39 protein-coding genes and 1 pseudogene are annotated in these 42,935 nt (G+C 68.3%); 25 read left to right on the forward strand and 15 right to left on the reverse strand.

Annotation, left to right across the window (positions count from 1 at the left end):
* The first annotated feature begins 239 nt into the window (after window positions 1–239).
* From A5704_RS06905 to proB, 11 genes are all read left to right on the forward strand, one after another.
* Entirely contained in the window at window positions 240–680 is a 441-nt protein-coding gene (locus tag A5704_RS06905) for a transglycosylase family protein (RefSeq protein WP_231968890.1), read from the forward strand.
* 73 nt (window positions 681–753) lie between these two features.
* Window positions 754–2,010 (forward strand): trans-acting enoyl reductase family protein, encoded by a 1,257-nt coding sequence (locus A5704_RS06910; protein WP_067888104.1) that lies wholly within the window; start codon window positions 754–756, stop codon window positions 2,008–2,010.
* 65 nt (window positions 2,011–2,075) lie between these two features.
* The gene (locus A5704_RS06915) at window positions 2,076–4,733 is read left to right on the forward strand and encodes a valine--tRNA ligase (protein WP_067888108.1); all 2,658 of its coding nucleotides are present in this window, start codon (window positions 2,076–2,078) and stop codon (window positions 4,731–4,733) included.
* Window positions 4,730–6,187 (forward strand): folylpolyglutamate synthase/dihydrofolate synthase family protein, encoded by a 1,458-nt coding sequence (locus tag A5704_RS06920; protein ID WP_067752455.1) that lies wholly within the window; start codon window positions 4,730–4,732, stop codon window positions 6,185–6,187. Before A5704_RS06915 ends, A5704_RS06920 begins: the two co-directional genes overlap by 4 nt.
* A complete protein-coding gene (locus A5704_RS06925; protein WP_067888110.1) occupies window positions 6,184–6,534 on the forward strand; it encodes a DUF4233 domain-containing protein in 351 nt (116 codons plus the stop codon). Before A5704_RS06920 ends, A5704_RS06925 begins: the two co-directional genes overlap by 4 nt.
* Before the next feature lie 57 nt (window positions 6,535–6,591).
* Complete coding sequence (gene ndk / locus A5704_RS06930; RefSeq protein WP_067752461.1) at window positions 6,592–7,014, forward strand: nucleoside-diphosphate kinase; 423 nt, start codon at window positions 6,592–6,594, stop codon at window positions 7,012–7,014.
* Window positions 7,015–7,330: 316 nt separating this feature from the next.
* Window positions 7,331–10,141 (forward strand): Rne/Rng family ribonuclease, encoded by a 2,811-nt coding sequence (locus tag A5704_RS06935; protein WP_067782685.1) that lies wholly within the window; start codon window positions 7,331–7,333, stop codon window positions 10,139–10,141.
* A 201-nt stretch (window positions 10,142–10,342) separates the two neighbouring features.
* Complete coding sequence (gene rplU / locus A5704_RS06940) at window positions 10,343–10,654, forward strand: 50S ribosomal protein L21 (protein ID WP_007169506.1); 312 nt, start codon at window positions 10,343–10,345, stop codon at window positions 10,652–10,654.
* A 15-nt stretch (window positions 10,655–10,669) separates the two neighbouring features.
* Complete coding sequence (gene rpmA / locus A5704_RS06945; protein ID WP_067752467.1) at window positions 10,670–10,924, forward strand: 50S ribosomal protein L27; 255 nt, start codon at window positions 10,670–10,672, stop codon at window positions 10,922–10,924.
* Window positions 10,925–11,023: 99 nt separating this feature from the next.
* Complete coding sequence (gene obgE / locus A5704_RS06950; protein WP_067888113.1) at window positions 11,024–12,466, forward strand: GTPase ObgE; 1,443 nt, start codon at window positions 11,024–11,026, stop codon at window positions 12,464–12,466.
* Between the two features lie 44 nt (window positions 12,467–12,510).
* The gene (proB, locus tag A5704_RS06955) at window positions 12,511–13,614 is read left to right on the forward strand and encodes a glutamate 5-kinase (protein ID WP_067752550.1); all 1,104 of its coding nucleotides are present in this window, start codon (window positions 12,511–12,513) and stop codon (window positions 13,612–13,614) included.
* A gap of 5 nt (window positions 13,615–13,619) precedes the next feature.
* Here the strand turns inward: proB and A5704_RS06960 are convergent, their stop codons facing one another.
* From A5704_RS06960 to A5704_RS06970, 3 genes are all read right to left on the reverse strand, one after another.
* Window positions 13,620–14,039: a DUF5313 domain-containing protein gene (locus A5704_RS06960; protein ID WP_067752474.1), complete on the reverse strand. Its 420-nt coding sequence runs from the start codon at window positions 14,037–14,039 to the stop codon at window positions 13,620–13,622.
* Between the two features lie 22 nt (window positions 14,040–14,061).
* Window positions 14,062–14,553 (reverse strand): MarR family winged helix-turn-helix transcriptional regulator, encoded by a 492-nt coding sequence (locus tag A5704_RS06965; RefSeq protein ID WP_067783124.1) that lies wholly within the window; start codon window positions 14,551–14,553, stop codon window positions 14,062–14,064.
* A gap of 61 nt (window positions 14,554–14,614) precedes the next feature.
* Window positions 14,615–15,265, reverse strand: a complete 651-nt coding sequence (locus A5704_RS06970; protein ID WP_067752479.1) for a TetR/AcrR family transcriptional regulator — start codon at window positions 15,263–15,265, stop codon at window positions 14,615–14,617.
* A gap of 102 nt (window positions 15,266–15,367) precedes the next feature.
* Here A5704_RS06970 and A5704_RS06975 point away from each other — a divergent pair, with 102 nt between their 5' ends.
* Window positions 15,368–16,645 carry a cytochrome P450 gene (locus A5704_RS06975; RefSeq protein ID WP_067752482.1) on the forward strand — a complete coding sequence of 426 codons (1,278 nt, stop codon included), beginning with the start codon at window positions 15,368–15,370 and terminating at the stop codon, window positions 16,643–16,645.
* Here A5704_RS06975 and A5704_RS06980 read toward each other — a convergent pair.
* Entirely contained in the window at window positions 16,642–17,490 is an 849-nt protein-coding gene (locus tag A5704_RS06980; RefSeq protein ID WP_067888116.1) for a Sir2 family NAD-dependent protein deacetylase, read from the reverse strand. The two genes, A5704_RS06975 and A5704_RS06980, sit on opposite strands and share 4 nt — an antisense overlap.
* An 81-nt stretch (window positions 17,491–17,571) precedes the next feature.
* Here A5704_RS06980 and A5704_RS06985 point away from each other — a divergent pair, with 81 nt between their 5' ends.
* Window positions 17,572–18,441 carry a hypothetical protein gene (locus A5704_RS06985; RefSeq protein ID WP_067888119.1) on the forward strand — a complete coding sequence of 290 codons (870 nt, stop codon included), beginning with the start codon at window positions 17,572–17,574 and terminating at the stop codon, window positions 18,439–18,441.
* Between the two features lie 50 nt (window positions 18,442–18,491).
* Here the strand turns inward: A5704_RS06985 and A5704_RS06990 are convergent, their stop codons facing one another.
* Window positions 18,492–19,031, reverse strand: a complete 540-nt coding sequence (locus A5704_RS06990; RefSeq protein WP_067752495.1) for a cysteine hydrolase family protein — start codon at window positions 19,029–19,031, stop codon at window positions 18,492–18,494.
* 59 nt (window positions 19,032–19,090) lie between these two features.
* Between A5704_RS06990 and A5704_RS06995 the strand changes: the two genes are divergently transcribed.
* Window positions 19,091–21,133 (forward strand): NAD(+) synthase, encoded by a 2,043-nt coding sequence (locus tag A5704_RS06995; RefSeq protein ID WP_067783115.1) that lies wholly within the window; start codon window positions 19,091–19,093, stop codon window positions 21,131–21,133.
* Window positions 21,134–21,183: 50 nt separating this feature from the next.
* On the opposite strand, the gene A5704_RS07000 is transcribed toward A5704_RS06995, so the two are convergent.
* The 3 genes from A5704_RS07000 to A5704_RS07010 form a co-directional block, all read right to left on the reverse strand.
* Complete coding sequence (locus tag A5704_RS07000; protein WP_067888134.1) at window positions 21,184–21,591, reverse strand: hypothetical protein; 408 nt, start codon at window positions 21,589–21,591, stop codon at window positions 21,184–21,186.
* 100 nt (window positions 21,592–21,691) lie between these two features.
* Window positions 21,692–22,570: a PfkB family carbohydrate kinase gene (locus A5704_RS07005; protein ID WP_067888122.1), complete on the reverse strand. Its 879-nt coding sequence runs from the start codon at window positions 22,568–22,570 to the stop codon at window positions 21,692–21,694.
* A gap of 64 nt (window positions 22,571–22,634) precedes the next feature.
* Window positions 22,635–23,312, reverse strand: coding sequence for a cation transporter (locus tag A5704_RS07010; RefSeq protein ID WP_082954796.1), 678 nt, complete (start codon window positions 23,310–23,312; stop codon window positions 22,635–22,637).
* A 149-nt stretch (window positions 23,313–23,461) separates the two neighbouring features.
* Here A5704_RS07010 and A5704_RS07015 point away from each other — a divergent pair, with 149 nt between their 5' ends.
* The 10 genes from A5704_RS07015 to A5704_RS07060 all read left to right on the forward strand — a co-directional run bounded on the left by A5704_RS07015 (window position 23,462) and on the right by A5704_RS07060 (window position 34,334).
* Complete coding sequence (locus tag A5704_RS07015; protein ID WP_067781975.1) at window positions 23,462–25,702, forward strand: adenylate/guanylate cyclase domain-containing protein; 2,241 nt, start codon at window positions 23,462–23,464, stop codon at window positions 25,700–25,702.
* Window positions 25,699–27,144 (forward strand): mechanosensitive ion channel domain-containing protein, encoded by a 1,446-nt coding sequence (locus A5704_RS07020; protein WP_067752505.1) that lies wholly within the window; start codon window positions 25,699–25,701, stop codon window positions 27,142–27,144. The genes A5704_RS07015 and A5704_RS07020 overlap by 4 nt, the downstream gene beginning before the upstream one ends.
* Window positions 27,145–27,249: 105 nt before the next feature.
* On the forward strand, window positions 27,250–28,509 hold the full coding sequence (locus A5704_RS07025; RefSeq protein WP_067888125.1) for a glutamate-5-semialdehyde dehydrogenase: 1,260 nt from the start codon (window positions 27,250–27,252) through the stop codon (window positions 28,507–28,509).
* 36 nt (window positions 28,510–28,545) lie between these two features.
* Window positions 28,546–29,421, forward strand: coding sequence for a MoxR family ATPase (locus A5704_RS07030; RefSeq protein WP_067781981.1), 876 nt, complete (start codon window positions 28,546–28,548; stop codon window positions 29,419–29,421).
* The gene (locus A5704_RS07035; RefSeq protein WP_067888128.1) at window positions 29,421–30,869 is read left to right on the forward strand and encodes a VWA domain-containing protein; all 1,449 of its coding nucleotides are present in this window, start codon (window positions 29,421–29,423) and stop codon (window positions 30,867–30,869) included. Before A5704_RS07030 ends, A5704_RS07035 begins: the two co-directional genes overlap by 1 nt.
* Window positions 30,870–31,063: 194 nt before the next feature.
* Window positions 31,064–31,720: a nicotinate-nucleotide adenylyltransferase gene (gene nadD, locus A5704_RS07040; RefSeq protein WP_255369132.1), complete on the forward strand. Its 657-nt coding sequence runs from the start codon at window positions 31,064–31,066 to the stop codon at window positions 31,718–31,720.
* On the forward strand, window positions 31,717–32,106 hold the full coding sequence (gene rsfS / locus A5704_RS07045) for a ribosome silencing factor (RefSeq protein ID WP_067752515.1): 390 nt from the start codon (window positions 31,717–31,719) through the stop codon (window positions 32,104–32,106). Before nadD ends, rsfS begins: the two co-directional genes overlap by 4 nt.
* On the forward strand, window positions 32,103–32,777 hold the full coding sequence (gene gpgP, locus A5704_RS07050) for a glucosyl-3-phosphoglycerate phosphatase (protein ID WP_067888131.1): 675 nt from the start codon (window positions 32,103–32,105) through the stop codon (window positions 32,775–32,777). Before rsfS ends, gpgP begins: the two co-directional genes overlap by 4 nt.
* Complete coding sequence (gene octT, locus A5704_RS07055; protein ID WP_067752519.1) at window positions 32,767–33,504, forward strand: diglucosylglycerate octanoyltransferase; 738 nt, start codon at window positions 32,767–32,769, stop codon at window positions 33,502–33,504. Before gpgP ends, octT begins: the two co-directional genes overlap by 11 nt.
* Before the next feature lie 5 nt (window positions 33,505–33,509).
* Window positions 33,510–34,334 (forward strand): DegV family protein, encoded by an 825-nt coding sequence (locus A5704_RS07060; RefSeq protein ID WP_067752523.1) that lies wholly within the window; start codon window positions 33,510–33,512, stop codon window positions 34,332–34,334.
* Here the strand turns inward: A5704_RS07060 and A5704_RS07065 are convergent.
* The 6 genes from A5704_RS07065 to A5704_RS07090 all read right to left on the reverse strand — a co-directional run bounded on the left by A5704_RS07065 (window position 34,331) and on the right by A5704_RS07090 (window position 41,657).
* On the reverse strand, window positions 34,331–37,237 hold the full coding sequence (locus tag A5704_RS07065) for an RND family transporter (protein ID WP_067752526.1): 2,907 nt from the start codon (window positions 37,235–37,237) through the stop codon (window positions 34,331–34,333). The two genes, A5704_RS07060 and A5704_RS07065, sit on opposite strands and share 4 nt — an antisense overlap.
* Window positions 37,234–37,662, reverse strand: a complete 429-nt coding sequence (locus A5704_RS07070; protein ID WP_067752531.1) for an MmpS family transport accessory protein — start codon at window positions 37,660–37,662, stop codon at window positions 37,234–37,236. Before A5704_RS07070 ends, A5704_RS07065 begins: the two co-directional genes overlap by 4 nt.
* A gap of 210 nt (window positions 37,663–37,872) precedes the next feature.
* A complete protein-coding gene (locus tag A5704_RS07075; protein WP_067752533.1) occupies window positions 37,873–38,931 on the reverse strand; it encodes a dihydrodipicolinate reductase in 1,059 nt (352 codons plus the stop codon).
* Between the two features lie 25 nt (window positions 38,932–38,956).
* Window positions 38,957–39,379 (reverse strand): PPOX class F420-dependent oxidoreductase, encoded by a 423-nt coding sequence (locus A5704_RS07080; RefSeq protein WP_067752535.1) that lies wholly within the window; start codon window positions 39,377–39,379, stop codon window positions 38,957–38,959.
* Window positions 39,380–39,382: 3 nt separating this feature from the next.
* Complete coding sequence (locus A5704_RS07085; RefSeq protein ID WP_067752536.1) at window positions 39,383–40,489, reverse strand: acyl-CoA dehydrogenase family protein; 1,107 nt, start codon at window positions 40,487–40,489, stop codon at window positions 39,383–39,385.
* A gap of 7 nt (window positions 40,490–40,496) precedes the next feature.
* Entirely contained in the window at window positions 40,497–41,657 is a 1,161-nt protein-coding gene (locus A5704_RS07090) for an acyl-CoA dehydrogenase family protein (protein WP_067752544.1), read from the reverse strand.
* Window positions 41,658–41,851: 194 nt separating this feature from the next.
* Here A5704_RS07090 and A5704_RS07095 point away from each other — a divergent pair, with 194 nt between their 5' ends.
* Window positions 41,852–42,685: a ComEA family DNA-binding protein gene (locus A5704_RS07095; RefSeq protein WP_067752546.1), complete on the forward strand. Its 834-nt coding sequence runs from the start codon at window positions 41,852–41,854 to the stop codon at window positions 42,683–42,685.
* Window positions 42,686–42,709: 24 nt separating this feature from the next.
* On the opposite strand, the pseudogene A5704_RS29085 reads toward A5704_RS07095, so the two are convergent.
* Window positions 42,710–42,910 (reverse strand): annotated as a pseudogene (locus tag A5704_RS29085) (hypothetical protein); the annotation flags it as partial.
* Between the last annotated feature and the right edge of the window lie 25 nt (window positions 42,911–42,935).

Here is a 42,935-nt window from a genome sequence, read left to right on the forward strand (position 1 = left end):
AGAGCTGCTTTCCGCTTAAACAATTGCTGGGCGATGTGCCGGGTGATGGTATTTGCCATTTTGTGATCTGTTGGGGTCGAAGCCCGTCGGCTCCGCGGTGGCGGTCGCCGAAGGGATGGTCACGAGGGTGCCCGTGACCGCGGCAAGAACGAGCGTCTTACGGACGTTCTTCAATATCTTTCCTTTCGCGGTGCGCGCGCGCCAAAGCAAGCCCACGGGGGTGGGCTGACGGTTTTTGGTTGGTGCGGAAACCTGCTTCGGAACGTGCCGGCTTGTCCTGGCACGACAGCGGTGGGCTCGATTCGCCCGGCGGAGTGTTACCGCCGGCCACGGACGCGACTTCGCCGTCCGCGGCCCCGGACGCCCCACCGCCGGCACCCGCGGGCTTCGACCCGAACCTGCCGCCGCCTCCCGGCCCGGAAGCCCCGCCGCCTCCGCCGGTGCGGGCGTACAGCGTGAACTGGGACGCCATCGCGCAGTGTGAGTCGGGTGGCAACTGGGGAATCAGCACCGGCAACGGCTTCTCCGGCGGCCTGCAGTTCACGCCGAGCACCTGGCGCGCCAACGGCGGGTCGGGCTCTCCCGCCGGCGCGAGCCGCGAGGAGCAGATCCGGGTGGCCGAGAACGTGCTGCACTCGCAGGGCATCGGCGCCTGGCCGGTCTGCGGACGCCGCGGCTGACCATCGCACTAATAAGTAATGCCGGGCCTTGGGCCCGGCATTACTTATCTGCGGGTCCGGTAGCGTCGGGCGCGTGACCGCAACGCCGCGCGAATTCGACATCGTGTTGTACGGGGCGACCGGCTTCGTCGGGAAGTTGACCGCCGATTACCTGGCACGGTCGGGTCCGGGCACGCGGGTGGCGCTGGCCGGCAGGTCGACCGAGCGGCTGCGGGCCGTCCGCGGCACGCTGGGCGAGTCCGCCCAGTCCTGGCCGCTGATCGCCGCCGACGCATCGTCGCCGTCGACGCTGAACGAGATGGCGGCCCGCACCCAGGTCGTCATCACCACGGTCGGCCCCTACACCCGCTACGGGCTTCCGCTGGTGGCCGCGTGCGCCGCGGCGGGCACCGATTACGCCGACCTGACCGGCGAACCGCCGTTCATCCGCAACAGCATCGACTCCTACCACAAGCAGGCCGCCGACACCGGCGCCCGCATCGTGCACGCGTGCGGATTCGATTCCGTTCCGTCGGATCTCACGGTGTATGCGCTGTATCTCGCGGCGCGCGACGACGGCGCGGGCGAGCTTGCCGAGACCGATTTCGTCGTGCGTTCGCTGTCCGGCGGACTGTCCGGCGGCACCATCGCCTCGCTCCTGGAAGTTCTCGACGCCGCCTCCGGGGATCCCGACATCCGGCGCCAGCTGGCCGACCCCTACACGCTGAGCGGCGATCGCGCCGCCGAACCGGAGTTGGGCCGCCAGCCCGATCTGCCCTGGCGTCGTGGCCGCGAGATCGCGCCCGAACTGGCCGGCGTGTGGACCGGCGGATTCATGATGGCGCCGGCCAACACGCGAATCGTCAGGCGCAGCAACGCGTTACTGGACTGGGCCTACGGCCGGCGGTTCCGTTATACCGAGAGCATGAGCTTGGGATCATCGCCCCTGGCGCCGGTGGGATCCGCCGTCTTGAGCGGCGTGGGCAACGCGAGCATGGAGTTGGGCAGCCGCTATTTCAAGTTGCTGCCGCGCCGGCTGGTGGAGCGCGTCATCCCGAAGCCCGGCACCGGGCCCAGCGCGGCGGTCCGCGAGCGCGGCTACTACCGCGTCGAGACCTACACCACCACAACCACCGGCGCGCGATACGTGGCGCGCATGGAGCAGCGCGGAGACCCCGGCTACAAGGCGACCTCCGTGCTGCTGGGGGAGTGCGGCCTTGCACTCGCGTTCGACCGTGACAAGCTCACCGACCTGCGCGGCGTCCTCACTCCCGCGGCCGCCATGGGCGACGCGCTGCTGGCCAGGTTCCCCGCCGCCGGTGTGACACTGCACGTCGACCGACTGCCATAGTGAGCTGCCTCACCGGCGATTCAGGCACTTACATCGGGGTGAACGGCGCTCCCTAGAATTGACGGGTGACCGCCAGCCGCAGCCCCGCCACCGACCTGCCGAAGTCGTGGGATCCCGCTGCGGCCGAAGGCGCTATCTACCAGAAGTGGCTCGATGCGGGCTACTTCGAGGCCGACCCGACCAGTGCCAAACCCGGGTACTCCATTGTGCTGCCGCCGCCGAACGTCACCGGCAGCCTGCACATGGGTCACGCGCTGGAACACACCATGATGGACGCCCTCACGCGCCGCAAGCGCATGCAGGGATATGAGGTGTTGTGGCAGCCGGGCATGGACCACGCGGGCATCGCTACCCAGAGTGTGGTCGAAAAGCAGCTCGCGGTCGACGGCAAGACCAAGGAGGACTTCGGCCGGGAGCTGTTCGTCGAGAAGGTGTGGGACTGGAAGCGCGAGTCCGGGGGCGCCATCGGCGGCCAGATGCGCCGGCTCGGCGACGGGGTGGCGTGGAGCCGCGACCGGTTCACCATGGACGAGGGCCTGTCACGGGCGGTGCGCACCATCTTCAAGCGGCTCTACGACGCGGGGCTGATCTATCAGGCCGAGCGGCTGGTGAACTGGTCCCCGGTGCTCGAGACGGCGATCTCCGACCTCGAGGTCAACTACCTTGACGTCGAAGGCGAGCTGGTGTCGTTCCGCTACGGCTCGCTCGACGACTCGCAACCTCACATCGTGGTCGCCACCACGCGGGTCGAGACGATGCTCGGCGACACCGCGATCGCGGTCCACCCCGACGACGCGCGCTACCGCGACCTCGTCGGCACCACGTTGCCGCATCCCTTCCTGGACCGGCAGCTGCTGATCGTGGCCGACGAGCACGTCGACCCGGAATTCGGCACGGGCGCAGTCAAAGTCACGCCGGCGCATGATCCGAATGACTTCGAGATCGGGTTGCGGCACCAACTGCCGATGATCTCGATCATGGACACCAAGGGCCGGATCGCCGACACGGGAACGCAATTCGACGGCATGGACCGCTTCGAGGCCAGGGTCGCGGTGCGCGAGGCGCTGGCCGCCCAGGGCCGCGTCGTCGAGGAGAAGCGCCCCTACCTGCACAGCGTCGGGCACTCCGAGCGCAGCGGCGAGCCGATCGAGCCGCGGCTGTCGCTGCAATGGTGGGTGCGGGTGGAATCGCTGGCCAAGGCCGCCGGTGACGCGGTTCGCAACGGCGACACCGTGATTCACCCCGCCAGCCTGGAGCCGCGCTGGTTCGCGTGGGTCGACGACATGCACGACTGGTGCATCTCGCGGCAGCTGTGGTGGGGCCATCGCATCCCGATCTGGTACGGGCCCAACGGGGAACAGGTGTGTGTGGGGCCCGACGAGACGCCGCCGGAGGGTTGGGAGCAGGACCCCGACGTGCTGGACACCTGGTTCTCGTCGGCGCTATGGCCATTTTCCACACTGGGCTGGCCGGAGAAGACCCCGGAACTGGAAAAGTTCTACCCGACAAGCGTTTTGGTCACCGGATACGACATCTTGTTCTTTTGGGTGGCGCGGATGATGATGTTCGGCACGTTCGTGGGGGGCGACGACGCCATCACCCTGGACGGCCGGCGCGGCCCGCAGGTGCCGTTCACCGACGTGTTCCTGCACGGGCTGATCCGCGACGAATTCGGCCGCAAGATGAGCAAATCCAAGGGCAATGTCATCGACCCGCTGGACTGGGTGGACATGTTCGGGGCGGACGCGCTGAGGTTCACGCTCGCCCGCGGCGCCAGCCCCGGCGGCGACCTGGCCGTCGGCGAGGACGCCGTGCGCGCGTCGCGCAATTTCTGCACCAAGCTTTTCAACGCCACTCGTTACGCGCTGCTGAACGGGGCCCAGCTCGCGCCGCTTCCGGCGCAGAACGAGCTGACCGATGCCGACCGCTGGATCCTGGGACGGCTGGAAGAGGTTCGCGCCGAGGTGGATTCGGCGCTCGACGGTTACGAGTTCAGCCGCGCCTGCGAGGCGCTGTACCACTTCGCGTGGGACGAATTCTGCGACTGGTACGTCGAATTGGCCAAGACGCAGCTGGCCGAGGGGGGCGCGCACACCACCGCCGTCCTCGCCGCCGTCCTGGACACCCTGCTGCGCCTGCTGCACCCCGTGATCCCATTCCTCACCGAGGCGCTGTGGCAGGCGCTGACCGACCAGGAGTCGCTGGTGATCGCCGACTGGCCACAGTCGTCGCGTATCGGGCTGGATCCCGTTGCCGCGCAACGGATCATCGACATGCAGCGGCTGGTCACCGAGGTCCGCCGGTTCCGCAGCGACCAAGGCCTGGCCGACCGGCAGAAAGTGCCGGCGCGGCTGGGCGGGGTGGACGGCGCGGATCTGAGCACCCAGGTGGCCGCGGTGACATCGCTGGCCTGGCTCACCGCGCCGGGCGACGATTTCGAGCCGTCGGTGTCTCTGGAGGTGCGGCTCGGGCCCAACATGGACCACACGGTCGTCGTCGAACTCGACACCTCGGGCACCATCGACGTCGCCGCGGAACGCCGCCGCCTGGAGAAAGATCTCGCCGCGGCGCAGAAGGAATTGGCCTCGACCACCGCCAAATTGGCCAACGAGGACTTCCTGGCCAAGGCCCCGCTGAACGTCGTCGGCAAGATCCGGGACCGCCAACGGGTGGCCCAGGACGAAACCGACCGGATCACCGCGCGGCTGGCCGGGTTGCAGTGAGCGAGCCCTCCGACTGGTCCGAGCCCGGCCGCGAAGATCACGGCGCCACCAGCCTGGCCCCGACCCCCGACGAGATCGCCTCCCTGCTCCAGGTCGAACACCTGCTGGACCAACGCTGGCCGGAGACGAAGATCGAGCCGAGCCTGACCCGGATCAGCGCACTGATGGACCTGCTGGGCTCGCCGCAACTGGCCTATCCCTCGATCCACATCGCCGGCACCAACGGCAAGACCTCGGTCGCGCGCATGGTCGACGCGCTGGTGACCGCGTTGCACCGGCGTACCGGGCGAACCACCAGCCCGCACCTGCAATCGGCGGTGGAGCGCATCGCGATCGACGGGCGCCCGATCACCCCCGCGCAGTACGTCGCGACGTACCGGGAGATCGAGCCCTTCGTGCAGATGATCGACGCGAAGTCGCAAGCCGCGGGCGGACCGGCGATGAGCAAGTTCGAGGTGTTGACCGCGATGGCGTTCGCTGCGTTCGCCGACGCACCCGTCGACGTCGCGGTCATCGAGGTCGGCATGGGCGGGCGGTGGGACGCCACCAACGTCGTCAACGCCCCGGTGGCGGTCATCACCCCGGTCGGCATCGACCACGTCGAGTACCTCGGAAACGACCTCGCCGGTATCGCCGGCGAGAAGGCCGGGATCATCACCAAAGCACCTGACGGCGCGCCGGACACCGTCGCCGTCATCGCGCGCCAGGCCCCCGAGGCGATGGAGGTGCTACTGGCCCAGACGGTGCGCGCCGACGCCGCGGTGGCCCGCGAGGATTCGGAGTTCGCGGTCTTGAGCCGTCAGGTCGCGATCGGCGGCCAGGTGCTGGAACTGCAGGGCCTCGGCGGGGTGTACTCCGACCTGTACCTGCCGCTGCACGGCGAACACCAGGCGCACAACGCGGCGGTGGCGCTCGCGGCGGTGGAGGCCTTCTTCGGCGCCGGCGCTCAGCGGCAGCTCGACGTCGAGGCGGTGCGGGCCGGCTTCGCCGCCGTCACCAGCCCCGGCCGGCTGGAGCGCATGCGCAGCGCGCCCACCGTGTTCATCGACGCCGCGCACAACCCGGCCGGCGCGGCCGCGCTGGCGCAGACCCTGAGCGAGGAATTCGACTTCCGCTACCTGGTCGGTGTGCTCAGCGTGCTGGCCGACAAGGACGTCGACGGCATCCTTGGCGCGCTCGAACCGGTGTTGGACGCCGTCGTCGTCACCCACAACGGGTCCCCGCGGGCGCTGGACGTCGAGTCGCTGGCGCTGGCGGCCGGGGAGCGATTCGGCCCCGAACGGGTGGTTTCGGCCGAGAACCTGCGCGACGCCATCGATGCCGCGACCGCGCTGGTCGACGACGCGACGCTGGACGCCGACGCGGAGGCGTTCTCCGGCACCGGGATCGTCATTACCGGCTCGGTCGTCACCGCCGGGGCGGCGCGGACCCTCTTTGGCCGGGATCCGGAATGACCGATCCCGACCGGCCCGACCCCTGGAAGAGCTTCGGCGCGGTGATGGCCGCGACGCTCCTGCTGGAGGCGATCGTCGTATTGCTGGCGATTCCGGTGGTGGGCGCGGTGGGCGGCGGGCTGACCTCGGTGTCCCTGGGCTACCTGGTCAGCGTGGCCGGCCTGCTCATCGTGCTGGGCGGGCTGCAGCGCAAACCGTGGGCGATCTGGGTGAACCTGGCCGCTCAGCTGCTCCTACTCGTCGGCTTCGCGGTGTACCCGGGCGTGGGCTTCATCGGGGTGCTGTTCACCGGCTTGTGGGCGCTGATCGCGTATTTCCGGGCCGAGGTGCTGCGGCGTCAGCGGTAGGGCCGGGCGCGGTCGCCACCCGAGGAGATCGCCGCCCGGTTCTGTACGCTGTGCGCCGTGACCGAACGGACCCTCGTACTCATCAAGCCCGACGGCGTCGAGCGGCAGTTGATCGGGGAAATCCTCAGCCGGATCGAGCGCAAGGGCCTGACCATCGTCGCGCTGGAGCTTCGGCGCGTCGGCGAGGACCTGGCCGCCGCGCATTACGCCGAGCACGAAGGGAAGCCCTTCTTCGGATCCCTGCTGGAGTTCATCACCTCGGGGCCCGTGGTGGCCGCGATCGTCGAGGGACCGCGGGCGATCGCCGCGTTTCGGCAGCTCGCGGGCGGTACCGACCCGGTGGAGAAGGCCACCCCGGGGACGATCCGGGGCGACTTCGGGCTGGAGACACAGTTCAACCTGGTGCACGGGTCCGATTCCACCGAGTCCGCGAAGCGCGAAATCGCACTCTGGTTTCCCGACGCCGGGGACCCCAGCTAACGCCGCCGCGCGGCCCCGCCCGGGACGCGTTTGCTCAGGGGCGGGTGGGCTCGCCGAGTGATGTGGGATACTGACGGAGGGTGAACGTCGCCGGACCGGTGTCGGACACCCGAATGAAGACTTAGACAAGCGCGATCATCGCGATCCCGCGTTGGTGCGCGGCATGTCAGGCCGTCATTCAGCACGGCGCCGAGTGCGTTCCCCGCGAACCGCTCGGGGCGAGACCATCACAAGTCCGGGAGAAGTCACCCGGGCCCATAGCGAAGCCCTCGCGTGGCCGCGTCGCAGGACGCGCCCGGGGGCTTGAGGAGAATACGTGGTAGACGGTGCACCATCCACAGAGTCATCCGAAGAGCCGACACGGCACGACGAACTGCCGGACCGCCTGAGAGTCCATTCGCTGGCACGGACGCTGGGAACCACCAGTAAGCGGGTGCTGGACGCGCTGAGCGCGCTCGACGGGCGGATCCGCAGCGCGCACTCCACGGTGGACCGCGAGGACGCGGTCCGCGTCCGCGACCTGCTGGCGGCCCAGCCCGATGCCGAGGCGGAAGCCGCCGACGCGGACGCGACCAGCGAAAACGCCGAGGAACCCGAATCCCGGCTGATGCTGGCGGCCCCTGAGAACGCCGCCGAGCGGCCGCATTACATGCCGTTGTTCGTCGCGCCACAGCCGATGCAGGCCGACGAAGAGGACGGGAACGCCGACGACGACTCGGACTCCGACGATTCCGACGTCGACGACGAAGACGACGAGCAGACCGATCGACCGGCCAACCGGCGGCGGCGGCGTGGCCGTCGCGGTCGTGGCCGAGGCCGCGGTGAGCAGGGCGGTCCCGACGGCCAGGGCGAAGCCGGTGACGACGACGAACCGCAGCAGCGGGGCCAGAAGGCCGGCCGGGGCGACTCCTCCGACGCCGAGGACGACGAGGGCGACGACTCCGACGACTCCGACGACTCCGACACCGGCGACGACGGTTCGCCGGAGGGCGCCAGCCGCCGCCGCCGCAGGCGCCGGCGCCGCAAATCGGGCTCGAGCGACGACGGTGACGAAAACTCGTCGCCGGACGACCCGCCGAACACGGTGGTGCACGAGCGGGCGCCGCGCAACGGCAAGAACGACGGCGGCAACGGCTCGTCCAACGCCGAGATCAAGGGCATCGACGGCTCCACCCGGCTGGAGGCCAAGCGGCAACGGCGCCGGGACGGCCGCGACGCCGGACGGCGCCGCCCACCGGTCCTGACCGAGGCGGAGTTCCTGGCGCGCCGTGAGGCCGTCGAGCGGATCATGGTGGTGCGCGACCGGGTCCGCACCGAGCCGCCGCACCAGGGGGCGCGATACACCCAGATCGCGGTCCTCGAAGACGGCATCGTCGTCGAGCACTTCGTCACGTCGGCCGCGTCCGCCTCGTTGGTGGGCAACATCTACCTGGGGATCGTGCAGAACGTCCTGCCCTCGATGGAGGCCGCGTTCGTCGACATAGGCCGCGGCCGCAACGGCGTGCTCTACGCCGGCGAGGTCAACTGGGAAGCCGCGGGACTGGGCGGGTCGGACCGCAAGATCGAACAGGCGCTCAAACCGGGTGACTACGTCGTGGTCCAGGTCAGCAAGGACCCCGTCGGCCACAAGGGTGCCCGGCTGACCACACAGGTGTCGCTGGCCGGCCGGTATCTGGTCTACGTGCCGGGCGCGTCGTCGACCGGGATCAGCCGCAAACTGCCCGACACCGAACGCCAACGGCTCAAGGAGATCCTGCGCGAGGTGGTGCCGTCGGATGCCGGGGTGATCATCCGCACCGCGTCCGAGGGCGTCAAAGAGGACGACATCCGCAACGACGTCACCCGCCTGCAGGAGCGGTGGAAGCAGATCGAGGCCAAGGCCACCGAGATCACCGAGAAGGCCGCCGGCGCCGCCGTCGCGCTCTACGAAGAGCCGGACGTGTTGGTCAAGGTCATCCGCGACCTGTTCAACGAGGACTTCGCCGGCCTGATCGTCTCCGGCGACGAGGCGTGGACGACCATCACCGACTATGTGAATTCCGTTGCGCCCGATCTGGTTTCGAAGCTGAGCAAGTACGAGCCGCCCAGCGGCCCCGAAGGCCAGGCCGGTCCGGACGTGTTCGCCGTGCACCGTATCGACGAGCAACTCGCCAAGGCGATGGAGCGCAAGGTGTGGCTGCCCTCGGGGGGCACGCTGGTGATCGACCGGACCGAGGCCATGACGGTGGTCGACGTCAACACCGGCAAGTTCACCGGCTCCGGCGGCAACCTCGAGCAGACCGTGACCAAGAACAACCTGGAGGCGGCCGAGGAGATCGTCCGCCAATTGCGGCTGCGCGACATCGGCGGCATCGTGGTCATCGACTTCATCGACATGGTTCTCGAGTCCAACCGCGACCTGGTGTTGCGGCGGCTGACCGAGGCGCTGGCGCGCGACCGCACCCGCCATCAGGTCTCCGAGGTGACGTCGCTGGGCCTGGTCCAGCTGACCCGCAAGCGGCTGGGAACGGGGCTGATCGAGGCCTTCTCGACGTCCTGCACCCACTGCGGCGGCCGCGGGATCCTGCTGCACACCGACCCGGTGGACTCGGCTCCCTCGAACGGGCGCAAGTCCGAATCCGGTGGCCGCCGCGGCAGGCGCTCCAAGAAGAACCGCGCCGAAGAGCCGGTGGTGGCCAAGGTGCCGGCGCACGCCCCCGGCGAACACCCGATGTTCAAGGCGATGGCAGCCGGCGGCTCCACCCAGAACGGCCCCGACGACGAAGAATCCGACGAGTCCGCCGAGGAAGCGGCCAACGAGCCCGACGAGCAGCAGCAACGGGACGTGGCCGACGTCGAGGACACCGATCAGGAGGATTTCGAGGAGTCCGACGAAGACGGTGACGAAGACGCCGACGACGAGTCCGACGATGACCTCGACGAGGACGACGACGATGACCTCGACGACGAGGAAGACCTCGGTGACGATGACGACGATCTGGAAATGGACGACGACGACCTGGACGTCGAGGACGACTCCGATGACTCCGACGACGACGGGTCCGTCGACGCCGGACCGGGGTTCGGACGTCCGCGGCGGCGACGCGCGGCCGGTAGGCCGGCGGGACCGCCGATCCATGCGGACTGACCGGGCCGGTTTGACCCTTTAGCCGCTGGTCAAGTACCCTAGGACAGTTGTCGCCAGGCCGTTCGGACTTTGGCCGGCGACAGCGGGGCTCCCGGGCAGTCGGCGCGGACCCGCAACCCAGACCCACCACGCGCACGCCGGTGGCTCGCGCGCGAAGCGCCGAAGAACCGGCTGAGCAGAGGAAAGAAGGCAGGAGTAACGATGGCGACCTACGCAATCGTCAAGACGGGCGGCAAGCAGTACAAGGTCGCCGTCGGGGACGTGGTCAAGGTCGAGAAGCTCGACTCCGACCCGGGCGCTAACGTCTCGCTGCCCGTCACCCTGGTCGTGGACGGTGCGAAGGTCACCACCGACGCCGCGGCCCTGGCCAAGGTGGCGGTGACCGGCGAGGTGCTCGAGCACACCAAGGGCCCCAAGATCCGTATTCACAAGTTCAGGAACAAGACCGGCTACCACAAGCGTCAGGGACACCGTCAGCAGCTGACGGTCCTGAAGGTCACCGGGATCAAGTAGCGGGAGGCGACAGACATGGCACACAAGAAGGGCGCTTCCAGCTCGCGCAACGGCCGCGATTCCGCTGCTCAGCGGCTGGGCGTGAAGCGGTTCGGCGGCCAGATCGTCAAGGCGGGCGAGATCATCGTTCGCCAGCGTGGCACCAAGTTCCACCCCGGCGTGAACGTCGGGCGTGGCGGCGACGACACGTTGTTCGCCAAGGCGGCCGGCGCCGTCGAGTTCGGCGTCAAGCGCGGACGCAAAACCGTCAGCATCACGCCCCAGGTCTAGGCGCCGCGAGCCGGGGGCACCGCCCCCGTGCGGGGCAACGCTGCGGCGGCTTCACGAGGTGTTTTCGCCCTGGCGTGACATTCGAAGGGCTGGTATTCGATGCCTCGATTTGTCGATCGGGTCGTCATTCACGCGCGCGCGGGTTCCGGCGGTAACGGCTGCGCGTCCGTCCACCGCGAGAAATTCAAGCCGCTGGGCGGTCCCGACGGCGGCAACGGCGGGCGCGGCGGAAGCATCGTCTTCGTCGTCGACCCGCAGGTCCACACCTTGCTGGACTTCCACTTCCATCCGCACGTCACCGCGCCGTCGGGAAAACAGGGGATGGGCAACAACCGCGACGGGGCGGCCGGTGCGGATCTGGAAGTCAAGGTGCCCGACGGCACCGTCGTGCTGGACGAAAACGGCCGCCTGCTAGCGGATCTGGTGGGGGCGGGCACCCGCTTCGAGGCCGCGGCCGGCGGCCGCGGTGGCCTGGGCAACGCGGCGCTCGCGTCACGCGCGCGCAAGGCCCCCGGCTTCGCGCTGCTCGGCGAGGAGGGTGAGACCCGGGACCTGACGCTGGAACTCAAGACCGTCGCCGACGCTGGTCTCATCGGGTTTCCCTCGGCCGGGAAATCGTCCTTGGTGTCGGCGATCTCGGCGGCCAAGCCCAAGATCGCCGACTACCCGTTCACCACGCTGGTGCCCAACCTCGGTGTGGTGTCGGCGGGCGAGCACACGTTCACCGTCGCCGACGTGCCGGGCCTGATTCCCGGCGCGTCGCAGGGCCGCGGCCTGGGCCTGGATTTCCTTCGGCACATCGAGCGCTGCGCCGTTCTGGTGCACGTCGTCGACTGCGCCACCGCGGAGCCCGGCCGCGACCCGATCTCCGACATCGACGCCCTGGAAGCCGAACTCGCCGCGTACAAGCCGACCCTGCAAGGGGATACGACGCTGGGTGACCTCGCCGAGCGGCCACGGGCGGTGGTGCTCAACAAGATCGACGTGCCCGAGGCGCGCGAGCTCGCCGAGTTCGTCCGCGATGAGATCGCCGAGCGCGGCTGGCCCGTCTTCCTGGTGTCGACGGTCTCCCGGGAAGGCCTGCAGCCGTTGATATTCGGGCTCTGGCGGATCATCTCGGAGTACAACGAGGCCCAGCCGAAGATCGTGCCGCGCCGGCCGGTCATCCGTCCGGTTCCGGTGGACGACAGCGGCTTCTCCGTCGAGCCGGACGGCGAGGGCGGCTTCGTGGTCACCGGTGCCCGGCCCCAGCGCTGGGTCCGGCAGACCAACTTCGACAACGACGAAGCCGTCGGCTATCTGGCCGACCGCCTGGCCCGGCTGGGTGTCGAGGAGGAACTGCTGCGGCTGGGCGCGCAACCCGGGTGCGCCGTGACCATCGGGGACATGACGTTCGACTGGGAGCCGCAAACGCCTGCGGGACAACACGTCGCGATGTCGGGGCGGGGCACCGATGTGCGGCTGGAACGCAGCGAGCGCACGGGCGCCTCGGAGCGCAAGGCGGCCCGGCGGCAGCGTCGCGAACGCGGTGACGAGTCGTGACCGCCGGTGACGACGCAGAGCGAAGCGATGAGGCGGGGCGCACCGTGACAGCTCAGCGTGAGGCCATCCGGACCGCGCGCAGCCTGGTGGTCAAGGTCGGGACCAACGCGCTGACCACCGAGTCCGGCGTGTTCGACGCCGGCCGGCTGGCCGGGCTGGCCGACGCCATCGAGTCGCGCATGAAGGCGGGCACCGACGTCGTCATCGTCTCGTCGGGCGCCATCGCCGCCGGCATCGAACCGCTCGGATTGGCCCGCCGCCCCAAGGATTTGGCGACCAAACAGGCGGCGGCCAGCGTCGGGCAGGTTGCGCTGGTGAACGCGTGGAGCGCGGCGTTCGCGCGCTATGGCCGCACGGTGGGACAGGTGCTGCTGACCGCTCACGACATCTCGATGCGGGCCCAGCACACCAACGCCCAGCGCACCCTGGACCGGTTGCGTGCCCTGCACGCGGTGGCCATCGTCAACGAGAACGACACGGTGGCCACCAACGAGATCCGGTTCGGCGACAACGATCGGCTGTCGGCGCTGGTGGCCCACCTCGTCGGTGCCGAAGCCCTGGTGCTGCTCTCCGACATCGACGGCCTCTACGACTCCGATCCCCGAAAAATCAAGGGTGCCAGGTTCATCGGGGAAGTCTCCGGGGCGGCGGATTTGTCCGGTGTGGTCGCCGGCCCGGGCAGCGACCTCGGAACCGGAGGAATGGTGTCGAAGATGTCCTCGGCATTGCTGGCCGCCGACGCCGGGGTGCCGGTCCTGCTGGCCGCGGCGTCCGACGCCGCCTCCGCGCTCACCGACGCATCGGTCGGCACGGTCTTCGCCGCACGGCCGGCCCGGATGTCGGCTCGCCGGTTCTGGGTGCGGTATGCCGCCGAGGCGGCCGGCGCGCTGATCCTCGACGACGGCGCGGTGCGCGCGGTGGTGGACCAGCGTCGGTCGCTGTTGGCCGCCGGTATCACCGCCGTGTCGGGCCGGTTCTACGCCGGGGACGTCGTCGAATTGCGCGGCCCGGACACGGCCATGGTGGCCCGGGGTGTGGTGGCCTATGACGCCACCGAACTGGCGACCATGATCGGCCGGTCGACCTCAGAGCTGCCGGGCGAACTCCGCCGGCCCGCGGTGCACGCCGATGACCTCGTGGCCGTATAGGGCGGCTAGCTGAACGGGTTGCTGTTGTCCTGCCAGGCGGCCGATTCGGGCCGCGGCCCGAACCGGCGGGCGTAGTCCTCGTGCATCTTGGCCTGCTTCTTGTTCTTGATCACATCGACCAGGTTCGGGTCGAGCCCGTGCTGCGCCAGCCGGTGCCGGCGCCAAACCTTGTTCAGCGCAAGCGAGATCAGCAGGGCCCAGATGTAGAGCGGCGCCGTCATCTCAGAGTGCACATACAGCGACGCGGGCAGCAGCCAGAACGGTGCGAGAACGAACAGCGGCGGTATGGCCCACCGAATCATGTGCCTGCGCACGGCTCCCGGGCCGGCCAGGTCGTTGGCCACCCAGGTGCGCATCGAGCTGGGTAGGCATCGACCGTACGAGTAGGTGATGCGTTGCCAGACGTTCGGTTTGGTGTCGGTCATGGTGGCTCCTAGTGCGGACGGGTCAGGACTGTAATGCGCCCGCTGCCAGGGCGGCTGTGTTGATGCGGGTAAGCACTTCGTGCAGGTGCCGAAGTTCGGTGATGTCGACGCCCAGGCGCTCGACCACGGCGGGCGGGATCTTGAGCGCACGGCGACGCAAGGCGGCGCCGCTCTCGGTGAGCTTCACCTCGGTGGAGCGCTCGTCGACCGCGCTTCGGGTACGGGTGATCAGGCCGATCGCTTCCAGGCGCTTGAGCATCGGCGACAGGGTCGCGGAATCCATCTGCAATGTGGTCGCGATGTCCTTGACCGACAGCGGTTTCCGCCGTGCCCCTGCCGCCTTCTGGTGGTCCCAAAGGGTCAGCATCACCAGGTACTGGGGATGGGTCAGCCCCAACGGCTCCAATAGCGGCCGGTAGACCGCCAAAACGGCCCGGTTGGTCACGCTCAGCGCGAAACAGACCTGCTGTTCGAGGGAAAGCGGGTCGATCTCCGGTGCGGCCAGCGATGCCATAATTGCATGGTAGGCGAATAGTTAGGGTATTAACTATATCGCGTTCGTCACACCCCGCGCATCAGCGATCCGAGGTCGGCTTGAGATACAGCGCACCCCAGACGATTTCGGCCAGCGTGGCGGCCAGTTCGCTGTCGTAATCAGCCGGCGAGGTCGGCAGATTCTGTTGGCACGCCCGCTCGACCATCCAAGTCAGCGCGCTGGCGGTGGTGGCCGCGGGTAACTCGGCCCGGATCGAGCCATCGGCCTGGCCGTCTTCGATGACCCGCGTCATCCGCCCGGTGACGGCGGTCAACAGGTTGCGGTAGGTCGCCGCGACCAGCGGGTCGTAGCCGGCCATCTCGTTGAGGGCGACCAGTACCGGTTGGTGTCGCCGATAGCTGGCGATGATGCCGTCCATCGCGGCGCGGACGTCGCCGGGATCGTGCCGACCCGCCACGCTCCACCAGCGGTCGGCGCTGTCCGCGAGGTCGGCGAACACCTGGTTGGCCAGGCGGCGCAGCAGGTGGCCTTTGTCCTCGAAGTAGATGTAGAAGCTCGCGCGCGAGATACCGGCCGCACTCGACAGTCGGTCCACGCTGAGCTCGGTGAAGCTGGCGCCGTCGCGCATCAGTCGCTCGGTGGCGTCCAGCAACCGGCGCTCGATCTGTTCTCGCCGCTGCTGTCGCTCCTGCTCGCGGTTGGCCTGCGGCTTCCGGGTGACCGATGGCATTCCCCCAGCATAGAGCCATCTTGGACAACTTGACTAGACATGATGTCTAGGAATAGTGTCGCTGGAGTCTGTGACCGAGGTCATACGCAACGGAGGATCGCCATGACCGTGATGACCGGAACGTCGGGCAGCGAAAAGCCCGGCCGCCCCTACGACCCCATCGACCTGTCCTCCCGCGCGTTCTGGTCGACGACGGCGGCCGACCGCGAACGATCGTTCGCGGTGCTGCGGGCCGAGCGGCCGGTGAGCTGGCATCCGCCGGTCGAGGACGCGCTGATGCCCGATCCCGCGGATCCGGGCTACTGGGCGGTCACCCGGCGGGCCGACATCGCCACGGTCAGCCGCAACAACGAGGTGTTCCTTTCGGGCCAGGGCGTCATGTTCGAGAACATCCCGGTGGAACTCCTCGAAGCGTCGCAGTCGTTCCTCGCGATGGACCCGCCGCGGCACACGAAGCTGCGCAAGCTGGTCAGCGCCGCGTTCACCCCACGCCAGATCCGGCGCATCGAGGACTCGATCAGGGCGAACGCCAGGGCGATCGTCGAGGAGCTGCGCGCGGCCGGCAGCGGGGCGGACTTCGTTGAGCACTGCGCCAAGCAACTGCCGATCCGCACCTTGTCGGACATGGTGGGGATTCCGGAATCGGAGCGAGAGCGGGTGGCGCACGCCGCGGACGCGCTGGTGTCCTGGGCCGACCCGATCTACCTCGACGGTCGCCACCCCCTGGAGGTTCTGCTCGAAAATCAGGGGTACCTGCACCAGGTCGCCGGCGCGCTGGCGGCCGAGCGCCGCAATCATCCCGGCGACGATCTGTTCAGCGGCCTGGTGAACGCCGAGGTCGACGGCGACCGGCTGACCGACGCGGAGGTGGCGGCCTTCTTCGTGCTGCTTTCCGTGGCCGCCAACGACACCACCCGTCAGACCACCAGCCACGCGATGAAGGCGCTGACCGACTTCGGAGATCAAAGAGCCTGGTTGCTGGAGGATTTCGACAACCGGATAGGAACGGCCGTCGAGGAATTCGTCCGCTGGGCCAGTCCCGTGATGACCTTTCGGCGCACGGCGGCAACGGATTTCGAGCTGTGCGACCAGACGATCCGGGCGGGGGAGAAGGTGGTGATGTTCTATCCGTCCGGCAATTGGGACACCGAGGTGTTCGACCATCCGGAGCGATTGGATCTGAGCCGCAGTCCCAACCCGCACGTCGGGTTCGGCGGGGGCGGGCTGCACTTCTGCCTCGGTGCCCATGTGGCCCGGGCACAGCTGCGGGCCATCTTCGCGGAGCTGCTGCGCCAGCTGCCGGACATCCAGGCGGGCGATCCCGCCTACGTGGCGGGCAATTTCGTCCACGCCATCCGCAGCATGCCGTGCACGTTCTAAAGCATTGCGATCGGCGACAATTCTTCGACGAGCAACGTCAGCAGCTCGGAGCAGCCGCCGTCGACCTTGACGGTGGCCAGGTCGTCCCCGCGGGTAGGACCGCGGTTGACGATGGCGATCGGCGTGCCGAGCGCTGCCGCATGACGCACGAACCGGTAGCCCGAGAACACTGTTAGCGAGGAGCCGGCGACCAGCAGCGCGTCTGCTCCTTCCACCAGTGAATAGGCTTGGTCGACAACCGCTTTGGCCACGCTCTCACCGAAGTAGACGATGTCCGGTTTGAGCATGCCGCCGCAGCTCGGGCAGTCGAGGTAGCGGAACGACGTGGTGTCGGCGACGACGGCGTCGGCGTCGGGGGCTACGGCCAGACCGCCGCCCGCTCCGGCGCGTTCGACGAATCCCGGGTTGAGCGATTCGAGCTGATCGGCCAGCGCGGCGCGGCTCATGGTGTAGCCGCAGCCCAGGCAGACCACCCGCGCGTAGGTGCCGTGCAGGTTGACGACGTTGGTGCTGCCGGCCTTGGTGTGCAGCAGGTCGACGTTCTGGGTGATCACCCCGGTCACCACCGAAGCGCGCTCGAGGGCGGCCAACGCCCGGTGCCCGGCGTTGGGCAGCGTGTCGTCCATGTGTCGCCAGCCGACGTGGTTGCGCGCCCAGTAACGCTGCCGGAACGCCGGATCCGAGGTGAACTGGCGGATCGTCATGGGATTGCTGGGCGGCGAATCGGCTCCGCGGTAGTCGGGGATGCCGGAGTCGGTGGACAGGCCGGCGCCGGTCAGCACCGCGATCCGGCGACCGGTCAGCAACGCGACCAGCTCCGGCGATTCGGCGCGGCGGGTGGTCACCTGTTCGAGGGTACGGGGCGTCGAGCTCCGGACGTCTGCCTTCACAAGCGGTCACCGGGCGCAATGTGGTTGATTGTTGCCATGGCCACAGCCGCCGAGCATGCCGCGGGACAGCTCGCTTCGGTGCGTGATGACCCGATGGCGCGGCTCGCGCTGCTGCGGACCCTCTACGAGACACCGGCCGGCTGGGACGAGCGGCGTCTGCCCTACCGGCGCGCGGCGCTGGCGTTCATGCGCTGGGAGTTGCGTCGCGGAGTGCTGAACCCCACTGACGCCGCGGCGCCGGGCAGTCCCTGGTGGCGTGCGATCAACGACCGGCTCTTGCGCGATACCGCCGAAGCGCGCGCCCACGTGCTCGGCCTGGGCGGCCCCACCACCTCGTCGAGCGTCGCCGACTCGGTGACGTTCATCCGCCGGCCGTCGGTGCGAACGTGGTACCGGGCCCACAACGCCATCATCGTCAGGGCCTACCTGGATAACCATGAGTTGGCCGAGGGCGAGTCGCGCGTCGAACGCTTCTTCATCAACCTGGTGCTGGTGCGGGTCCTCTTCGCGCACGCGTTGGTGGCGGCGCCGCGGTTGGCGCTGGGCTGGCTGTCACCGCTCGCACCCTTGTTGGGCGACCCGCGCCTGGCAGTCACCGGCATCTTCTTGCAGCTGTCGCGGGTGCTGCCGGACCGTTACCCGCTGCGGGAGGACCTGGACTGGTACGTCGGCCGGGAAAACGGATTCGGTCGTGTTCTCGACCTCGGCGTCATCCGGCCACGACTCGACCAGCTGTACTCCTGGTCCGCGAGGGAATTGTCGATACCCGAGCTCGCGCCGCTGCTCCGCGACGGTGTGCCCGCCTACGCCTGGGACTGCAGCGACATGGGGCCTTGGGGCTCGTCTCCGGGGCTGACGACGCGCGCGACCCGCAGGGTGCTGCCGCCACCGAAATTCGTTGCCTGATCCCGCCGGGTGGCCCTCCCAGGGCGGGCCTTCGGGTCTGGCGCGCCTGACTAACCGAGGCAGTCGGCGGCCGTGGTGATCTCGGCCGACATGTTCTTCTCCATCATCTTGCACGCCGCCTCGGCCAGGTCGGTGTCGATGCCGGCCACGGCGTCCGTCGGGATGACGACGGGAAAGTGGCGCACGTAGGCGTCGAGTGCGGTGTAGAGGATGCACTGCTCGGTGACCTGCCCGGCGATGACCAGCCGCTTGGTCTCCAGCCGGTTCAACAGATACGCCAGCGCGGTCGCGTAGAAGGCGCTGTGCCGCACCTTGGTCATCACGCGGCAGTCTCCGGACGGCGCGATCGGCTTCACCAGATCGGGCCGGGCTCCGTCGAGCGCGGAGCTGACGATGTCGGAGAACTGAGCGGCGAAATCGCCGTAGTTGTCGTTGACGTAGATCAGGTCCACGTCGTCGGATTCCCGTGCGCGCCGGACCAAATCGGCCAGCGGGTCGATGATCTTGCCCACATTGGGTATCAATTCTTCAGCGTCGGGATGCTGATAGGTGTTCATCATGTCGACCACCACGACGGCAGTATCGCTCATGATGGAGGGGATACCCGGCGGCCGCGGGTTGACACCGGTCAGGCGACAATGGAAGGGCGATGGACTTCTACAACGCTTACAGCCAGGGCTTTGTCCGGGTTGCCGCGTGCACCCATCACACCACGATCGGCGATCCGGCGGCCAACGCCGAGTCGGTCCTGGGGCTGGCGCGCGAGTGCCACGACGACGGCGTCGCGGTGGCGGTGTTCCCCGAGCTGACGCTGTCCGGGTATTCGATCGAGGACATCGTGATGCAGGACCTCCTGCTCGACGACGTGACGGCCGCGATCGAGAGCCTCGTCGCGTCCTCGACCGATCTGCTACCGATCCTCGTCGTCGGCGCCCCGCTGCGGTATCGCCATCGCATCTACAACACCGCGGTGGTGATTCACCGTGGCGCCGTGTTGGGGGTGGTGCCCAAGTCGTACCTGCCCACTTATCGGGAGTTCTACGAACGACGCCAGATCGCGCCGGGAGATGACGAGCGCGGCACCATCCGGATTTGCGACGCCGACGTCCCGTTCGGCCCCGACCTGCTGTTCGCCGCCTCCGACATCCCCGGCTTCGTCCTGCATGTCGAAATCTGTGAGGACATGTTCGTGCCGATCCCGCCCAGTGCGGAGGCGGCGTTGGCCGGCGCGACGGTGCTGGCGAACCTGTCCGGCAGTCCCATCACGATTGGCCGCGCCGAAGACCGCTGCCTGCTTGCCCGCTCGGCGTCGGCGCGCTGCCTGGCCGCCTACGTCTACGCCGCCGCGGGCGAGGGCGAGTCGACCACCGACCTGGCCTGGGACGGTCAGACCATGGTGTGGGAGAACGGCGAACTGCTGGCCTCGTCCGAGCGCTTCCCGAAAGGGGAGCGACGCAGCGTCGCGGATGTGGATCTCGACCTGCTGCGCTCAGAACGCCTGCGAATGGGGACGTTCGACGACAACCGGCGCCACCATCGCGGGGCGGCCGAGTCGTTCCGGCGCGTCGACTTCCGGCTGGAGCCGCCGGCCGGCGACCTCGGATTGCGCCGCGACGTGGAGCGTTTCCCGTTCGTCCCGGCCAATCGCGAACGCCTGGAACAGGATTGCTACGAGGCCTACAACATCCAGGTTTCGGGGCTCGAGCAGCGGCTGCGCGCGCTGAACTACCCGAAGATCGTGATCGGGATCTCCGGCGGCCTGGATTCGACGCACGCGCTGATCGTCGCCGCGCGCGCGATGGACCGGGAGGAACGGCCGCGCAGCGACATTCTCGCGTTCACGCTGCCCGGGTTCGCGACGGGCGACCGCACCAAACGCAACGCGATCGAGCTGTGCCGCGCGCTCGGTGTCACCTTCGCCGAGATCGACATCACCGAGACCGCGATGGTGATGTTCAAAGAGATGGACCACCCGTTCGGGCGTGGGGAAAAGGTTTACGACGTCACCTTCGAGAACGTGCAGGCGGGCCTGCGCACCGACTACCTGTTCCGGCTGGCCAACCAGCGCGGCGGCATCGTGCTCGGCACCGGCGACCTCTCCGAGATCGGGCTGGGTTGGTCGACCTACGGGGTGGGCGATCAGATGTCGCACTACAACGTCAATGGCGGTGTCCCGAAGACGCTGATCCAGCACCTGATCCGCTGGGTGATCTCGTCCGGCCAGTTCGAATCCGACGTCACCGACGTGCTGCAGTCGGTGCTTGACACCGAGATCTCCCCGGAGCTCGTCCCGAAGGGCGAAGAGGAAGAGCTGCAGAGCAGCGAGGACAAGGTCGGACCGTATGCGCTGCAGGACTTCTCACTGTTCCACGTGTTGCGTTACGGGTTCCGGCCGTCGAAGATCGCGTTCCTGGCCTGGCACGCGTGGAGCGACCCCGAGCGGGGCAACTGGCCGCCGGGATTCCCCGAGGACAAGCGACCGACCTACTCGCTGAAGGAGGTTCGGCATTGGCTCGGGGTCTTCGTGCAGCGCTTCTATTCGTTCAGCCAATTCAAGCGTTCGGCGCTGCCCAACGGCCCGAAGGTGTCGCACGGCGGCGCGCTGTCGCCCCGCGGTGACTGGCGCGCCCCGTCGGACATGTCCGCGCGCATCTGGCTCGACGAGATCGACCGCCAGATTCCCGAGGAATAGCGCGTCGCGGGCCCGCCCGGGATCGCCGGACGGGCCACAAACGGCCCGGCTCACGCCCTCGCGCGGCGCCAGCCCTGGTATTGCAGCTCCGCGAACACCAGCGTGTAGGCCCCGGCCGCCAGGTTCAACGCGACGCCGGCCGAGGTCAGCGGGAAGACGTCCGTGAGCACCAGCACCACGGCGGCCACCGTGTAGAGCAGGTTGCCGATGATGACGGCCATGCCGGCGCGGCGCACCGACGGCAGGTTGGCGAGCCCGAACACCAGCACGCCGTAGCCGAGCAAGAAGGCGCCCATCCCGTACTCGAACGCTTTCGTGGTACCCGAGAGCTCGGCGAGCCGGCCGGCCAGCGGGATGCTGGCCAGGCCGACCAGCCCGCTGATGGCGGCGTCGGCGCGCATGGCCAGGCGCAGCAGGCCGTCCCGGGTGCCCGTGCGATCAATCGTGGTAGCGGACATGATGTTCCTTTCTCGATGGCTGAAGACGATCGCCACCGACGTTGCCCGCGAACTACTGCCAGATCGACGCCGGACGCTGCCAACTGCCGCCAACCGCAGGTCAGGCCAGCGATTGCAGCGCCGCGTCGATCGCTTCGGCATCCGGTGCGCAGTCGCCGGCACCGGCTACCAGCGTCGCCAGCGCCCCCGCGGCGCAGGCGCGTCGCAGCGCGTGCAGCCGTCCGGCGGGCGAGCCCGGATGGGGTGGCCAGCTTCCCGCGAGCACACCGGCGAACACGTCCCCGGCGCCGGTGGTGTCCACCGCGGCCACCGCCGGAGCGGGCACCACAAAGTCGCCGTCGACACCTGCGTACCGCGCGCCGCGCGCCCCCAGGGTGGTGACCAGGTGATCGGGGCGCCACGGCCATTCGTCGGCCTCGGCCTCGTTGACGATGACCACGTCTGCCGCGGCGGCAAGGTCGGACAACGAGCCGGGGTCCTGCCCGGACGGTGAGGCGTTGACGATGACGACCGCGCCGGCCGAACGGGCCAGGCGTGCCGCGGTCGCCGCCGCCTGCGCGGGGATCTCCAACTGCGTCAACAAGACGTCGCAGCCGCTGATGGCGCCGCGCGCGGCGGCGCGGTCCAGCGTCAGCCGCGCGTTCGCCCCGGGCGCCACCACGATGGTGTTTTCGGCGTCGGCGTCGACAACGACGATCGCCGTGCCGCTCGGCCCGGGCGCTGCGGCGGTGCCGTCCAGAGCCACCCCGTTGTCCAGCAAGTGGGCGCGTAACCGCGCCGCGGCCGAGTCGTCGCCGACCGCTCCGACGAATTGCACCTGCGCACCCGCACGCGCCGCCGCCACCGCCTGATTGCCCCCCTTGCCGCCCGGCGCGGAGGTCAGCGACGACGCCAGCACCGTCTCGCCGGGGCGGGGGAGGGTGTCGACGCGCAGCGACAGGTCCATGTTCACGCTGCCGACCACGCAGACTCGCGCCATTACGCCGACGTCAGTCGATTGCAACCGCCAAACAGTCTGCGGCGCCGCGATTTTGGCTCTTGCATCAGCATTCGCAGTCCTCGCCGTGCCACGCCTCAAATCCCTCGCGGACCGCAACACCGGCGATGACCAGGCCGACCGCCTGGTCCAGCCACCAGCCGCCCGGCCACACGGCGATGACGGCCAGCGTCAGCAGCACCGCCGCGGACTGCGCGGCGCACAAATAGTTTTGGGTGCCCTCCCCGGCGGTGGCCCGCGAGTTCAGGTGCCCGGCGAGCCGCCGCTTGGCCCATCCCAGCAGCGGCATCATGACCAGCGCCACCGCGGTCAAGGCGATCCCGATCACCGTCGTCCCGGGGCGGGCCCCGGTGAGCAGATTCCGGACCGATTCGAGAGCGATGTAGGGCGCGATGAGCCAGAACGACACGGCCACCCCGCGCTGGGCATGGCGCTCCGAGGTCTCCGACAGCGTGCGGTCACCCGTGAACCGCCACACGACGATCACGCTCGCCAAGCCCTCGACGGCACTGCCGAGCGCCCAGCCGATCAGCGAGATGGACCCGACGGCGAACCCCTGCCACAGCCCGAGCGCGCCCTCCGCGCACATCCAGCACAGGCTCGCCCACGCGAGCCATCGCGCCCGGCGCGCGGCGCGTGTCCAAGCGGCGTCGCGCTCGGCGCCCCGGACGGTTGCCACGTCGCTGGGGCCGCAGTCGCAACCGTCCGCGCAGGCGTCGCTCATAGCGCCAAGGATAGGTGCACTCAGTCGGGTTGTTGAAGGCCCGAGCGTTCTTCGCCTTGAACGCTTTGCCGCAATCGCCCATATCTCGAGGCGCGCGCGCTAGTGTGCTGCGTGAGCGATGCTGCCTGTCCGAGGAAGGGCGAAGTCGAGTGACATCGAGCGAGCTACGAGACGCTGAACCGGCTTCCCAGAACGCACCTGCGCCCGCCCCGGCACCCGACCCGGCCGAAACGGTTGTGGCGCAATCGGGCGAGGCCCGTAGAGGCCGTAAGTTCCGCCGTCGTCGGCTCTTCCGGATCGGCCTGCAATCCAAGCTCCTGCTGACGCTGCTGTTGTGCAGCATCCTGTCGATCGGGGTGATCGCCTTCATCGGGGCGTCGTCGGGCCGCAACGCGTTGCGCCAGGTCGAATCCGAGCGACTCACCGAACTGCGCGAGTCCCAGGCGCGGCAGGTGCAGTCACTGTTCAAAGAGGTCACGAATTCGCTGATCGTGTACAGCGGCGGCTTCAGCATCGTCGAGGCGACCACGGCGTTCACCGACGGCTTCGCGCAGTTGTCCAACGCGACGATCACCCCGGCCCAACAGCAGGCCCTCGTCAACTACTACGACAACAACATGATCAAGCCGATCAAGCGCATCACCGGTGAGGAGCTCGATCGCAACGCGATCTTCCCGAGTTCCAACGCGCAGAAGTACCTTCAGGCCAACTACACCGCGCAGTACCCATCGATCGCCGAGGCGAGGAAGGTCGAGGACGCGGGGGACGGCAGCGCCTGGTCGGCGGCCAGCGGCCGCTACGGCTTCTACATGCGCGACATCGTCACCCGTTTCGAGTACCCGGATGCGCTGCTGCTGGACATGCAGGGCAACGTCGTGTACTCGGTGAACAAGGGCCCCGATCTGGGCACCAACATCCTCACCGGCCCGTACCGCGAGTCCAATCTGCGGGACGCATACCAAAAGGCCCTGCGCTCCAACGATCTCGACTTCGTCTGGATCACCGACTTCCAGCCGTACCAGCCGCAACTCGACGCCCCGACGGCGTGGGTGGTGTCGCCGGTGGGAATGAACGGAAAATTCAACGGCGTGATGGCGCTGCCGCTGCCGATCTCGAAGATCAACAAGATCATGACGGCCGACAAACATTGGGAGGCCGCCGGGATGGGCCCGGCCACCGAGACCTACCTCGCCGGTCCGGATAACCTGATGCGTTCCGACTCAAGGCTTTTCCTCGAGGATCCCGCCGAGTACAAACGCGAGGCCGTGGCGTCCGGCACCCCGCCCGACGTCGTCGAGCAAGCGATCCGCCTCGGTGGCACGACGCTGGTGCAGCCGGTGCCCACCGCGGGCCTTCGCGCCGCCCAGCGCGGACAAACCGGAGTCCTCAGCGCCACCGACTATCTGGGCAACAGGGAACTGGAGGCCTACGCCCCGCTGACGGTGCCGAACTCCGATCTGCACTGGTCGATCCTGGCAACGCGCGACAACTCCGACGCGTTCGCACGCCTCGGCCGGTTCAGCAGAACGCTCGTGCTGGCCGTGTCGATCATGATCTTCGCCATCTGCGTGGCGTCGATGGTGCTGGCCCAGCTGATGTTGCGCCCGATCCGTCGGCTGCAGGCCGGCACGCAGAAGATCACCTCGGGCGACTACGAGGTCAACATCCCGGTGAAGACGCGCGACGAAATCGGCGAGCTGACTGCGGCTTTCAATGAGATGAGCCGCAACCTGGCGATCAAGGAGGAGTTGCTCAACGAACAGCGCAGGGAGAACGACCGCCTGTTGCTGGCGCTGATGCCCGAGTCCGTCGTGCAGCGATATCGCGAGGGACAGGAGACCATCGCGCAGGAACACCAGGACGTGGCCGTCATCTTCGCCGAAATCGTCGGGCTCGACGAGGTCTCCGTCGGCATATCCGGCGACGAGCTGGTGGGGATCGTCGACGAACTCTTCCGGCAATTCGACTCGGCCGCCGAATCTCTCGGCGTCGAGCGAATCCGCACCTTCCACAATGGCTACCTCGCCAGCTGCGGCGTGGTCACGCCGCGGCTGGACAGCATTCACCGGAGCGTCGACTTCGCGCTCGAAATGCGCCACATCATCGAGCGGTTCAACAACCAGACGGGTCACGAGTTGCGCCTTCGAGTGGGCATCAGCACCGGCAACGTCATCAGCGGACTGGTCGGCCGCTCGGGGCTCGTGTATGACATGTGGGGCGCCGCGGTGAGCCTGGCCTACCAAATGCAGAGCGGCTCAAACCAATCGGGCATCTACGTCACATCGCAGGTGTACGAGGCGATGCGTGACGTGCGCCAGTTCGCGCCCGCGGGAACCATCTCGGTCGGCGGAACGGACCAGGCGATCTACCGGTTGTCGGAGCGATCATGAACCTGTTCGAATCGTCGTGGTTCTACTGGGCGATCGGGGTCGCGCTGGGATTCCCGGTCTGTTTGATCCTGCTCACCGAATTGCACCGCGCGCTGGTCCGCCGGAGAAGCCACCTGGCCAGGCAGGTCAGCCTGCTGCGCAACTATCTGCTGCCGCTGGGCGCACTGCTGCTGTTGGTCGTCAAGGCGTCGCAGATCCCGGCCGGGGATGGCTCGGTGCGGATCCTCACCACGATCTTCGGCCTGTTGGTGTTGGTGCTGGTGCTGTCGGCCCTGAACGCCACCGTGTTCGAGGGCGCGCCCGACGAAAGCTGGCGCAAGCGGTTGCCCGCCATCTTCATCGACGTCGCCCGCTTCGGAGTGATCGGCGTCGGGCTCGCGGTGATGCTCTCCTACATCTGGGGCGTCCGGATCGGCGGCCTGTTCACGGCGCTGGGCATCACCTCGGTGGTCATCGGGTTGATGCTGCAGAACTCCGTGGGCCAGGTCGTGTCCGGCTTGTTCATGCTCTTCGAGCAGCCGTTCCGGATCAACGACTGGCTGGACACCGGTACCACGCGGGGGCGCGTCGTCGAAGTGAACTGGCGGTCCGTCCACATCGACACCGGCAGCGGCATCCGCATCATGCCCAACTCGATGCTGGCCAGCACCTCGTTCACGAACCTGAGTCGCCCGTCGCGGGCATACGACTGTGCAATCACCACGAAGTTCGCGGCCGGCGATGCCCCGGACAAGGTGTGCGCGATGTTGACGCGGGTCGCCGGTGCGCTGCCGGCCCGCAGACCGGAGGTGTTGCCGACCACCGTCGCGCTGGGCGGCGCCCAGTACCGCACCACCATCAGGCTGACGTCGCCCGCCGACGCGGAAGCCACCGAAGCCACCTTCCTGCGCTGGGTCTGGTACGCCGCGCGGCGGTCGCGCCTGCGGCTGGACGGCGCCGACGACAACTACTCCACCAAGCAGCGCGTGGAGAAAGCGCTGCGCACGGTGGTCGCCCCGGCGTTGCGGCTGAGTCACACCGATCAGCAATCGCTGGTGCCGTACGCCAAGCTCGTCCGCTACGGTGCCGACGAAATCATCGAGTCCGCCGGTCAGGTGTCCTCGGGCATGACCTTCCTGGTCGCCGGGCGGGTCCGGCTGACGGCGACGACCGAGGACGGGTCGGTGGTGCCTGCCAGCATCCTCGACGAGGGATCGTTCCTCGGCCTGACGGCGCTGACCCGTCAACCCAACCTGGCCGGCGCCTACGCGCTGGACGAGGTGACGGCGCTGCAGATCGAGCGTGAGCACCTCGAGCACCTCGTGATGCGTAAACCGTTGCTGCTTCAAGACTTAGGGCGACTGATCGATGAGCGGCAGGCCAAGGTGCGAGAGGCGGGCCGCCGCGACCGGGCCGGCCATGCCGGTGTCGAGCGACAGCAGCCGGCCAAACCGCGGCGCTGACTCGCCGACGCTTGAAATCTCGGTCCCGGCGCGTTACGTGCGGAGCGGATGGCGTAATACCCGGGCCGCCGCGCTGGGCCGGTCAAGGCCCGATACCCTGGTTCAATGAGTCTGCAAGCACCATCGCTTCCTGACTTGCGTCGCGAGGTCCACAATGCCGCCCGGCGCGCCCGGGTCGCCTCTCGCGTCCTGGCGTTGTTGCCGACGGTGGCCAAGGACCAGGCGCTGCGCTCCGCGGCCGACGCGATAGCGGCTCACACCGATCTGATTCTCTCCGCCAACGCCGACGACCTCAGCGCTGCCGAAGCCGCGGGCACACCGACCGCGATGCTCGACCGGCTGGCGCTGGACTCCAAACGCGTCGAGGGGATCGCCGCTGGCCTGCGCCAGGTCGCCGGGCTGCCCGACCCGGTCGGCGAGGTGCTTCGCGGGTACACCCTGCCGAACGGTTTGCACCTGCGGCAGCAGCGCGTGCCGCTCGGCGTCGTCGGCATGATCTACGAGGGCCGGCCCAACGTCACCGTCGACGCCTTCGGGCTGGCGCTCAAGTCGGGCAATGCGGTGCTGTTGCGCGGGAGTTCGTCGGCGGCGCGGTCGAATCAGGCGCTGGTGCAGGTGCTGCGCGCCTCGCTGGTCAGTGAGGACCTGCCCGCCGATGCGGTGCAACTTCTTTCGGCCGCCGATCGCGCCACGGTGACGCACCTGATCCAGGCCCGCGGCCTGGTGGACGTGGTGATTCCGCGCGGCGGAGCGAGCCTGATCGACGCGGTGGTTCGCGACGCGCAGGTGCCCACCATCGAGACCGGTGTCGGCAACTGCCACGTGTACGTTCACGAAGGAGCCGACCTGGACCTCGCGGAACGAATCCTGCTGAACTCCAAGACCCGCCGCCCCAGCGTCTGTAATGCCGCCGAGACGCTGTTGGTCGACGCCACGATCGCCAAGAAGGCGCTGCCCCGGTTGGTGTCGGCCCTCGAGAACGCGGGCGTGACCGTGCACGGCGGGGTTTCGGCGGACGCCGCCGAGGACGACCTGCGCCGCGAGTACCTGTCGATGGACATCGCCGTCGCCGTGGTGGACGGCATCGACGCCGCGATCGCTCACATCAACGAGTACGGGACGGGGCACACCGAGGCGATCGTGACCAGCAATATGGCTGCCGCGCAACGGTTTAGCGACGGGGTCGATGCGGCGGCGGTGATGGTCAACGCGTCGACGGCGTTCACCGACGGGGAGCAGTTCGGCTTCGGCGCCGAAATCGGGATCTCCACCCAGAAATTGCATGCGCGCGGCCCGATGGGGCTGCCGGAGTTGACCTCGACCAAGTGGATCGCGTGGGGTGACGGGCAAGTCCGGCCCGCCTGACACCGCGACGAGAAGTGCTTTAGGAGAACCGAGATAGTGAGCGTGCCAGCCCGGCCCAAGCCGTTGTTCGCCGACATCGACGACGTTTCGCGACGGTTGGCCGAGACCGGTTACCTGCCCGACACCGCCACCGCCACCGCCGTGTTCCTGGCCGACCGGCTCGGCAAGCCGTTGCTGGTGGAGGGTCCGGCCGGTGTCGGCAAGACCGAGCTGGCTCGCGCCGTCGCCCAGGCGACCGACTCGGGACTGGTCCGCCTGCAGTGCTACGAGGGGGTGGACGAGGCGCGCGCCCTGTACGAGTGGAACCACGCGAAGCAGATACTCCGTATTCAGGCCGGCTCCGGGGACTGGGATCAGACCAAGGACGACGTGTTCAGCGAGGAGTTCCTGCTGCAGCGGCCGCTGCTGACCGCCATCCGGCGCACCGAGCCCACGGTGCTGCTGATCGACGAAACCGACAAGGCCGACATCGAAATCGAGGGCCTGCTGCTCGAGGTGCTGTCCGACTTCGCGGTGACGGTCCCCGAGCTGGGCACGATCACCGCGGAGCGGACGCCGTTCGTCGTGCTGACCTCCAACGCAACCCGGGAGCTGTCCGAGGCCCTCAAGCGCCGCTGCCTGTTCTTGCACATCGACTTTCCCAGTCCCGAGCTGGAGCGCCGCATCCTGTTGTCGCGGGTGCCCGAGCTGCCTCAGCACCTCGCCGATGAGCTGGTGCGCATCATCGGCGTGCTGCGCGGCATGCAACTCAAGAAGGTGCCGTCCATCGCCGAGACCATCGACTGGGGTCGCACCCTGTTGGCGCTGGGCCTGGACACCATCGACGACGCCGTCGTTGCCGCCACCTTGGGCGTCGTCCTCAAGCATCAGTCCGATCAGCAGCGCGCAAGCGGCGAGCTCCGGCTGAACTGATGGCCGCCCGCCGCATCCGACCCACCCGGCCGCTCGCCCCGCACGGGCTGCCGGGCCACCTGGTGGGCTTCGTCGAAGCGCTTCGCGGAGTTGGCATTTCGGTGGGGCCGTCCGAGACGGTGGACGCCGGCCGCGTGATGGCCACCCTGGGCTTGGGCGACCGTGAGGTGCTGCGCGAGGGCATCGCCTGCGCCGTGCTACGCCAACCCGATCACCGTGACACCTACGACGCCATGTTCGACCTGTGGTTCCCCGCGGCGCTGGGCGCACGCGCGGTGGTCACCGACGAAGGAGCCGACGGGTCACAAGGCGACGACTCGTTGCCGCCCGACGACGTCGAGGCGATGCGCCAGATGCTGCTGGACCTGCTCAACGAGAACCCCGACCTCGCCGACATGGACGAGCGGCTCGTCGCGATGATCGCGCGCATCGTGGAGGCCTACGGGAAGTACAGCTCCAGCCGGGGCCCGTCCTTCTCGTCGTACCAGGCGCTCAAAGCCATGGCGCTGGACGAGCTGGAGGGCAAGCTGCTGGCGGGGCTGCTCGCCCCGTATGGTGACGAGCCCGCGCCCACGCAGGAGCAGATCGCCAAAGCCATGGCCGCGCAGCGGATTTCGCAATTGCGCAAGCTGGTCGACGCCGAGACCAAGCGGCGCACCGCCGAGCAACTCGGCCGCGATCACGTCCAGATGTACGGCATCCCACAGCTTTCGGAGAATGTCGAGTTCCTGCGGGCCTCGGGTGAACAGCTGCGCCAGATGCAACGGGTGGTGGCGCCGCTGGCGCGCACACTGGCCACCCGGCTCGCGGCCCGGCGGCGACGGTCCCGCGCGGGTGTGATCGATCTGCGCAAGACGCTGCGCAAGTCGATGTCCACCGGCGGCGTGCCGATCGATGTGGTGTTGGCCAAGCCCCGCCCGGCGCGGCCGGAACTGGTGGTGCTGTGTGACGTGTCCGGCTCGGTCGCCGGGTTCAGCCACTTCACCCTGCTGCTGGTACACGCTCTGCGCCAACAGTTTTCGCGAGTGCGGGTCTTCGCCTTCATCGACACCACCGACGAGGTGACGCACATGTTCGGGCCGGAAGCCGATCTGGCCGTGGCGATCCAACGGATCACCCGGGAGGCCGGTGTGTTCAGCCGCGACGGGCATTCCGACTACGGCAACGCGTTCGCGTCGTTCGCGCAGGCGTTCCCCAACGTGCTGTCGCCGCGCAGCTCGCTGCTGGTGCTCGGCGACGGCCGCACCAACTACCGCAATCCGGAGACCGAGCTGCTCTCCCACATGGTGACCGCCAGCCGGCACGCGCACTGGCTGAATCCCGAACCCAAGCACCTGTGGGGCAGCGGCGACTCGGCGGTGCCGCGCTATCAAGAGGTCATCACGATGCACGAATGCCGGTCGGCCAAGCAGTTGGCCGCGGTGATCGACCAGCTGCTGCCGGTGTAGGGCCGGCTCGTCGCGGCGCACGGGGCACCGGGGCACGGCCCGCGAGCGTCACGCCAGCGTGATCGCGAGCGCCGTGTGTCACGCCAGCGTGGCGCCCGCAGGCGGGAGCCTCTCGCGTGGACCTGCTGTGGCCGGTGTGACGAAATCGGGCGACGGCGTCGCCTCAAGTAAGCTGGCAAATCGTGCAAAAGGAGCTGCGCAGGCTGGGTGTGATGGGTGGGACGTTCGATCCCATCCATTACGGGCACCTGGTTGCCGCCAGCGAGGTCGCCGACCTGTTCGACCTCGACGAAGTGGTCTTCGTGCCCAGCGGCCAGCCCTGGCAAAAGGATCGGCACGTTTCCGCGGCGGAGGACCGGTATCTGATGACGGTGATCGCCACCGCGTCCAACCCGCGCTTCTCGGTCAGCCGGGTCGACATCGACCGCGCAGGCCCCACCTACACCAAGGACACCCTGCGGGATCTGCACGCCCTCAACCCGGATTCGCAGCTGTACTTCATCACTGGCGCGGACGCGCTCGCCTCAATCCTGTCGTGGCAGGGCTGGCAGGAGATGTTCGACTTGGCGCGGTTCGTCGGCGTCAGCCGGCCGGGATACGAGCTGCGGCGCGAACACATCACCGGCGTGCTGGGCGAGCTGGCCGAGGATGTGCTCACCCTCGTCGAGATTCCGGCGCTGGCCATCTCGTCGACCGATTGCCGGCTGCGCGCCGAACAACGCCGGCCCCTCTGGTACCTGATGCCCGACGGCGTCGTGCAATACGTCTCCAAGCGCCGGCTGTATCGCGCCGGCGACCAATCGAAGGACTCCGTGAGCCGATCAACGCTGCCCGCCGGGAACAACACATGAGCGCCACGCAGGAGGCCATCGACATGGCGACCGTGGCCGCAGGTGCGGCCGCATCGAAGCTGGCCGACGACGTCATCGTGATCGACGTGTCGGGCCAGCTGGTCATCACGGACTGCTTCGTGATCGCCTCGGCGTCCAACGAGCGGCAGGTCAACGCCATCGTCGACGAGGTCGAGGAGAAGATGCGCAGGGCCGGCTACAAGCCGGCGCGCCGGGAGGGCACCCGGGAAGGGCGCTGGACGCTGCTGGACTACCGCGACATCGTCGTGCACATCCAGCACCAGGACGACCGCGACTTCTACGCCCTGGACCGGTTGTGGGGCGACTGCCCGGTGGTGCCCGTGGATCTAACCGAAGAACCCGACGGCTCGGTGGGCGCGCCATGACGATTCGTCGGCTGATCATGTTGCGGCACGGGCAAACCGAGTTCAATGCCGGCAGCAGGATGCAGGGGCAACTGGATTCCCAACTCAGCGAGCTCGGTCGCGCCCAAGCGGTCGCCGCCGCCGAGGTCCTGGGCAAGCTGCAGCCGTTGCTGATCGTGTCGTCGGACCTGCATCGTGCCTACGACACGGCGATCAGGCTGGGGGAGCGGACCGGCCTGCCGATCCGGGTGGACAAACGGTTGCGGGAAACCCATCTCGGCGACTGGCAGGGGTTGACGCATACCGAGGTGGACGCGCAGGCTCCGGGCGCGCGGCTGGCCTGGCGCGAGGACGCCACCTGGGCGCCGCACGGCGGCGAGAGCCGCGTCGATGTGGCCGCCCGCAGCGTGCCACTCGTCTCCGAACTGGTGTCCGGCGAACCGGACTGGGGTGATCCACAGCAAGCCGAGCGGCCGGTGGTGCTGGTGGCCCACGGCGGCCTGATCGCCGCGCTGTCGGCCGCCCTGCTGAAACTCCCGGTCGCCAACTGGCCGGTATTGGGCGGCATGGGAAACGCCAGCTGGGTTCAGCTGTCCGGTCACTCCGACGAGCAGGGCGCGGGTTTCGACGCCATCCGGTGGCGCCTCGACGTGTGGAACGCTTCGGCGCAGGTGTCCAACGATGTCCTCTGAGGCGCGTCCGACTCTGCTGATCTTCGCCGACTCACTGGCGTACTACGGGCCCACCGGTGGCCTGCCCGCGGACGACCCCCGGATCTGGCCGAACATCGTTGCCAAACAACTGGATTGGGACGTCGAGCTCATCGGCCGCATCGGCTGGACCTGTCGCGATATCTGGTGGGCGGCCACCCAGGACCCGCGCGCGTGGGCGGCGCTGCCCAGGGCGGGGGCCGTCATCTTCGCCACCGGCGGCATGGATTCGCTGCCGTCGGTGCTGCCGACCGCGCTGCGGGAACTGATCCGCTACGTGCGTCCGCCTCGCTTGCGGCGCTGGGTTCGCGACGGTTACGGCTGGCTGCAGCCCCGGCTGTCACCGGTGGCCCGGTCGGCGCTGCCCCCACATCTCAGCGTTGAATACCTCGAACAGACCCGCGGCGCAATCGATTTCAATCGCCCGGGGATCCCGATCGTGGCGGCATTGCCCTCGGTGCACATCGCCGACACCTACGCCCACGCCCACCATGGCCGGCCGGGAACGGCGGCGGCGATCACCGAGTGGGCGCAGACCCACGATGTGCCGCTGGTCGACCTGAAAGCCGCCGTCGCCGAACAGATCATGTCCGGCCGGGGCAATCCCGACGGCATCCACTGGAACTTCGAAGCGCACCAAGCGGTTGCCGAGCTGATGCTCAAGGCGCTGGCCGAGGCTGGCGTGCCGACCGACAAGCCGCGCGGGTAATCCCCGTGACTGTCGTTGTGGTGACCGACGCGTCGGCGCGCTTGCCCGCCGAGCTGCTGGACGAATGGGCGATACGCGTCGTCCCGTTGCACATTCTGCTCGACGGCGTCGATCTGCGTGACGGTGTCGACGAGATCCCCGAAGACGTCTACCAGCGCCACGCGACCACCGCAGCGGCCACACCCGCCGAACTGGCCGACGCGTATCAGCAAGCGTTGGGCGACAGCGGCGGAGACGGCGTGGTGGCGGTGCACATCTCGTCCGCGTTGTCGGGGACCTGCGGTGCCGCGCAACGGACGGCCGCCGACCTGGACCCGCACGTGCGGGTCGTCGACTCGAAGTCGACCGCGATGGGCACCGGCTTCGTCGCGTTGGCGGCCGCGCGGGTCGCGGCCGCGGGCGGTGACCTCGACGCCGTCACCGAGGCGGCGAATGCGGCCGCACGGCGGACCCATGCGTTCATGGTGGTGCATCGACTGGACAACCTGCGGCGCAGCGGGCGGATCGGCGGGGCGAAGGCGTGGCTGGGCACCGCGCTGGCGCTCAAGCCGCTGCTGCGCATCGACGACGGGAAACTCGTTCTGGCGCAACGGGTACGCACCGTCACCCACGCGACGGAGGCGATGATCGACCGGGTTTGCGAGGTCGTCGGCGACGGTTCCGCCGCCCTGGCGGTGCATCACGTCGCCAACCCGGACGGCGCCAAGGACGTGGCGGCGACGCTGGCGCGGCGGCTGCCGGCCTGTGAGCCGGCGATCATCACCCCGTTGGGGCCGGTGCTCGCGCTGCACGTCGGCGCCGGAGCCGTCGCGGTTGTCGTGCAGCCCTAAACGGCGGCGGGCACCGGTCGCCGGGCGTTGTCACCCCGCGGATGCACCACCTGCGGCCACCAGAACCAACGGCCCAGCAGCGTCGCAATCGACGGCATCAGCAGCGTGCGCACGACGAGCGTGTCGAGCAACAGACCGATGCACACCGTCGAACCGAACTGCCCCAGCACCCGCAAGTCGCTGCCCAACATGGCCGCCATGGTGAACGCAAACACCAGACCGGCCGCGGTCACCACCCCGCCGGTACCCGCCATCGACCGGATGATTCCCGTCTTGAGGCCGGCATGGATCTCCTCTTTGAACCGGGAGACCAGCAACAGGTTGTAGTCGGATCCGACGGCCAGCAGGATGATCACGGACAGCGCCATCACGATCCAGTGGATCCTGATGCCGAACAGGTCCTGCCAAATCAGCACGGACAGGCCGAACGACGCCGCGATCGAGCTGGCCGCGGTGCCGACGATCACCAACGCCGCAACCACGCTCCGGGTGAGCAGCAGCATGATCATGAAGATCAGCGTCAGGGCGGACACCACGGCGATCATCAGGTCGTACTTCTCGCCGTCGGCCATGTCCTTGAACGTTGCGGCGGTCCCGCCCAGATAGACCCGGGCGTCGGACAGCGACGATTGCTTGAGACCCTCCTGCGCGGCGGTGCGTTCGGCGTCGACTTGCGCGATGCCCTCCGGCGACATCGGATCGCCCTGATGCGTGATGAAGAACCGCGCCGATTTACCGTCCGGCGACAAGAACATTCGAAGGCCGGTCTGGAAGTCCGGGTTGTCGAACGCCTCGGGCGGCAGGTAGAAGAAGTCGTCGTTCTTCGACGCGTCGAAGCTTTGGCCCATCACGATCGCGGTGTTGCTCATCGCCTCCATCTGGTCGATCATCGCCTTGAACGTCTGATACAGGGTGAGCGTGATGCCCCTGGTGGTTTTCAGCGTGGTGATCAGCGTGGGAAACAGCGCGGTCAGGTCGCGTGAGGCTTTGGCGGTGTGCTCGATGTCGGTGGTCAGGTAGTGGAACTGCTCGGCGAGCTGGTCGAACCCGTCGAACGTGTCGAACAGGGACCGCAGCCCGATGCACACGGGAATGTCGTAGCAGTGCCGCTCCCAGTAGAAGACGCTGCGGATCGGACGGAAGGTGTCGTCGAAATCCGCGATGTGGTCGCGCAGGGTGTCGGTGATCTGCGACGTCACCGCGGTGGTCTTGGCGCTGTCGTCGGCGGCGTTGGCCAGGTCCAGCGACACCTCGTATTGGCGTTGCGTGGTCTCGATTTGGGTCTGCAGGTCGTCGGCCATCCGGAGGATGTCGGCGATGCGTTCCTTGAGGAAGCTCATGTTCTGCATCGTCGTCTGACTCTGGACGCTGTTCTGAAACGGTATCGAGCTGTGCTGGATCGGAATGCCCAGCGGCCGGGTGATGTCCTGGACCATGGCAATGCCCAGCGTGCGCATCTCGTTCTTGGCCACCCGGTCCAGCACCAGCATGTCGGCCGGGTTTCGCATGTCATGATCGGACTCGACCATCAGCAGGTCGGGGTTCATCCGTGCCTCGGAGAAGTGCCGGTTCGCGGCCTCCTGTCCCTGATTGGACGGGGCCGACAGGGGCAGGTAATGGCGGTCGTTGTAGCTCGTGTGGAAGCTGGGCAGGGCGATCATGCCGACCAGCACAACCGCGGCGCTCACGGCCAAAACCGGTGCGGGCCAACGCACTACGGCGGTGCCCACCCGGCGCCACAGCCGGCCACGCTTGGCCTGCCTCTCGAACAAGTGGAAGCGGCTGCCGACGAAGACCACCGCGGGCCCCAACGTGACGCCCGCCAGCACGACGACGATCATGCCAATCGCCACCGGCGCCCCCATGGTGTTGAACCACGGCAGCCGCGAAAAACTGAGGCAATACGTGGCACCCGCAATCGTCAGGCCCGAACCCAAGACGACCGGCGCGACGCCCTTGAATGTGGTGTAGTACGCGGTTTCTCGGTCCTCGCCCGCGGCCAACGCCTCCTGGTAGCGGCCGATCAGGAAGATGCCGTAGTCCGTCCCCGCGGCGATCGCCAGCATGGTGAGGATGTTGGCGGCGAAGGTGGTGAGCCCGAATGCGTTGTGGTACGCGAGAACCGCGACGACCCCCCGCGAACACGCCAGCGCGACAAAAGTCATGAACAGCTGCACCAGCGTAGTGACGATGGACCGGTAGACCAGCAGCAACATGATCGCGATGGCGCCCAGGGTGAACAGCGTGATCTTGGCCAGGCTGGCGTTACCGATGATGTGCATATCGTCGGACAAGGCGGCCGGGCCCGTGACGTAGGCCTTCACGCCCGGTGGCGCCTTGTTCTCCTCGATCACCTTGCGGACGGAGTCCACGGACTCGTTGGCCAGCGTCGTGCCCTGGTTACCGGCGAGGTTCACCTGCACATAGGCGCTCTTGGCGTCGGCACTCTGCGCACCCGCGGCCGTCAGTCGGTCGCCCCAGAAGTCCTGAATGTGCTGAATGTGCTTGGGATCCTGGCGGAGTTGCCGAATCAGCTTGTCGTAGTACTGGTGCGCGTCGGGGCCCAGCGGTTGCTGGCCCTCCAACACGATCATCACCGTGCTGTTGGAGTCGAATTCGTGGAAATTGTGGCCCAGGCGCATCATCGCCTTCATCGACGGCGCGTCCAGCGGGGTCATCGGCGCCGAGTGCGCCTCACCAACTTTTTCCAGTGTCGGGACGATGACATTCACCAGGACCGTTACGAACAGCCAGACCAAAATGATCGGCACCGCGAAGATGCGGATCGCATGCGGCAGGTACGGGCGGTGCCCCCGCTCGGCCTTGGACAGGCCCCTGGTGCTGATCGGGCCGGTGTCGGCCGCGCTCAGGTCACGCTGGGTCTCGTTGCTCGTGTTGCTCATGCGGACTTCACCAGGCAGAAGGTCTGCGCGTTGTGGCCGTCGGAACTCCGCTGTTCGCGCACGACGCCGTCCACGGTGATCTTGCAGCTGATCTCACCGCTGTCGCTCTGCGCCATGATGTTGGCGCTGACCGATGGCAAGGTCGTCGAGATGGTGGTCGACCACGGCAGCGGTGCCGCGTTCACCTGGTGGGTGTTGGCGTTCTCGTCCCAGTAGTTGATGTTGGCGGTGGCCCCGGGCGGGCCGGTGATGTCGTAGACGACGACCTTCGGATTGAACTGCACGATTTCGATCCCCTTGCCGGCGTTCGCGTTGAGGTCTTGAGAGCCGAAGATCCTGTGGAGCCGTGAAACGATCAACGCCGAAACGGCCAGCACGACCACCAACAACAGTGGTATCCACGCCCGCTTGAGCACACGGGTCATGGTGCCGGTACGTGGACCCGAGTCGTGACCAGCCACCACCTGACCGCCTTCCGCTCACCCGCCGTCCGGGCATTGCCGCAAAGCTCACCAACGTCGTCGACGACATCGCTGTCTTCTCGACTATTTGCTCAGCTAAGCACTCTAAACCTTAGTGCACGCAAGCGTTCCTCCGGGGGCCTTCGATGTGGCGAACTGCATATGGGGTCGGGCCTAGCGGGCCACGCGGCCGGTGACCGGGGGCAGATCGGCCAGCGTGACGATCCCGGGCCCGGCGGCCACCACGGCCGGGACCGCGTTCGTGACGGGCATGGCCGTGTAGATCATTCCCAATCCCATGAACCCCGGCTCAGTCCAATCCTTGGGTGGCAGGCAATGCAGGACGGTGCGCATGTTGGGCAGCCCGTACACCTGGATGACGTGGCCGTGCTCCAGCGGTTTGGGCGGCACCACGTGATCGCCCATGGTCCAGTTGAACCCGACACTGACCACGTTGCGGTCGCCCTCCCAGCCGCGGTGGTAGCCATAAACCCCGCCCACCGTTCCCGCGGGAATCGTCATGAAGCCCAGATCGGAATCGCCGGTGGCGGCGGTGAAGGTGACGTCGAACGTCATCCGGTCCAGCTTCGCCCCGATCGCGTCGGCCATCATGGCGGCCGATTCGGCGAAGACCTCGCTTTCGCGCCGCACGCTTTCGGCCAGCCCAGGAGTATCGGGGTCCTGCGAGAAGCCCATCGCCGTCTGGGTTTCCGCCGATTCGTAGGTCGAGCAGTCCACCGACTCGGTGATGCGGATCTCGTCGACGCGTTCGCAGGCGCCGGACAGGACCATGCCCACCATGTTGGTCATGCCCGGGTGGGCGCCGCTGCCGAAGATGGTCGAACCGCCCCGCTTGCAGGCGTCGGCGATGCGCTCGCGGTCCTCGGGCGTCTGCTTGCCCCCGGTGATCCACGCCGCGCTGGAGCACACGTTGACGCCGGATTCCAGCAACCGGACCAGTTCATCGACGTTGGGCCACAACGGGTTATAGCAACAGGCATCGGCGCCCAGGGCGAGTAGCGCGTCGATGTCGTTGGTCGCTTGCACGCCCGTCGGTTCCGGCCAGCCGGCCAGTTCGGCGGCATCCACGCCGACCTTGTCCGCCCCGTGCGCGTACACCCCGACCAGCTCCATGTCCGGCCTGCCGATGATGGCGTGCAGGGAACGCCGCCCGATGTTCCCGGTGGTCCACTGGATCACCTTGAGCGGACGGTCGGTCGGTGGCTTGCTCATCGCGTCTCCTTTGACGGGTGGAAACTCAGTCGCTGATATCGAAGCCGGCGATCACCTTGGTGGGACGCAGCCGCACCACGAGCTCGCCGGAAACGGCGTTGCGGCGGCCGAATTCCTCGGCGCGATCGGCGCCCATGTACCGCGCGCCGGTCCTGGTGGCGATGTCCAACACGTCGGCCGGGTCGTCACCGACCGCCGCGACGCCCTGCACCTGAACGAACGAATACGGCGGATGAGGATCGTCGACGCAGATCACCGTTCGTGGATCACGCGCCAGGGCACGGCCTTTCGACGTGTCACGGCCCGTGGTGAACGCCAGCTGCCCATCGTCGACGACGAACCACACCGGCGTCACCAGCGGCCGGCCGTCGGCGGTGACGTACCCCAGCATCCCGGTGCGGGTGCCGGCTGACAGGAAGGAGACAACCCTGTCGGACAGCTCTGTCATCGGCTAGAGCCGGACCAAGTCGTAGTCGCCGATGTGGTCGATCAGAGTGTGCAGGTGTTCGCCGGAGGTGCCCAGGGTGTGCTCGATCGCGGTGAGCCGGGCCGCATAGTGGGCCACCGGATATTCGGCGGTCACGCCGATTCCGCCGTGCAGCTGGATCGATTCCTGCGCGATGTGCCGGCCCGCGCGGCCGATCTGCAACTTGGCGCGCGAGGCGATCACCGGGTCCAGGTTGCCGTCGGCGATCGACATCGACGCGTAGAGGCTCATGCTGCGGGCCAGTTCCAGCGAGACGTACATGTCGGCGGCCCGCTGGGTGAGTGCCTGGAATTTGTTGAGCGTGACCCCAAACTGCTTGCGGGTCTTCAGGTAATCGGTCGTGAGTCGCAGCGCTTCCTCCATCGCTCCGACCGCTTCGGCGCACAGCCCCGACTGGATGCGGATGACAGCACCGCGGATGGCCTGCGCCGCGTCCGCCGCTTCCCCCAGGGGTTCGGCCGGAGTGGAGTCCAGATCGATCTGGGCGCCGCGTTGTCCGTCGAACGTCGGGTACGGATGCCTGGTGACCGTCGCCGCGTCGACCAGGAACAGCCCGGTGCCGCCGTCCGGCAGGGCGGCGCTGACCACCAGGGTGTCGGCGGAGTCGCCGGCCAGCACCGGGTTCTTCCGTCCGCTCAGTGTCCACGAATCGCCTTGGCGCGCAGCCTTGGTGGCCACGTCGGCGGACGGTTTGCGCTGGCCCGGTTCCAGGTGGGCGAACGCCAGCAACCGCTGTCCGCCCGCGACCTCGTCGAGCAGTTGCTTCTGCTCCTCGCTGCCCAACTCGGCGATCAGCGCGCCGGGCCCGAGCGCGGCATGCAGGACCGGTTCCGGGGCGAGCCGGCGCCCGATTTCGGTGAGCACGACCGCGATCTCGATCTGGCCCGACTCGTCGGGGTCGAAGCCGAGGCCGAGGATGCCGGTGTCGGCGAGCTGACTCCACACCTCGCGGCTCCACCCGAGATCGGAGTCGATGATTTTGTTGCGGCTTTCCGGGTCGTAGGTGCGCGCCAGCAGTTCGCGCGTCGTGTCGCGGAGCAGGCCTTGCTCGTCGCTCAGCTGAAAGTCCATGGCTGCCTCACAATCCCAGGATGGTGGACGCGATGATGTTGCGTTGCACTTCGTTGCTGCCGCCGTAGATCGACGTCTTGCGGTAGTTGAGGTAGTGCGGCGCGCTGTGCTGTGCCCAGGACGGCGACGAGATGTCCTCGCCGTCGGCCGGCAACGCGTCGGGGCCGGCCACCTCGACGAGCAGTTCGGTGGCCACCTGTTGCAGCTGGCTGCCGCGCAGCTTGAGCACCGACGACGCCGGGTTGGGCTGTCCGTTCGCGGAGTCGGTGACCACCCGCGACTGCGTGAGTTCCAGTGCCAGCAGCTCGTTTTCGGCTTCGGCCAGCCGCGCGGCGAACAGGGGATCTTCGAGCACCCCGGTGGCGGCGGCGTGTTTCTTCACCTCGGCGAGGCGCACCTTTGTCCGGCCCACGCCCGCGATGCCGGTGCGCTCGTTGCCCAGCAGGAACTTCGCGTACGTCCAGCCCTTATTCTCTTCTCCAACAAGCTGATTCGCGGGCACTCGGACGTCTTCGAAGAAGATCTCGTTGACCTCGTGGCCGCCGTCGATCGTCTTGATGGGCCGCAGCGTGACGCCCGGCGTCTTCATGTCGAACAGCAGGAACGAGATGCCGGCCTGACGCTTGGGCGCCTGCGGGTCGGTGCGCACCAAACAGAAGATCCAGTCCGCGTACTGGCCCAGCGTGGTCCAGGTCTTCTGGCCGTTGACGACGTAGCTGTCGCCGTCCCGCACCGCGGTGGTGCGCAGCGACGCCAGGTCCGAACCCGCCTCCGGCTCGGAGAAGCCCTGGCACCACCAGATGTCGAGGCTTGCCGTCGGCGGCAGGAAGCGCTGTTTGACTTCCTCCGAACCGAATTCGGCGATCACCGGACCGACCATCTTGGTGTTGAAGTTGAGCGGCTCGGGGACGCACGCCAGCTGCATCTCGTCGGCCCAGATCTGGTGCTGGGTGGGCGTCCAGTCCTTGCCGCCCCACTCGACCGGCCAGTTCGGCACCGCAAGGCCGTGCTCGTGCAGAATCTTGTGGCTGGTGACGATGTCGTCGTGGTTCACCTCTGCCGAGCCCTTGCGCACCCGCTCGCGCAGTTCTTCCGGGATCTTCGTGGTGTAGATCGTGCGGAGTTCGTCGCGGAACGCGGCTTCCTCCGGTGTGAGCGCCAGTTGCACGGCGGCCTCCTGTCGTCGGGGGCGAACGTGGCCACCAGCGTCGGATGGATGCCCGGTTCTGGCGATGCGTTCTTGGTTCCATATTGACCCATCGCGTAGAGCGGTTGTGCACAGCCTCGGTTTAGTCCACAGTTGCCGGTCGCGGCGCCGCCCGGCGGGGCCCAGCTGGCGGTCGCCGCACCTACGGTCGGCGCATGCGGACAGAACTTCCCGCCGAGCGCCTCCAGCGGCGACTCGGTGCCGAACCCGACGCCGAGCCCGACGGCGCGGAGTCGATGTCACCGGCGGCGGACGAGGACCAGAATTCGCTGCTGCCACGTTGGCTGCCGGACGCGTCCCCGGATCGAGGCTGGATGGCCAGGCTGCGCGCCGACCCGGGGCGGACCGGCGCCATCGGATTGGCGATCGTGGCCGCGCTGGCCGTCCTGGTGACGGTGTTCACGCTGCTTCACGACCGGCCGGCGCCGGTGATGTCGGCGAAGCTGCCGCCGGTGGAGAAGGGGTCGACGGCCGGTCCAAAGCCGTCGGTGCCCCCCGGGCCCGACCGGCCCGTGGTGGTGAGCGTGGTGGGCCTGGTGCACAGCCCCGGGTTGGTCACCCTGGCGCCCGGCGCGCGGGTCGCGGACGCGCTGCAGGCGGCGGGCGGCGCGGTGAACGGCGCGGACACCGTCGGGTTGAACATGGCGCGCCCGCTCGGCGACGGCGAGCAGATCGTCGTCGGGCTGGCCCCCGGCCCCGGGCAGCCGACGGCGTTGGGCAGCTCGGTGGCTGCCGGTTCGACACCGACGTCGAAGCCGCCGCGGCCCGGGACGGGTTCGGTGAAGCCGAAGGCGGATGCGGTGCTCGACCTCAACACCGCGACCGCGGAGGATTTGGACACGCTGCCCGGCGTCGGACCGGTCACCGCCGCGGCGATCGTCGCCTGGCGGCAGGCGAACGGCAAATTCACCAGCGTCGACCAGCTCGCCGACGTCGACGGCATCGGCCCGGCGCGCCTGGAGAAGCTGCGCGCCCTGGTCCGTGTCTGACAACCACGACCAGCCGTGCCCCGGCGAATCGGCCGCGGCGCGCCAGGCCAGCAGGCCGGAGACGGCGGCCAACACCACACAGCACGCCGCCACCGGCCTGCCGATCGGCCACCAGATGCCGGCGGCGGTCACCACCCAGCAGGTGAGCGCGGCCGGTACCAGGCGTGCATCGAGGCGCGCCGCGGCCGATTCGCCGGGGCACGGCTGGTCGTGGTTGTCAGACACGGACCAGGGCGCGCAGCTTCTCCAG

This window comes from Mycobacterium sp. E735, assembly GCF_001666955.1.
In the GTDB taxonomy this organism is placed as follows: Bacteria; Actinomycetota; Actinomycetes; order Mycobacteriales; family Mycobacteriaceae; genus Mycobacterium.

Bases quoted from the DNA above. Each gene is read 5' to 3' on its own strand.
- A5704_RS07020 (WP_067752505.1), top strand. From the start codon at position 25,699: ATGAACCTGTTCGAATCGTCGTGGTTCTACTGGGCGATCGGGGTCGCG.
- octT (WP_067752519.1), top strand. From the start codon at position 32,767: ATGTCCTCTGAGGCGCGTCCGACTCTGCTGATCTTCGCCGACTCACTG.
- A5704_RS06925 (WP_067888110.1), top strand. From the start codon at position 6,184: ATGACCGATCCCGACCGGCCCGACCCCTGGAAGAGCTTCGGCGCGGTG.
- A5704_RS07025 (WP_067888125.1), top strand. From the start codon at position 27,250: ATGAGTCTGCAAGCACCATCGCTTCCTGACTTGCGTCGCGAGGTCCAC.
- rpmA (WP_067752467.1), top strand. From the start codon at position 10,670: ATGGCACACAAGAAGGGCGCTTCCAGCTCGCGCAACGGCCGCGATTCC.
- A5704_RS06990 (WP_067752495.1), bottom strand. From the start codon at position 19,031: ATGAGCGATACTGCCGTCGTGGTGGTCGACATGATGAACACCTATCAG.
- A5704_RS06965 (WP_067783124.1), bottom strand. From the start codon at position 14,553: ATGGCATCGCTGGCCGCACCGGAGATCGACCCGCTTTCCCTCGAACAG.
- A5704_RS07075 (WP_067752533.1), bottom strand. From the start codon at position 38,931: ATGAGCAAGCCACCGACCGACCGTCCGCTCAAGGTGATCCAGTGGACC.
- A5704_RS07080 (WP_067752535.1), bottom strand. From the start codon at position 39,379: ATGACAGAGCTGTCCGACAGGGTTGTCTCCTTCCTGTCAGCCGGCACC.
- A5704_RS07005 (WP_067888122.1), bottom strand. From the start codon at position 22,570: ATGGCGCGAGTCTGCGTGGTCGGCAGCGTGAACATGGACCTGTCGCTG.
- A5704_RS07010 (WP_082954796.1), bottom strand. From the start codon at position 23,312: ATGAGCGACGCCTGCGCGGACGGTTGCGACTGCGGCCCCAGCGACGTG.
- A5704_RS07035 (WP_067888128.1), top strand. From the start codon at position 29,421: ATGGCCGCCCGCCGCATCCGACCCACCCGGCCGCTCGCCCCGCACGGG.
- A5704_RS07000 (WP_067888134.1), bottom strand. From the start codon at position 21,591: ATGTCCGCTACCACGATTGATCGCACGGGCACCCGGGACGGCCTGCTG.
- A5704_RS07065 (WP_067752526.1), bottom strand. From the start codon at position 37,237: ATGAGCAACACGAGCAACGAGACCCAGCGTGACCTGAGCGCGGCCGAC.
- rplU (WP_007169506.1), top strand. From the start codon at position 10,343: ATGGCGACCTACGCAATCGTCAAGACGGGCGGCAAGCAGTACAAGGTC.
- A5704_RS07095 (WP_067752546.1), top strand. From the start codon at position 41,852: ATGCGGACAGAACTTCCCGCCGAGCGCCTCCAGCGGCGACTCGGTGCC.
- A5704_RS06970 (WP_067752479.1), bottom strand. From the start codon at position 15,265: ATGCCATCGGTCACCCGGAAGCCGCAGGCCAACCGCGAGCAGGAGCGA.
- A5704_RS06985 (WP_067888119.1), top strand. From the start codon at position 17,572: ATGGCCACAGCCGCCGAGCATGCCGCGGGACAGCTCGCTTCGGTGCGT.
- A5704_RS07085 (WP_067752536.1), bottom strand. From the start codon at position 40,489: ATGGACTTTCAGCTGAGCGACGAGCAAGGCCTGCTCCGCGACACGACG.
- obgE (WP_067888113.1), top strand. From the start codon at position 11,024: ATGCCTCGATTTGTCGATCGGGTCGTCATTCACGCGCGCGCGGGTTCC.
- A5704_RS06995 (WP_067783115.1), top strand. From the start codon at position 19,091: ATGGACTTCTACAACGCTTACAGCCAGGGCTTTGTCCGGGTTGCCGCG.
- rsfS (WP_067752515.1), top strand. From the start codon at position 31,717: ATGAGCGCCACGCAGGAGGCCATCGACATGGCGACCGTGGCCGCAGGT.
- A5704_RS07070 (WP_067752531.1), bottom strand. From the start codon at position 37,662: ATGACCCGTGTGCTCAAGCGGGCGTGGATACCACTGTTGTTGGTGGTC.
- A5704_RS06960 (WP_067752474.1), bottom strand. From the start codon at position 14,039: ATGACCGACACCAAACCGAACGTCTGGCAACGCATCACCTACTCGTAC.
- A5704_RS06975 (WP_067752482.1), top strand. From the start codon at position 15,368: ATGACCGTGATGACCGGAACGTCGGGCAGCGAAAAGCCCGGCCGCCCC.
- gpgP (WP_067888131.1), top strand. From the start codon at position 32,103: ATGACGATTCGTCGGCTGATCATGTTGCGGCACGGGCAAACCGAGTTC.